Genomic DNA, 56595 nt, shown 5'->3' with positions numbered 1-56595 from the left:
TCGTCAGCGTGGGCACCGTGGAGGAACGGGTGGACGCGGTCATCGCGCGCAAACGCGACCTGGCCGATCAGGTCGTGGGCAGCGGCGAGGGCTGGATCACCGAACTCGACGGGGACGCGCTGCGCGAACTGCTGCGCCTGGGCGACGACGCGGTGGGTGAGTGACGTGCCCTCGGACGACTTCGGCCAGTACGGCAGGCGCCGGCCCGGTGGTGGCGCCAAGCTGCGCTCCCAGCGCGGCCGGATCGCGCAGAACTGGTGGTCGCAGCGGTTCGTCGACGCCCTCGAGCAGACCGGGGACCGCGGACGGCTGCAGCGGGGCAGGACGTACGCCCGGGCCGGTCAGGTCGTGGAGATGCGGCTCCGGCCGGGCGCGGTCGGCGCCCGGGTCCAGGGTTCGCGGCCGCGGCCCTACCTCGTCGAGGTCACCGTGCGGCACTGGACGAGCTCGGAGGTCGAGGCCGTCGTGGCGACCGTGGTGGAGAACCCGCTGCTGCTCGCCCCCCTGTTCGAGGGCGACGTCCCGCCGGGGCTGGTCGACCTGCTGTCCGGCATCGGCGTGGACCTGCTGCCGGTGGACCGCGAGGTCGACTACGACTGCAGCTGCCCCGACGACGGCGAACCGTGCAAGCACTCCGCGGCCGTGGTCTACGCCCTGGCCGAGAAGCTCGACGCCGAACCCGCCACCGCCCTGACGTTGCGCGGTGTCGAACTCGCCGAGCTGCTGCGGCGCATCACCGAGGCCGCCTCCGGCCCCTCGAACCCCGTCGAGGACCTGAGCCTGCACGTCGCGACCTTCCACCGCGCCGCCGGCGACCTGCCCGACCTGGGGATCCGGCAGCGGGTTCCCGGGCGCACGGTCCTCGACGACCTCGACGACCTCGTGCTGGGCCCCGGCGCGGCCGGCATCGCCGACACCCTGCGCCCCTACTACGTCGCGCTGGCTCAGTCCCGCCGGTAGCGCTGCACGAAACCCCGCCACACCCCCGCGGCGGCATCGGCCTTCGAGGTCCGCAACTGCGTGACGATCTCGTCGTAGCGCTCGGGGTCGAAGTAGCCGTCGTACCGGTAGGCCGCGACCCGCTCGAGGATCCCCTCGACGTCGAGCTCGGGGTGGAACTGGGTGGCGTAGACGTTGCGGCCCACCCGGAACGCCTGCACCGGGCACCCCGGCGAGGCCGCCAGCAGCTCCGCTCCCGGCGGGACCCCGGTCAGCGCCTCCTTGTGCCCGACGAAGGCGTCGAACGTGGGGGGCAGCGCCCCGAACACCGGGTCGGCGCGACCGGCCCCGGTCAGCGTCACCGGGACGGTGCTGATGGGTTCGCCGTAGGTCCGGTCGACGGTGCCGCCCTGGTGCACGCCGAGCGTGCCGATCCCGTAGCAGGCACCCAGGAACGGCACGTCGGCGGCCACGACGCGGTCGAGCAGGCCGGCCAGCTCCCGCTCGACCCGCAGCTGGGTCGGCGACTTCTCCTCGTCGCTGGTGCAGAACGGGCTGCCACCCAGCACGACGCCGGAGAACTCGGCCAGGTCCAGGTCGGGCAACGGCTCGCGCTCGAGCCGGATCCGCGTCAGCTCCCCCGGCGCGAGGCCGCCGAAGCGGGCGAACGCCGCGAACTCCGACTCGGCCACCGCGTCGTCCTCGCGGGTGGCCAGCAACAGGAACGGCCGCACCCGGGAACCTTAACGACGGGCCCTGCTCAGCGCAGGGTGAACCGCCCGACGAGCTCCTGCAGGTCACCCGCCGCGGCCCGGACGGCACCGGCGGCGGCCGCCGCCTCAGCGGCACCACCGGTGGTCTGCTGCGTCGCCTGCGCGATGCCGGAGATGTTCGCGGCGATCTCCTGCGAGCCGGTGGACACCTCGGTCACGTTGCGCACCATCTCGCTCGTGGTGGCCGACTGCTCCTCCACCGCCGCCGCGATCGTGGCCTGCAGCCCGTCGATGCGGGCGACGACCTCGGAGATCTCCGTCAGCGCACCGGCGGCGGCGGCCGCGTCGGCCTGGGTCGCGTGGACGCGGGTCACGATCTCCTCGGTGGCCCGCGCGGTCTGCTGGGCCAGTTCCTTGACCTCACCGGCCACCACCGCGAACCCCTTGCCGGCATCACCGGCCCGGGCGGCCTCGATGGTGGCGTTCAGGGCCAGCAGGTTGGTCTGCCCGGCGATGGAGGTGATCAGCTTGACGACCTCGCCGATCTCCTGGCTGGAGGCGGTGAGCCGGAGGAGGGTCTCGCGCGCCGACGTGGCCGTCGCGACGGCGCCGGCCGCGGTGGAACTGGCCTCGGTGGTCGAGCCGGCGATCTCCCGGATGGCCGCGGACATCTGCTCCCCGGCCGCCGAGACCGTGCCGATGTTCGCGCTGATCTGCTCGGTCGCGGCCGAGACGACCTCGGCCTGCGCCGAGGCGCCGGCCGCCCCGGACGACAGGGAGTCGGCGACGCCGGCCAGCTGGGTCGAGGAGGCGGCCAGCCGGTGCGCACCGTCGGAGACCATCGTCAGGGTCTGCGTCAGCCCGTCCGCGGTGGCGTCGACCGCGGCGGCGAGCTGGCCGAGCTCGTCGGCGTTGCGGTACTCCACCCGCTGGTCCAGCCGGCCCACGGCGACGCCCTGCAGCACCCGGACCGACGCCTGCAGCGGACGTGTGACGGAGCGGGCGATGACGAGGGCCAGCAGGACCGACAGCGCGACCGCGACGACCCCGGCGCCGACGAGCACCAGCACCGCCTCGCGGTAGGCGTCGCGCCCCTGCTCGGCCATCGCGGTGGCCGCCACCTGCTCGACCTCGTTGATCTCGTCGAGCTTCGCCGTCAGCGTCTGGTGGGTGGTCATGAGGTCACCGGAGTTCGCGAGGAACCCGGCCTGGTCGTTCGCGTTCGCGAACGCGATCGCCGGCCGCCGGACCTCGGTGTACTTCGCCATCAACCGCTCCACCTCGGCGCGGTCGGCCGCCGGGGCCGACGGCGAGGACGCCTGGTACCGCTGCCAGGCCGCCTCGAGCGCGGCGTCGTCGACGGCCAGGGAGTCGGTGTTCAGCTGCTTCAGCTGCGGATCGCTCACCAGGGCGAGGCCGGTGATGTCGAGCACGATGCGGGTGTAGGCGTTCTCGACGGCGTTGATGCTGTCCACCGAGGCGAGCCCCGCGGTCGACATCCGTTCCAGGTTCTGCTGGGAGTGCCCCAGCCGGACGACACCGAGGACGACCACGGCGGCCAGCAGCAGGCAGACGACACCGAAGCCACCGGCGAGCTTCGCAGCGACCTTCAGACCACGCAGACGGGAGAGCATGATCGGTTCTTCGGTAGTTGCAGGGATGCACTGAAGGGCCTGATCGACGGATGCCGACCAGGCCCTCCGGTGACTGAGCGTCAGGGCTGGACGTCAGGGCTGGACGTCGAAGTCGACGTCGACGGGAGTGCTGACCGATGCGAGCTGCGCACCCAACGGCGTGCCGTAGGAGCCGTACCAGCGAGTCGTGCGCACCGACGTGGCCTGGAACCGGGTGAAGTTCGGCGCCTCCTCCGCAGCGCAGGTGATGCCGAAGTGGCCCTGGTAGGACCAGATGAGGGAGCTGAAGCTCACCCGGGACCCCGACTGCGTCGCCCCGGCCGGCACCTCGGCGAGTCCGTCCGCGAACTTCGATCCCAAGGCGAAGGTGTCGTTGCCCACGCCGCCCTGCCGCAGGAAACGCTCGGTTCCGTCGACGAGGCGACCGTCGGCGCTGAAGCACCCGACGTAGATGTTGCCGCTGACGGAAGTGGCGGTGACGGTGGTGCGGTCCACCGGAGACAGTCGGGTCACCACGCCGCCCGACTGGATCCGGTGCGTGATCCCTGCTGCCACCTTCACGGTGGTGTCCAGGGTGTTGTTGCCCTCGTTGGACTCCGCGATCCGCTTGGCGTCGTCGACGAACGCCCGCAGCTTGCGCTGCCCCGCCGTCGCCGTCCACGTCGCCGACCCCGTCGGACCGCCCACGGCGGTGACCGTGACGCTCTGCCCGGGCGCGATCGAGGCGGTGTGCCGGTCGGCCCAGGTGACCAGCTTGCCGTCGACCTGGAAACCGACCCCGCTGATGGTCCCGGCCGGCGTGGCCGCGGTGCCGCGGTTGGCGATGGTGGCGCTGAACAGCACCTGCTGGCCGCCGACGACGTCGGGCGCCCAGTTGACGGACGTGACCACCAGGTCGGGCTGGCGCGGCGCGGCGCTGACCGTTCCCCCCACGGCGACCGATCCCACGACGACCGCACCCGCGACCAGCGCGCGGGCAGCCTTGACGAACCCCATGTCGTTCCCCCGGTCTTTCCGATCCTGTGCGCAACCCCCCGTCGCGCAGAGTGCACGCTAGTCGGTCGCTGGGCCGAACGGGTGAGGATCCGGGAAGTCGGGGGAACGACGGGGCGGGTCAGACCGGCACGATCTCCGGGGCCTGCAGGCGCACGGCGTCGGCGGAGGCGTCGTCGGGCTGTTCCTGCGAGGCGCGCTCGGCCGCGACCCGCTGCAGGTAGGTCTTCACCTCGGTGGAACGACGCTCGTCGTCCCAGCCCAGCGGACCGGCCATCAGGTCGGCGACCAGCTCGGCCGACTCCGTCCCGCGGTCGTAGGTCTCGATGGAGATCCGGGTGCGGCGCGCCAGGACGTCGTCGAGGTGGCGGGCGCCCTCGTGCGTGACGGCGTAGACGACCTCGGCCTTCAGGTAGTCGTCGGCCTTGGGCAGCACCTCACCCAGCGACGGGTCGGCCGCGATGAGCGCCAGGACCTCGTCGATCGCCGAGCCGTAGCGGTTCAGCAGGTGCTCGACGTGGTCGACGTGGATGCCGGCGCGGGCGGCCAGACCGTGCCGCTGGTTCCACAGCGCGTGGTAGCCCTCGGCACCCACGAGCGGCACGTTCTCCGTCGTCGACGCGGCGATCCTGCCGTCCAGGCCCTCCACCGCGACGTCCACGGCGTCCTTGGCCATGACCCGGTAGGTCGTGTACTTGCCACCGGCGACGACGACCAGACCCGGGACGGGGTGCCCGACGACGTGCTCGCGCGAGAGCTTGGAGGTCGACTCGCTCTCCCCGCTCAGCAGCGGCCGCAGGCCCGCGTACACGCCCTGGACGTCCTCGCGGGTCAGCGGGGACTTCAGCACGGAGTTGGCGTGCTCCAGGACGTAGTCGATGTCGGCGCTGGTGGCGGCCGGGTGCGCCTTGTCCAGGGTCCACTCGGTGTCGGTGGTCCCGACGATCCAGTGCCGGCCCCACGGGATGATGAACAGCACCGACTTCTCGGTGCGCAGGATCATGCCCGTGGTGGACTGGATGCGGTCGCGCGGCACCACGAGGTGGATGCCCTTGGAGGCGCGGACCTTGAACTGCCCGCGCGCGTTGACCAGTTCCTGGGTCTCGTCGGTCCACACGCCGGTGGCGTTGATGACCTGCTTGGCCTTCACCCGGACGTCGGTGCCGGTCTCGAGGTCGACCAGGACGGCGCCGACGACGCGCTCACCCTCGCGGATGAACTCCTTGACGCGGGTGCGGTTGGCGATGAGCGCACCGTACGTGGCGGCGGTGCGGGCGATCGTCATGGTGTGCCGGGCGTCGTCCACCTGGCCGTCGTAGTACTGGATGGCGCCGACCATGGCGTCCTTGCGGATGCCCGGGGCCACCTTCTGCACGCCCTTGCGGGTCAGGTGGCGGTGCAGCGGGAAACCCTTGTTGTTGCCCGACGACAGCGCCATGGCGTCGTACAGCGCGACACCGGAGCCCACGTACGGGCGCTCGGCGAACCGCTTGGACAGCGGGTACAGGAACGGGACGGGCCGGACCAGGTGCGGCGCCAGCTTGTTGCGCAGCAGACCGCGCTCGGACAGCGCCTCGTGGACGAGGGCGAAGTCGAGCATCTCCAGGTAGCGCAGGCCACCGTGGACGAGCTTGCTGGAGCGGCTCGAGGTGCCCGAGGCCCAGTCCCGCGCCTCGACCAGCGCCGTGCGCAACCCCCGGGTCACCGCGTCCAGCGCGGCCCCCGTCCCGACGACGCCGCCGCCGATGACGAGGACGTCGAGTTCACCTTCTGCCATCTCGCGCAGCGCGTCCGCCCTGGCCTGCGGCGACAGTGCCTTGATCTCCACGTCCTGCTCCTCAGCTTCTTCCCTACGGGTCCTGCTCCATGGTGTGCGCCGGGCGCGCATCTCGCGCGCCCGGCGCGGTCGAGGGGGTGGAACCTCAGTCCACGTCCACCCAGTTCAACGTCCGCTCGACGGCTTTCTTCCAGCCGGCGTAGCCGTTGGTGCGCTGCTCGTCGTTCCAGGTCGGCTCCCAGCGGGCGCCCTCGTTCCAGTTCTCGCGCAGTTCGTCGAGGTTCTTCCAGAACCCGACGGCCAGACCGGCCGCGTAGGCCGCACCGAGCGCGGTGGTCTCGGCGACGACCGGCTTGGAGACCGGGACACCGAGGATGTCGGCCTGCAGCTGCATGCACAGCGTGTTGGCGGTGATGCCGCCGTCGACCTTGAGCACCTCGACCTCGACGCCGGAGTCGGCCGTCATGGCCTCGGTGACGTCGCGGCTCTGGTAGCAGATCGACTCCAGCGTGGCCCGGGCGATGTGCGCGTTGGTGTTGTAGCGGGACAACCCGACGATCGCGCCGCGGGCGTCCGAGCGCCAGTACGGCGCGAACAACCCCGAGAACGCCGGCACGAAGTAGCAACCGCCGGAGTCGTTCACCTGGCGCGCCAGCGACTCCGACTCCCCCGCCCCGGAGATGATGCCGAGCTGGTCGCGCAGCCACTGCACGGCCGAACCGGTGACGGCGATCGAGCCCTCGAGGGCGTAGACCGGCTTGTCGTCGTTGAACTGGTAGCAGACCGTCGTCAGCAGACCGGCCTTGGAGCGCACCAGTTCGGTGCCGGTGTTCAGCAGCATGAAGTTGCCGGTGCCGTAGGTGTTCTTGGCCATGCCCGGGTCGAAGCAGACCTGCCCGACCATGGCGGCCTGCTGGTCGCCCAGGATGCCGGTCAGCCGGACCTTGCCGCCCAGCGGGCCCTGCTCCAGCGTCTCGCCGTAGCCCTCGGTGTACGAGGACGGCTTGATCTGCGGGAGCATCGCGCGCGGGATCCCGAAGATCTCCAGCAGCTCGTCGTCCCAGTCCAGGGTCTCCAGGTTCATCAGCATGGTCCGGCTGGCGTTGGTCACGTCGGTGACGTGGACGCCGGCGCGCGGGCCGCCGGTGAGGTTCCAGATGAGCCAGGAGTCGGTGTTGCCGAAGACGGCCTCACCGCGCTCGGCGGCCTCGCGGACCCCCTCGACGTTCTCCAGGATCCACTGGATCTTGCCGCCGGAGAAGTAGGTCGCCGGGGGCAGGCCGGTCTTGGCCCGGATCTTCTGGCCACGTTCGTCGCGGTCGAGGGCGGCCGCGAGCCGGTCGGTGCGGGTGTCCTGCCAGACGATGGCGTTGTAGTACGGCCGTCCGGTGCGGCGGTTCCAGACGACGGCCGTCTCGCGCTGGTTGGTGATGCCGAGTGCGGCGAGGTCCTTGGCGCTCAGGTTCGCCTGGCGCAGGCCGCTCTGGATGACCGAGCTGGTGCGTTCCCAGATCTCGATCGGGTCGTGCTCCACCCAGCCCGGCTGCGGCATGATCTGGGTGTGCTCGAGCTGGTACTTGGCGACCTCGTTGCCGCTGTGGTCGAAGACCATGAACCGGCTGGACGTGGTGCCCTGGTCGACGGCGCCGACGTACTGGGGACCGTTGTCGTTCGGCATGCTGTTCCGCCTTCTCTTCTGTGAGCTGTGCGTTGGGTCGTGGCTCGGCGTCGGTCAGTCGTCGGTCAGTCGTCGGCCGGGACGCGGCCCTCGGGCTGCGGTTCCAGGCCGGTGACCGGGTCGGGTTCGGGCAGGTGGCGCTCGACCAGGATCTTGTAGAGACCACCACCGATGACGCCGCCGATGATCGGGGCGACGATGGGCACCCAGAAGTAGAAGTCACCCGCTGGTGTGCGCATCGCGTCCTCGTACCCGGTGACGTACGACAGCAGGCGGGGGCCGAAGTCGCGGGCCGGGTTGATGGCGTAGCCGGCGTTGCTGCCCCAGGCCATGCCGATGCCGACCACGACCAGGCCGATGATGAACGGCGCGAGGTTGGCCGCCGGCGGGGTGGCCCGGGCCTCGGTGATCGCGAAGATGAGGAACACCAGGATGGCGGTGCCGACGATCTGGTCCCAGAAGGCGGTGGAGATGCTGATCCCCTCACCTGGCAGCGTCGAGAAGATGCCCTGGGTGGCGGAGGTCGTGCCGGCGTCGACGGTGTCGATCGCGTCGGCGTAGATCCAGCGGACGATGCCCGCCGCGACGAACGCCCCGAGGAACTGCGCCACGACGTAGGGCACGACCTTCTTCCACGGGAAACCCTTGAAGACGGCCAGCGCGATGCTGACGGCCGGGTTCAGGTGCGCACCGGTGGTGCGGCCGGCGACGTAGACGCCGAAGGTGACGCCGAGTCCCCAGGACCAGTGGATGGCGTCGTCTCCGCCGTTCTGCCCGGCCACGACCTGGGCGACGACACCCACGCCGAACAGGATGAGGATGGCGGTGCCGGCGAACTCGGCGAGCATCTCGCCGGCCAGGGTCGGGGTGCGGCGCGCAGGCGCCGCGGGCGGCGCAGCCGCCCCGGAACTGCTGTGGGACATCGGGAACTCCACGTTGAGTCGAGTTTCACGGCGGATCCGCCGTGCCTGCTTCAGGCGTGATCGAAGGTAGGAGGGGCGCCAGGAGGCGTCAACGTCACGAGTTCGACCATGTCGAACGATTCGTCGGGGCCGGTGACCTTCCGCGCCCCGTGAGCGTTCACCGACGACGGTGGCCACGCTGCGGCTGTCGCACCGTGCGTCGATGGTGACGTTGCGTACTTGCTTCACCCGAAAGGCTCAAGGCACGGCGGGAACCTGCCGACACCACGACCATGACGCTGAGCACGCAGGGTCCGCCGTCGCTCAGCCCTGCCCACCTCCCCCGCACCGAGGCCACCACCGCGGCCGCCGAGGAACTGGACCGGGTGCTGCGCGCCGACGCGCTGCGCACCGTCTTCCAGCCCGTCGTCGACCTGCGCACCGGGGCGACCGTCGCCGTCGAGGCGTTCGTCCGCGGCCCGCACGACTCCCCGTTGACGTCCCCCGCGCACCTGTTCCGCGCCGCCGCGCACAGCGGCCGCACCGTCGAGCTCGACCTCGCCGCCCGGCGCACGGCACTGCGCACGGCCGCCGACGCCGGTCTGCACGCGGGGTGCACGCTCTTCCTCAACACGACCGGGGAGAGCACCGCCGCCGCGGACGCCGTCGCGGGGACCTGCGGGGACGCCGACCGTCGCGTGGTCGTCGACGTCCGCGCCCAGGCCCTGGTCGCCCGTCCGGCCCAGGTGCTGCGCCTGGCCCGGCGGATCCGCGCGCGCGGCTGGGGGGTCGCGCTGGACGACGTGGGCGCCGACCCGTCCGCGCTGGCGTTGCTGCCCGTGCTGCACCCCGACGTCGTCAAGCTCGACCTGCGCGACCTGGAACGGCGTCCCGCGCCCGACGTCGCCGCCGTGGTCGCCGCCGTGGGCCGGTACGCCGAGCGCACCGGGGCCGCGGTCCTGGCCGAAGGCGTGCAGGACGAGGCCGACGTCCGGACGGCCGAGGCGCTGGGCGCGGGGCTGGCCCAGGGCTGGTCCTTCGGCCGCCCGGCCGCAGCCACCGACGTCCTGGCCGACGTCCTGGCCGACGTCCTCGCCGACGTGCCGACCACCGGGCTGTTGCCGGGACTGCCCCGCCGGTCGCTGCCGGAGGACCTCTTCGGCCACCTGTCGTCCGCGCGCCCGGCGCGGCGGGCCACCACCCCGGTCGTCGAGCAGACGGCCCGCCACCTGCTGCTGCGAGCCGCCGGGGCGACGGATCCCGTCGTCGTGGTCTCGCTCGGTGGACCGGGCGCACGCCGGCTGGCCGAGGGCTGCGGCGTCCACGGCGTCGTGCACCTCGAGGGTGGCCGGGCCGGGCACCGTTCCGACCAGGAGTTCGGCGTCGCCGTCGCCGGCCCGCACGGCGGCGGGCTCGTCCTGGCCCGCCCCTGGCGGGGTGGTCGCGACGAGCACGAGCTGGTCGTCTCGCACGATCCGGACCTGGCCGCCGACGTCGTCGCGCGACTGCTCGCCGACCACCGCCCCCGGCCCACCGGGCCCGACCGTGCCGTCCCGACCGTCGCGCCCGTCCCGCCCCTCCCGCCCGCGCCGTCGCGTCCGCGGCCGGCCGGCCGGCTGTCCGAGGTCGTCGCCGACGCCCTGGAGGCGGACCGGCAGACCGGCACCGGCACCGGGCTGCTGCTCGTCGGCGTCGACGGCACCTGCCCCCGTGGCGGCCGGGAGGCCGTCGTGCGCCGGATGCGGCGCGCCGTGCGCTCGGTGGACCGCTGGATCCCGCTGCGCCCCGACCTGTTCGCCGTCCTGCTCACCGGGCTGCCCCGCGCCGGCAGCGAAGGGGTCGTCGAACGGGTGGCCGACGCCCTGCTGATGGCCGTCGAACTCGGCCTGGACCGTCCGGACGAGCGGCAGCCGGCGATGACGGTCAGCATCGGCGCCAGCCTGGCCCCGGGCCGGGCGGCGACCGGCGCCGAGGCGCACCGGCAGGCCGAGGCGGCCCTGGAGGCGGCCCGCCGCGCCGGAGGGCACTGCGCACGGATCTGGCCGGTCTGATAGACCCAGCACCAGGAGTGCGTCCGCGCCGCAGCGGCCGCCGACGAGGAACTGGTGAGGATGTCGGGGTACTTCGCGCTGCTGCGCGATCCGCTGGTGGCACGTCCGTTCGTCTCCTCGGTGGTGGCGCGCATCCCGATCGCGACCGCCCCGCTGGGGTTGGTGCTGCTGGTGCGCGACCAGCGGGAGAACTACACGCTGGCCGGGATCGTCACCGGGCTGTTCGCCGTCGGTCTGGCCGTCGGTTCCCCGCTGTGGGGGCGGGCGATGGACCGGATCGGCCAGCCGCGCGTCCTGGTGCCGGCCGCCTCGATCAGCGGCCTCCTGCTGCTCCTGCTCACCGGCGCGACGGTCTGGACCGCCGTGCCCGCCGTCGTGCTGCCCGTCATCGCCCTGCTGGCCGGGGCCGCGTTCCCGCCGCTGAGCCCGGCCATGCGCTCGACGTGGCGGGTCGTCGTCACCGACGAGCGCAAGCGCCGGCGCGGGTACGCGCTGGACGCGGCCGCCGTCGAGACGATCTTCGTGGGTGGTCCGCTGCTGCTCAGTGTGCTGCTGCTGCTCGGCGTCGCCCCGCTGCCGCTGCTGGTCACCGTGGTGTTCCTGGTCGGCGGCACGCTGGTCTACAGCCGCTCACCCGGCGCCCGGCGGGTCGTACCGCGGCCCGCGGCGGGGCACGCCGCCGGCGCGGGCGCGGTCCTGCTGCACAGCCCCGGCTTCGTCCTGCTGATGCTGGTCATGGCGGTCATGAGCATCGGGTTCGGCATCCTCGACGTCTCGATCGCCGGGCTGGCCGAGGACCTGCTGGGCTCGGCCGACCGGCTCGGTGCGCTCTTCGCCCCGATCGCCGGCGGGTCGGCGATCGGGGGGCTGGTGTACGGCAGCCGGGACTGGCGCAGCGCCGACCGCCGCCGCCTGCTGGTGACGCTGACGGTGTTCGGGCTGCTGCTGCTGGCCGTGGCCGCGAGCGCCGGGGCGGACGTCCCGATGGTCGTGCTGGTGGTTGTGCTGTTCCTCACGGGCCTGTTCATCTCCCCGAACCTCATCGCCGCGCAGGGACTGGTGGACCTGCTGTCCCCCTCGCACCGGCTCGGGGAGGCGCAGGCGTGGCTGTCCACCGCGATCACGGCCGGCGCGGCCCTCGGCAACGCCGTGGCCGGGGTGCTGCTGGACGCGGCCGGGCCGCGGCTGGCGCTGACCGTCGCGGCGTGCGCCGTGCTGGCCGCGTCCGTGCTGTGCCTGACCGCGCAGCGCAGCTGGGCGGGCTCGGCCCCGCTGCCCGCGTCGGTGTGAGTGCCCCGGTTCCGTAGGCTCTGCCCCGTGACCACCCCCTCCACCGAGCCGGCCACCGACGCCGCAGCCGAGCGCACCCCCGGTTCGCCCCGACGCACCGCCCTCGTGACCGGCGCGACCGCCGGGCTGGGCGCCGGGTACGCCCGGTCCCTGGCCCGCCGCGGGTTCGACCTGGTGATCGTGGCCCGGGACCGGACCCGCCTGGAGGCCACCGCGGCCGAGCTGCGCGCCCAGCACGGCGTGGACGTGGAGGTCCTCGTCGCGGACCTGTCGGACCGCGCGGCCCTGGAGCAGGTCGCCGAGCGGGTCCGCAGCACCGGGGCCCCCGTCGACGTGCTGGTCAACAACGCCGGCTTCGGGTTGCGGCAGCGCCTGTTCGACGGTGATCCGGCCGACCACGAGCGCATGTTCGACGTCCTGTGCCGGGCGGTCCTGGTGTTGTCCCGGGCGGCGACCGGGGCGATGGTCCCCCGCGGCCGTGGCTGGATCCTCAACGTCGGCTCCGTGGCCGGCCTGGTCCCCGGTGGCGGGCACTACTCCGCGGCCAAGGCCTACGTCATCGTCCTGACCGAGACCCTGGCCGGGGAGCTGCGCGGCACGGGGGTCGGTGCGACCGTGGTCGAGCCCGGCTACGTCCGCACCGAGTTCCACTCCCGGTCCGGGATGCGTTCGGGCGGCAGCTCGTCGCTGAGCGACAAGGTCTGGCTGGACATCGACGACGTCGTCGACGCCTCGCTGGACGACCTGTTCGCCGGCCGCGCCGTGAGCGTGCCCACCAGACGGTGGAAGGCCGTCTCGACGTTGCTGGACGTGGCCCCGCGCCGCCTGGTCAGGACGGTCTGGAACGCCATGCCGTCGGGGGCCAGGCGGCGGCACCCCACCTCAGGGGCGTGAGTTCTCCCTTTCTAGAACACGGAGCGTGACCAACCGGTAACGTAAGGGTGTGAACACTGCCCTCTCGGGACGGACCACCGAGGTGGCCGCGCGGCACACCGAGCAGATCCGGCTGGCCGTCCTGCGCGAGTACGTCGACGTCACGGCACCGCCCCCGCACGAGCTGCAGGCCGTCGTCCGGCTCGCGACCACGGTGACCGGGCTGTCCAACGCCGTCGTCAACATCATCGACGAGCGCCTCCAGCGGCAACTGGCCAGTGAGGGCTTCGACCGGGCCGACTGCGCCCGCGAGGACGCCATGTGCGACTACACCGTCGCCACGGGCACCCTCGTGCACGCACCGGACGCCCGGCGCGACGTGCGGTTCGCCGCCAACCCCTGGGTGGACGGCCGGCTCGGACTGGTCCGCAGCTACGCCTCCGCGCCCCTGCTGACGCCCGACGGGCTGACGCTGGGCACGCTGTGCGCCTTCGACGAGGAACCCCGTGAGCTGGGCGAGGACCAGCAGGCCGACCTGGCCGACCTGGCGGCGCTGGTCGTCGCGATCTTCGACCGCGAGCGCCGGGCGCGGCTCGAGGTCTCGCACGAGGAGCAGCTGACGCGGGCGCGGGCTGCGGCCGAGACCGCCCGGGCCCTGCAGGAGGCCCTGCTGCCGCACCGGCTGCCGCAGAGCGAGTGCGTGCGGCTGACCTCGCGCTACCTGCCCGGCACCGACGGCGCCGAGATCGGCGGGGACTTCTTCGACGCCATCGCCACCGACCGGGCCTTCGTCGTGGTCATGGGCGACGTCCAGGGCCACAACAGCGCCGCGGCCGCGCTGATGGGACGGGTCCGCACGGCCGTGCGCGCCTACGTCAGCGAGGGACACTCCCCCAGCGCGGTGCTCGAGCGGACCAACCGCCTGATGCAGTCCTTCGACGGCGACCTGTTCGCCACCTGCTGTCTGCTCGCCCTGGACGAGGGCACCGGCGAGCTCCTGGTGGCCAGCGCCGGGCACCCCGCCCCGCTGCTGTTCTGCCCCGGCCCGGTGCGGGAGCTCTCGGTGGATCCCGGGCCGCCGCTGGGGGTCGACCCCGAGGCGACCTTCCCGGTCTCCTCCCACCGGCTCACCGGGCGCAGCCGGCTGCTGCTGTACACCGACGGCGTCGTGGAGTGGCCGCGCGGCGCGACCGCCGGCGAGGACCTGCTCGAACTGGCCCTGGCGGACTCCACCCTCGCCTCCTCCGACGCCGTGGCCGACCGGGTGCTGGCGCCCTCGCAGCGGACCAAGGACGACGACGCGGCACTGCTCGTCGTCGACTACGACGGCCCCACCCCCGGCATCCGCGAGACGCGACTGGCGCTGCCGGCCGACACCCGTGCCGTCGGGGCGGCCCGGGACTACCTGCGGACCACGCTGAGCGAGTGGGACCTGTCGTCGGCCGCGGACGAGGCCGAACTCGTGGTCTCCGAGCTGGTGACCAACGCCCTGCTGCACACGGGCTCGCCCGCAGCGCTGACGTTGCGGCACGAGGTCGCGGACGGCCTGCTGTCCGTGGGGGTGGAGGACTGCTCCACGCGGCACCCGCAGCCCCGTGACTCCACCGAGGAGGCCACGGGAGGCCGCGGCATGCACATCGTCGAGGTGGTCGCCCAGCGGTGGTGGGTGGCTCCCCGCGGGAACGGCAAGACGGTGTGGGCCGACCTGCTCGTGGCCTGATCCCGGGCCGTGGGTGCCCCGGTCAGTCCACGGGCACCCGGGGCCGGTGGACCGTCACGAACCCGACGACGACCACACCGCCGTCCGCGCCGACGAGGCGACGGCCGGTGCCGGTGCGCCACACCCAGTCGCCCTCGGGCGACCGGCCGCGCAGCGTCACCCGGAAGTGCTCGCCCGTCTCGGCCGTCCGGCGCAGCGTCCGCTCGACGTCGGCGCGGTCGTCGGGGTGGACGTCGAGCAGGGCGCGTTCGACCCCGACGCGCTGGGACAGGCCGAGGACCTGCCCGGCCTGCTCGTCCAGGCTCATCAGGCCCGTGGCCGGGTCGAACTGCCAGGCCCCGCTGTCCTCGTCGGAGAACTGCGGCGCCGTCAGCCAGTTGGCCAGCGAGGTCAGCGAGATGTCGTCCCCGCGCACCAGGTAGCCGTCCTCGCGTCCCTGGGCGTCGTCGACGGCGAGGGCGTCCACCAGCCAGGCGAGGTCCGGGTCCGCGCCCGGCGGCGGCTCGTCACCCCACAGGTTCTTCAGCACGGCGAGCACGCGGGCGGCCCGCGCCGACCGGGCGTCGCCGTGCTCAGAGGACCCCTGGTCGAAGGATGCCTGCACTGTCCCCCCTGTCGTCTTCCGTCAGGGGAGGTTATCCCGTGATCGGGTCATCACGGACGTGGATGGACCCGGAACCAGCCGGTGCTCAGTCCACGATGGCGCCGGGGTTGAGGTTGCGACCGGGGTCGACGCCGGCGAAGAGCGCCCCCACGATCTCGGCCCCGGCCGGGGACAGGTCCTGGCTGATCCACCGCTTGTGCTCACGACCGACGGCGTGGTGGTGCGACAGCGTGCCGCCGTTGTCGATGAACGCCTGCTGGATGGCGCCCTTGACGGTGTCGTAGGCCTCCAGGCCGTCGCGGTCGGCCGGCGGCTGGAAGGCGAAGGTGAAGTACTGGCACGCGCCGGAGTGGTAGCTGTGCGAGAGGTGGCAGAAGACGAACCCCTTGGTGCCGACCTCGGCGAACGCCTTGTTGGCGGCCGCGACGACGTTGTCGTGCAACGTCTTCAGCGTCGTCCACGACGAGGAGGTCTCGGACACGTCGCCGTAGGCGCCGCGGTCGAGGATGAAGTCGCGGATGTAGGGGGTGTCGAACTTCTTCTGGTCGTACAGCGTCCCCGGGCCGGACCCGACGCCGAAGCCGCCGTGCTTCTTGACGATCTCGCCGACGAGCTGCTTGTTGCGCCGCACGTGCAGCGCCGACCCCTCGAACCCGATGAACGACAGGCACATCTTCGACAGGTCGAAGCCCTTGCGCTTGCTGGCGTACAGCTGGACGCCCTTGTTGAGCAGCTGCCCCAGGGTGCTGCCCTTCTTGGAGGTCGCCAGCGTGAACTGCGTCTCCATCTCGTCCGAGACGCGGGTGATGCTCGGCGAGGCGTCGGAGGCCGCGATGTCGTGCATGGCCTTCAGGCCGCTGCCGTAGTCGGGGAAGAAGTAGGCCTGGATGACCCGCTCCTCGGCGATCCGGTGCACCTGGACGGTGGCCTCGGTGATGATGCCGAGCCGGCCCTCGCTGCCCAGGACCATCTCGCGCACGCTGGGGCCGGCCGACTGCACGGGCACCTCGGCCGTGGCGACGAGCCCCTTGGGCGTGACCACGCGCACGGCGCGGGTGATGTCGGCGATGTCGCCGAACCGGTCGGACTGCATGCCCGAGGACCGGGTGGCGATCCAGCCGCCGAGGGTGGAGTGCTTGAAGCTGTCGGGGAAGTGCCCGATCGTCCAGCCGCGGGCGTTCAACTGCGCCTCGAGGTCGGGCCCCAGGGCCCCGGCCTGGATCCGGGCCGTCTGCGAGGTCTCGTCCAGGGACAGCACCGCGCGCATGCGCCCCAGGTCCAGGGACAGCACGGGGCGGGTCTCGTCGCGGGGGGCCTCGAGGGCGCCGACGATGTTGGACCCACCGCCGAACGGGATCAGGACGGCGTCGGCCTCCAGCGAGATCTTCAGCGCCGCCTCGACCTCGGCCTCGGTGGCCGGGTACAGGACCAGGTCGGGCAGGCGGCCGAAGTCGCCGCGACGGACGCGGACGAGGTCGCGCATCGACTTGCCGTAGGTGTGCACGACCCGGTCGAGGTCGTCGTCGTGGACGTGCTCCTCGCCGAGGGCCTCGACCAGGGCCTTGCGCAGGGTGTCGGGGGCCTGGGAGGCCGGGACGTCGAGGTCGGACAGCTGCGGCACGACCACGGGGGGTGCGTTGAAGTCGATGCCGGCCATGCGCTTGGCGAACGGCGCCAGGTTCGGCTTGTCCTCGTGGTGGAACGCGACGCCTTCCTGGCCCCAGCCCCACCACTTCATGTGCTCGACCACGAAAGCTCCCACATCTCGGTCCTGCAGTTCGGGCGCGAGCCTACGCGCCGCCTGCGACACGCGAGGCCAGGTGGCGCACCGCGAGCTCGTAGCCGTCGACCCCCAGGCCCGCGATCACGCCCGTGGCGACGGGGGTGATGTAGGAGTGGCGGCGGAAGTCCTCGCGCGCGTGCACGTTGGAGACGTGCAGCTCGACCAGCCCGGCGGTCAGCTCGGCGCAGGCGTCGCGCAGGGCCACCGAGGTGTGGGTCCAGGCCGCGGGGTTGAGCACGACGGGCAGCTGCGCGTCGGCGGCGTCGTGGATCCAGCCGAGCATCTCGTGCTCGGCGTCGGTCTGCCGCAGCTCGACCTCGACGCCCAGCTCGGCGGCCAGCCGCTGCAGCCGCGCCTCGACGTCGCCCAGCGTGGTGGTGCCGTACACCTCGGGCTGCCGCCTGCCGAGCCGGCCGAGGTTGGGGCCGTTGAGCACCAGGATCTTCATCCTGTGGACAGTACCCAGACCGTGTCGCCGACCGGTGCCACAGTGCGGGCATGGCGATCCCCGAGACCCCGTCCGAGCTTCCGTCCGAGCTCTCGTCCGAGCCCTCGTCCGAGCCCTTCCGCTGCTTCGGCACCGGCGACCCGCTCTACGAGGACTACCACGACACCGAGTGGGGCCGGCCGGTGCGCGGGGACCGCGAGCTGTACGAGCGCATCAGCCTCGAGGCGTTCCAGTCCGGGCTGAGCTGGATCACGGTCCTGCGCCGGCGCGAGAGGTTCCGCGCCGCCTTCGACGGCTTCGACCCGCAGGCCGTGGCCACCTACGGCGAGGCTGACGTCGCCCGCCTGCTGGCCGACGAGGGCATCATCCGCAACCGCCTCAAGGTCGAGGCCACCATCGCCAACGCCCGCGCGGTCCTGGCGCTGCAGGCCGCCGGCGGCAGCCTGAGCGACCTGGTGTGGTCCTTCGCGCCCGCCCCCCGGCCGGCGCCGCGGGAGCCCGGCGACGTCCCGGCCCGCACGCCGGGGTCGACGGCGCTGGCCAAGGCCCTGAAGGCGGCGGGTCTCCGCTTCGTCGGCCCGACGACGGCCTACGCCTCGATGCAGGCCTGCGGCGTCGTGAACGACCACCTGCAGCGGTGCCCGGTCCGCGCACGGATCCCGTCAGCGGTCGAGGTGGCCCGCTGAGCACCGCCCCCGCGCCGACGCGACGGTGCGGACGGCTCGGCGACCCGATCCCGCACGGGCGCAACGGGCCACGACGGCGGTGCCCGGGTGCGACGGCTCGTGGTCGCCGATCCGGAGGCTGCCGCGAACGGTGCGTGACGGCGCGCACACCCCTGCGTACACCCTGCGCACACCCCCTGCGCACACCCCCTGCGCACACCCCGCAGCACGCACCCGTGTGAACGCTCCCGGCCACGGATGCGAGAATCTCCGACCGAAGCGGGAACCCGGATCCCGGCGAGCCAGAGACAAGAGGTGTCCACATGGTCGATCGACAGCGAGTCGTCATCGTCGGAGGTGGCTTCACCGGCCTGTACGCCGGCAAGAAGCTCGAGAAGCTCCTCCCGGCCTCCACGGCGGAGCTGGTGATCGTCAGCCCGACTGACCACCTCACCTACAGCCCCCTGCTGCCGGACGTCACGGCGTCCGTCATCGAGCCGCGCCACGTCGCCGTGTCGCTGCGCCAGGCCCTGCCCCGGCACAAGCTCATCGTCGGCCACACCACGTCGGTCGACCCCGAGGCCAAGACCATCACGATCTCCCGCAGCGAGCGCGGCGTCGTCGCCGAGGGCACCCAGGTCCTCTCCTACGACAAGCTGCTGCTGTCCCCGGGCGCGGTCACCCGCCGCTTCCCGATCCCCGGTGTGTCCGAGAGCGCCCGCGGCGTGAAGACCATCACCGAGGCCGCGTTCGTGCGCGACCACCTGCTCTCCCAGCTCGACGCGGCCGACGCGCTGCCGGACGACCCGCGCTTCGACGCCGAGCGCGCCGAGCGCATGACCGTCGTCGCCGTCGGCGCCGGCTACACCGGCACCGAGATCGTCGCGCAGACCCACCGCTGGCTGTCCCGCGTCGCCGACCGCTGGTCGAACATCGACGTCCGCGACGTCAAGTGGCTGCTCATCGACGTGGCCCCGGCCGTCCTGCCCGAACTCGGCCCGCGCCTGGGCCAGTACGCCCTGTCCGCGCTCAAGGGTCGCGGCATCGACGTGCGCCTCGGGGTCTCCGTGGCCAGCGTCGAGGGCAACGTCGTCAACCTGACCGACGGCACCCCGGTGCCCTCGCGCACCCTCATCTGGGGCGCGGGCATCATGGCGAACCCGCTCATGGGGACGCTGGGCCTGCCGCTGGACCGCGGCCGCCTCGTCGTCGACGCCAAGATGAAGGTCGCCGGCGCCGAGGACGTCTGGGCCGCCGGCGACGCCGCTGCCGTGCCGGACCTGGCCAAGCCCAAGCCGGCCGACGGCCCGCAGCCGATCACCCCGCCCACCGCGCAGCACGCGCAGCGCCAGGGCACCGCGGTCGGCAAGAACATCGCCGCCAGCTTCGGCATCGGCCAGGCCGCCGACTACGTCCACAAGGACCTCGGTCTGGTGGCCGACCTCGGTGGCGGCACCGCCGTCGCCAAGCCGCTGGGCATCGAGATGACCGGTCTGCCGGCCAAGATCGTCGCCCGCGGTTACCACCTGTACGCCCTGCCGGCGATGAGCAACCGCATCCGCGTCCTCACCGACTGGGCGCTGCACGCGATCCTGCCGCCGCAGGCCGTCGCGCTGAACCAGACCCGTCCGGAGGACGCGCTGATCACCCCGGCGCAGAACACGGACATCTACCCGAAGGCCGAGGAGAAGCCGAAGGTCGGCTGAACCCCGCGGTGATCTCGGAGGAGGCGGTGGCGCACGTCGCCGCCTCCCTGGGCATCAGCACGAACCGGGCCCGCCGGCTGGCGCACACCGCGCTGCCGGCGGGTTTCGTGCGTTCGGTGACGCAGGCGCCGCGCGTCCTGCTGGTCGAGGGCGCCACCGACGCCGCCGTGTTCGGCGCGCTCGTGGAGGTGCCGGTCCTGGCGGTGGGCGGCAAGCACGTCCTGCCCCTCGCCGTGGCCGTCGCCCGCGCCCACGGCGCCGAGGTCGAGGTCGTGCTCGACGGCGATGACGGCCTGCACCGGGCCCACCACGGCAGCCGCCGTGTCCTGGCCGAGCTGGCCGGGGTTCCCGTCCACGTCCTGCCCGGCGACCTCGAGTCGGTCCTGGCGCAGTGGCCGTCGTTCACGGAAGCACTGCACCGCAACGGGTCCACCCTCGAGGTCAAGAACCCCGCGGCCTACGCCACCGCCGCGCGAGGGGCCAGCACCGCCGACCTTCCCCAGCTCGCACTGTGCATGATCACGGTGATCAGGCGCGGAGGCGGTCGGCCAGCCCCGTCGCCCGGGCCAGCGGGCGCCTGACGGCGGCCGCCACGGCCTCGGCCGAGCCCACCACGCGCACCCGCACCTTGGCCCGGGTCAGCGCCGTGTAGAACATCTCCCGCGTCGCCAGCGGCGAGCGTTCCGGGGCGGCCAGCACCGTCACGGTGTCGAACTGCGACCCCTGGCTGCGGTGCACCGTCATGGCGTGCACGGGCTCGAAGGCCGCCAGCCGGGCCAGCGGGACGAACAGCGGTCCCTCCCCCCGCGCGATCGCCGCCACCAGCACCCCGTCGCGTTCCAGCACGACCCCCGTGTCCCCGTTGAACACGCCGATGCCGGGGTCGTTGGCCGTGACGATGACCGGCAGCCCCACGTACCGGCCGTCGGCGCGCGGCACGACACCGAGCTCCTCACCGGCCCACCGCTGGGCCAGGGCACTCCAGTGCGCCACCCCCCGCGTCCCGCGCCGGTGCGCGCACAGCATCCGGTGGGTGTCGAGCGCGGCGAGGGCCGCCTCGGCGTCCCCGGCGCGGGCGGCCTCGACCACCGCCCGCGAGCGCACCAGCACGTCGGCGCGGACGACCTCGAGCGCGGTCCCGGACACCAGTTCCTCGTCGGGCACCTCCAGGAACTCCACGTCCGGTCCACCGGCCCGCAGCAGGTCCACCACCTCGTCGGCCTGCGCCGCCCGCACGGCCTGCGCGATGGCCGCGATCCCCCCGCCGGCGGCGAACCGGTGGGTGCGCGTGAGCTCGGAGACACCGTGCGGCGCCGCGTCCGCGGGGGCGACGAGGTCGGCCAGCACGGCCCCGACCTCGACGGAGGCCAGCTGCTGCGGGTCGCCGACCAGAATCAGCCGGGCTCCCGGCCGCAGGGCGGCCAGCAGCCGTGCCATCACCCCCAGGCCGACCATGGAGGCCTCGTCGACGATGACGACGTCGTGCGGCAGCCGGTGCTCGGCGTCGAACCGGGCGCGCACCGACCCCGGCCGGATCCCGAGCAGCCGGTGCAGCGTCGAGGCGCTCGCCGTGGCCAGGAAACGCCGTTCGGCGTCGGTGAACACGTCGGTGCCCGCCGCCGACACCACGGCCTCGGTCAACCGGGCCGCCGCCTTGCCCGTCGGGGCGGCCAGCGCCACCCGCGGTGTCCCCTCGGACAAGGCGTGCACGGCGGCCAGCAGCCGGGCGACGGTCGTGGTCTTGCCCGTTCCCGGGCCGCCGGCCAGCACGGACACCCCGTGCGAGAGGCACACCGCGGCCGCGGTGCGCTGGTCGTCGGCCGGGGCGCCGGGCCACAACCGGTCCAGCACCGCCCCGACCGCGACCGGGTCGAAGGTGGCGACGGACCCGCTGCGCTCGCGCAGGTCGCGCGCGACGGCGAGCTCCTGCCGCCAGTACCGGTCCAGCCACACCCCGTCGCCGACGAGGTGCACCGGGGCCGAGACCCCCTCGTCGAACGACCCCGGCTCGTGTTCGACGGTCAACGGGCTGCGCCGCAACGCCTCCAGCCACTCGGTGGGGTCGGGCCACTGCACGGGCACGGCCTCCACCGCGCCGGAGTCCTCGACGTCCTCGGGCACCACCGTCTGCTCGACCCGGGACAGCTGCAGCACCACCGACCCGTGCCGCACGGCGCGCACGGCGAGCGCGACGGCGAGCAGGACCCGCTCGTCCCGTTCGCCCGTGACGGCCCCCAGCCGGCGGGCCACGTGCACGTCGGCCGCGTGCAGCAGCCCGAGCTCGTTGAACTCGCGCAGCACGCCGGTGGCCGTGCGGGCCAGCGAGGCCGACCGGTCGGCCCCCACCTCGACGGTCACCCGTGCCTCCCGGCGAGCAGATCGGACAGCGCCACGACGAGTCCGGCAGGCGGTCTCCACGACCACACCCCCGGCGGGACGCCGTCCGCACCCGCGGGGACGTCCGGCCCGCACATGCCGCGCAGGAACAGGTACAGCACCCCACCCAGGTGCACGGCCGGGTCGTACCCGGGCTGGCGCCAGCGCAGGAACCGGTGCAGCGCGACGCAGTACAGCAGCGCCTGCAACGGGTAGTGCGCGGCCAGCACGGCGTCGTCGAGCGCCTCGCGGCGGTAGTGCCACGCGGTCAGCGCCTCCCCCGGACCGGCCAGCCGGTTCGTCTTGTAGTCCACGACGAGGAAGCGCGAACCGTGGCGCAGCACCGCGTCGATGGACCCGGTGAGGTAACCGCGCAGTTCCTCCGCGGCCAGCACCGGGTCCTCCAGCAGGTCGGCGTAGCGGTGCACCGGGTCGCCCTGCGGCAGGTGCCTGCGCAGCAGGTGCGCCACGTCCTCCAGCCGCGAGCCGCCGGCCCGCCCCGACGTCCCGGCCTCGTCGCCACCGGCCAGCGGCAGCTCGAAGTCGAGCTCGGCCAGCCGGTCGGCCACGGCGAAGTCCTGCAGCGCCCGCCCCCCGGCCAGCGGCCCCAGCCCCGTGCGCAGGACGGGGTCCAGCCCCGCCGCCAGCGGCTCGGCCAGCTGCGGCGCGAACTGCTCGCGCGCCAGCGCCGCCAGGTGCGCGGGCCGGTCGGGCGCGGCGGGGTCGAAGTCCTCCAGCACCGCGTGCACGAGCGTTCCGAACCCCGTTCCGGCGGGCAGGTCCGCCAGCGGGGAACCCACCGCGCGCCAGCCGAAGGGGTCGCCGTCCTCGGGCCGCTCGGCCGACTCCACGTCCAGCTCGTCGGTGGTGGCCTCCACCTCGGGTTCGGACAGCACCGCCCGCCCCGGGCCGTGCGCCTCGTGCACCCCGCGGGTCAGGCCCGAGTAGGACGTGCGCCGCCAGCCCAGGTCGACCGTCGCGGTGAACCTCGCGTGGTCCAGCGCCGCGACCGTCGACGTCCCGCCGGTCCACCGGACGAGCGGGGCGAGCACCGGCACCTCCTCGACGCACACCGCCGAGGCGCCGGTCGAGGTGGCCCCGAACAGCGCGTCCAGCCGCGCCCGCAGCGCCTCGTCGGTCGGCAGCGGCAGCTTCTCCGGCAGCGCTCGCGGGTCGTCGGCCATCAACAACCGGTGCAGCGCACCGCGTTGGGTGTTCGTGCTCGGCGCCCACCACACCAGCAACCGGGACACCGCACGCGTCAGCGCCACGTACAGCAGCCGCAACTCCTCCCCGAGGTCCTCGGTGTCGGCGGCCCGGCAGAACGCGTCGTACGCCGGCGCCGACGGGCCGCCCACGTGCAGGGCCCGCGACGTCCGGCCCTGCTCGTCGGGGGCGTGCGCGACCGGCAGCCGGTCCTTGGCCCCACCGCCGGTGCAGTCCCAGCCGAACGGCACGCAGACGACCTCGAACTCCAACCCCTTGCTGGTGTGCACCGTGGCGATCTGCACGGCCGCACGGTCGGTGTCCAGCCGCCGGGACCGCTCCTGGTCGACGTCGCCGGCGGCCTCCTCGATCCGTGCGCGCAACCAGGACAGCAGGCTGGACACCCCGCCGCCGGGGTCGCGGGCGGACTCGGCGTGCAGCACCTCGGCGATGTGCCGCAGGTCGGTCAGCCGGCGCTCGCCGCCCTCGACCGCGAGCAGGCGCCGGGCCAGCTGGTGGGCCTCGCTGAGGGTGGCGAACATGCCCGAGACGCCGCGCTCGGCCAGCACGGTGCCCCACTCGCGCAGCTGCACCGACAGCTCGTCGGTGGCGCGGTCGCCCTCGGCGTCCAGGGCGGCCGCCGTCTTGCCCACGAAGCTCGACATCGCCGTCCGCCGCACCCGCGGCGCACGGTGCGGCTGCTCGACGGCCTCCAGCAGCCAGATCCACTCCCGGGCCGCCGGCGTGGCGAACACGCTGGGCCCTCGCGACAGGACGCACGGCACGTTGCGCCGGCGCAGCTCCTCCTGGACCAGCTGGGCCTGCGCCCCCGTGCGGACCAGGACGGCGACGTCCGCGGCGGCCAGGTCGCGTTCGGGACCCCCGCGGTGGGGACGGACCCGCAGCCCCTGGCCGAGGACCGCGACCACCTGCGCGGCGACGTCGCGGGCGACGGCGGCCCGCACGTCGGCGACGGCGGGAACGCCGGTGCGGGCGGTGACGGGCAGCCCGTCGCGACGCAGCACCCGCAACCGCACGGGGGTGGGGTCCTCCTCGCCGGCCGGGCCGACGAGCGCGGGACGCGGGTGGCTCGCGGCGACGGGGTGCACGACGATCTGCGGATCCCCCAGCGCCGCGCCGCGCAGCAGCTGCGCCGTCCCGGCCAGCACGGCCGGGTCGCTGCGGAAGTTCGTCCCCAGCGTCGCGGTGGAGTCGGCCACGCCGACGGCCTCGAGGTAGGAGTTCACGTCGGCACCGCGGAAGGCGTAGATCGCCTGCTTCGGGTCGCCGATGAGGACCAGCGGGCACCGGCCGTGGAAGGCGGTGCGCAGGATGTCCCACTGCACCGCGTCGGTGTCCTGGAACTCGTCGACGAGCACGACGGAGTACCTGCGCCGCAACCGCCGGCAGGCCGTCGGGCCGGCGACCTCGTCGGCCAGCGCGTCCCTCAGCCGGATGAGCAGGTCGTCGAAACCCGTGAGGCGCCGCGCCCGCTTGCGCGCGGCGACCTCGCGCCGGACGCCCTCGGCGAAGCGGACGCGCAGGTTCTCGGGGGTGTTCGGGGCGGTCCCCTGCGGTTCGAGGCGCGCGTCGGCGCGGCCGACGGCCTCGCGGGCGATCCGCAGCGCCACCGCCCGGGGGAAGGGCGGCGCGCCGGCGCCGGGGCGGACCGCGAACCGGACGTAGAGGTCGTCGCAGACCTCCTCGACCAGGTCGTCGACGTCCTCGACGAGGGTGGCCGTCGGGTCCACGTCGGCGGCCGTGCCCAGGCTGGTGAGCACCTGCCGGCAGAACTCGTGGATGGTCGCGACCGTGGCCGCGTCGAAACCGGCCAGGGCCGCGGCCAGCCGGGCCCGGCGGGCCTCGGCGTCGGTGGCCGCGAGGTGTCGCACGACCGGGTCCGGGGACGTCAGCGCCGCCTGCGGGTCGGCGAGCGCGTCGCGGGTGCTGACCAGTCGTTCACGCACCCGGTTGCGCAGTTCCGCGGTGGCGGCGCGCCCGAACGTCACGACGAGCAGTTCGTCGACCCGGGCCACGCCCTCGGCGACGTACCGGGTCACCAGCCCGGCGATGGTGTACGTCTTGCCCGTCCCCGCGCTGGCCTCCAGCACCGTCGTGCCGGACGGCAGCGGCCCGGTCAGCTCGAAACCCGGCACGCTCACCGTTCGTCCATCCGGTAGACCTCCAGCAACGGTTCCCAGACCCGTTGCACCGCAGCGTCGAACGTCTGCGGCGCGGCGGGCGGCCAGCCGTCGGGCGGGGGCCAGTCCAGCAGCGTGTCGATCCCGGCCGACGCGCCCCAGACGGTGACGTTCTCCTCGTCGGCGTCCTCCTTGGGGAAGGAGTAGTCCGAGACCCACGACTGCACCGCCGCGCGGCGGCAGGCCGGGGCGGGCCGTCCGCTCCACACCGCCTGGGCGTAGGCCATCGCGGTGTCGACGGGCAGCGGCAGCGGGGAGCGCAGCCCGAAGGCGCGCAGCTCGAGCAGGTCGACCAGGTGCCCGCGGGCTCGTGCCGCGTCCACCGGTCCCAGCGTCAGCAGGCCGACGGTCCCCTGCGCACCGCGGCCGACGACGACCGTCCGGTACTGCGTGCCCGGGTGCGCGGCCGACAGGGCCAGCAGCTCGATCCAGGCCCGCAGCGTCTGCTTGCCCTTGAGGCGCGAGTAGATCGTCGTGACGGCCACCTCGCCGGTGGCGCGGCCGCCGGGCCGCACGGGCCGCACCCCGCGGACGTTGCCCGTCAGCCGCAGCGGCCCGACACCGGGCACGTCCAGGTCCAGCTCCACGTCGACGCTCCTGGCCGGGGCGGTGTCGAACTCCTCGGCGACCGCGGCGATCCGGTCGACCACCGGCCCGACCTCGCGCAGCACCGCGCCTCCCAGCGGCCCGGGCGGCAGTCCCCCGCGGGCGGTCTCCAGCCGGATGATGTCCGCCGGGTCGGTCCCGCGCAGCCGCGCCGACAGCGCCCGGTCCCCCACCGCCCACTTCTGCAGCGCGTCGAGCTCGACGGGGAGGGCGTCGGCCGGTTCCTCCTCGCGGGTGGCGGTGGCGACGTCGAGGCGCTGGCGCAGGAACCCCTTGGCGGGGTGCTGGAAGAACTGCACGAGCTGGTCCAGGTCCAGGTCCGCCGCGGGCGCGGGCGGCAGGCCGGCGGACAGGAACGGCGCCGGCGCGACGGGTTCGACGGCCCCCGTGGCCGCGCCGGCGAAGGCGGAGGTGTCGTAGCTGAAGGGCCCGCGCGTCCCCAGCGCCCCCGGGGTGAAGTTGCGCGGATCGGTGGGCTGCAGCGGGTGCTGGACCAGGATCCGCTCCCGCACACCGGGGTGGGCCGCCTCCAGGCTGTCCAGCAACTCCCCCACGGGGACCGCGGGCGGCAGTTCGGCCCCCGTCCGCACGTCCCGCCCCGAGTACGTCACGACGAAGGTGTCGCGCGCGGAGCAGAGGGCGTCCAGCAGCACCTGCCGGTCCTCGCTGCGCGGGTCGCGGTCGCCCACGTGCGGGTCGCGGGACAGCACGTCGTCGGCGTCGGGGTTGGTGACCCGGGGGAAGGCGCCGTCGTCCATGCCGAGCAGGCACACGACCCGGTGCGGCACCGAGCGCATCGGGGTCGTGGTGCACACGGTCAGCGCACCGGTGCGGAAGTTCGCGCGCTGCGGGCGGCCGGCGAACCGTTCGGCGAGCAGCGCCGCGACGTCGGCCAGCCCCACCCCGGCCACACCGGCGCGGGCGGCGTCGGTGGCCACGGCGCCCAGTTCGCGGCGCAGCTGGGTGGCCTGCCAGGTGGTGTCCGGGGTGACGTCGGCGAGGTCGAGGACGCTGTCCAGCAGCGCCTCGCACCAGGCCGAGACGCTGCGCCGCCCCGACAGCCGGGCGACGGCGGCGTCGAGGCGGTCCACGAGCTCGGCGAACCGGCCCGCCAGGTCCACCCGCGAGGACTCCACGTCCGCGAGGGGAACCACCTGACCGGACAGCTCGGACTCCAGCGGCCCGACGAGGTCCTCCTCCTGGGCGCCGCCGACGGCGACGCCCACGAGCAGCCGGTCCAGCCCGGCGCGCCAGGACCCCTGCTCGACGGTGTCCAGCGCCCACGCGGCACGGTGGGCACCGGACAGTCCCCAGTGCACCCCGGCGTCGACGGTCCACTCGCGGATCTGCTCGAGGTCCTCGTCGTCGAGGTCGAACCGGCGGCGGACCGCGGCCGCGCCGGCCAGGTCGAGCACCTCGGTGGCGGTCAGCCGGCTCTGCGCCAGCACCAGCAGCCGCGCGGCCAGCCCGAGCAGCGGGTTCGTCTGCAGCGCCGAGCGGTCGGCGACCGAGACCCGCAGCCGACCGCCGGGGTGGGAGTCGGTGGAGAAGACCGCCTGGACCAGCGGCGCGTAGGTCTCCACGTCCGGGCACATCACCAGGACGTCGCGCGGCTGCAGGGTCGGGTCGGCGTCGAGCAGGTTCAGGACGACCTCACGCAGCACCTCCACCTGCCGCGCGCGGCCGTGGCAGGCGTGCACCTGCACCGAGGTGTCCCCCGGATCGGCTCCCGGCGCGGGAGGTTCGTCGGCCGCGAGCGCCGACTGCAGCCGCCCCAGCAGCGTCGGGCGCGGCGCGGGGGCGGGGTGGTGGACGTCGGTGGAGCCCGGGGCGGCCCGGGTCAGCCGGGCCTGCAGTTCGCGCACGTCGCGGGACAGCGACAGCAGCAGCGGGTGCCGCACGTCCGCCTCGGCGGCGCGTTCGTGCTCGGCGCGACGAGGCGACCACGTGCTCGTCGCCGCGGCGGCGCGGTCCCACAGCGTGGGGCTGGGGTGCTGGACGAACAGGTGCACCTCGCGGTGCTCGGCCAGGGCCGCCAGGACCTGCAGCCGGGCGGTGGCCAGCCGGGTCACGACGAAGACGCCGAACCGCTGCCCCAGCGGTGTCAGCGAGGGGTCGGACCGCAGGGCGGCGCAGACGTCGGGCAGGAGTTCGGCCGGGGCGGGCAGGCCGATGTGCTCGCGCACGGCGCGGAACACCTCCGGCTGCCAGCGCAGGTCGTCGGGGACGTCGGAACCGCCTGCGGCCCAATCGAGGAGCAGCTCGGGGCGGGCCGCGCCGTACCGGGCGAACAACCCGGCCAGCCGGGACGCGGCGGCCGTCCGCCGCACGCGTGGGACGTCCTGGCCCTCCTCGGTGCGCAGGTGGTGGCGCAGGACGGCGAACTCGGGGCGGCGGTCGGGGGCGGGACCGGCGACGGGGGCGATCTGCTCGAACACCTCCAGCACGTTCCAGGTCAGCGCGTCGGCGGCCCAGCGCTCGACGGAGTCCGCGGCCTCGGACCGGGTCCTGGCCACCACGTCGGCCACGACGCCGTCGAGCAGGCGGGCCGGAGAGGAGAAGTCGACGCGGGCGCAGATGCCGTCCTGGCCCCCGGAGCCGGCTCCGAGGTGGTGCGAGAGCCGCTGCGCGATCCACCGCTCGGTGCCCCGCGCCCCCACCGCCAGCACGTCGGGGGCGAACGGGTCCGCGCCGGGCGCGGGCTCGCGCAGGACGTCGGCGAGGCCGGCGACGAGGGCCGTCGCGCTCTCGGAGCGGTGGACGTGGAGCACGTCCCCTTCCTACCCGACGCCTCGGACAGGCCCCCTGCCGTGGTCGGTTCCGGGTGAGGTGGTGGCGAGGTCCGGAGCCCGCCGAGGCTCAGTGCGTCGCCGCCAGGCCGGGTCGGGGGCCGCGGCCGCGCTCCGGCCGTGCGGGGACCGGCGCCGTCGCGGGCGGCCGCTCGACGGCGGGGGTGGGGGCCGTGCTGACGGTGATGTACTCGCGCAGCGCCTCCGCGTAGGCCTCGGCCGTTCCGCGACCGACCTGCAGGGTGTCGTTCACCGCGAGGGCGTCCAGCACCAGGGCCACCGGCGGTGACGGCACCGTCACCTGCAGCCGGCCGCCGGCCGCGGCCGCCCGCCGGCTCAGGTGCAGCACCGCGGACAGGGCGGCGCAGTCGAAGAAGGTCACCCGGTGGAGGTCGAGGACGAGGTAGCGGGCCGTGGCCAGGGCGTCCTCGCCGGCGTGACGCACGACGTGGGCGTTCCCGGCGTCGACGTCGCCGCTGATCGCGATGGCGGTGATCGGGCCGCCGCGCAGAACCTGGAGTGACAGTGACATGACCGTCTCCTGCGTCAGTGCCGTGAGCAGCCCTGGGTGGGACCGATCGGGATCTACGCGCTGAGTCTGCATCGTCACCGCTCGTGGGGGAAGCCCTGACCGGTGACCGTCGGCGACGTGGTGTGCTGACGGTGTGCTGACCGGTGTGCCGCTGTCCCTGCTCGACCGCTCGCGCACCCGCACCGGAGGCCCACCGGACCGGCGCGACGCCGACGCGCTGCGGGCCACGCTGCGCCGTGCCCGCCGCGCCGACGAGCTCGGGCTGCACCGCTTCTGGGTCGCCGAGCACCACGCGGTCCCGGGCGTCGTCGGCTCGGCGCCGACGGTCACCATGGCGGCCGTCGCCGGGGTGACGTCCCGGATCCGGGTCGGGACCGCGGGGGTGATGCTGCCCAACCACTCGCCGTTCGTGGTGGCCGAGCAGATCGCGACGCTGGCCGCGCTGCACCCGGGGCGCATCGACGTCGGGATCGGCCGCTCGCTGGGCTTCACCGCACCGGTCCGGCGGGCGCTGGGCACCACCGGCACCGACGGTTTCGCCGACCGGCTGGCCGAGCTCCTGGACTGGCTCCACGGCCGGGGCCCGGTGACGGTCCGGCCGCAGGTCCCCGCGCCGCCGGTGTGGTCGCTGGCGACGGGCAGCGGCCTGGAGGTCGCCGCGCGGCTCGGGCTGCCGGTCGTGGTCGGCGGTCCCCTGCTGCGCGATCCGACTGCGCTGCAGCGCTACCGCGAGCAGTTCCCGCAGGGCCGGATCACGCTGCTGCTCGACGTGCTGGTCGCCGACTCCGACACCCGGGCCCGTCGTGAACTGCTGCCGCAGGCGGTCGCGCTGGCCCGCTCGCGCAGCCGCGGCGACTTCGGCCCGCTGCCCAGCCCGCAGGAGGCGCAGGCGACGGTCCTGACCGCGCGCGAGCGCGCCGACGTCGACCGGGCGCTGGCCGACACGGTGTTCGGGGACGAGGCGACGGTGGCCCAGCGCCTGCGGGACCTCCTCGACCGCACGGGCGCGCAGGAACTGCTGGCGGCGACGACCCTGCACGACGAAGGCGCCGAGGCCGAGGCCGACGCCCGGCTCTCCGGGCTGCTCAGAACTGCCGGTTGAGCGAGCGGCGACGGACCCGCTGCTCGATCCGGTCGAACTCCCGGCGCAGCGGCTGGGAGCAGAACTCCCCCAGGGCGACCCCCGCGGCCAGGGCCAGGGCCGTGCCGAAGGCGGCGACCAGCTGCGCCAGCCCGGCCGACGTCCCGCCACCGACGATCGAGAAGATCGCGCGGTAGATCGCCAGGCCGGGCAGCAGCGGGACGATGCCGCAGATCGACACCACGAGCCCCGGCACGTTCCACCGCCAGGCCGTGCCCTCGGCCAGGAACCCCACCAGCAGCGCCGCCACCCCCGCGGAGGCCACGGGCCCCAGGCCCGCCGCCGTGCACACCCCGGAGGTGCCCACCGCCAGCAGCCCGGCCAGGCCGGACATGAGGACCGCCCGGGGACCGGCGTACCCCGAGACCGCCCAGGTCGCCGCGGCGATCCCGCCGGCCAGGGCCTGCACCACCAGCGGGTACCCCTGGCCCTGGGAGAAGCTGAGGCTGAGGGTGATCCCGGCCCGCTGCCCGAGGTCCAGGACCCCGGCGATGCCCAGGACCAGGCCCGTCGTCAGCAGCACGGTCTCGAACGCCCGCGCTCCGGCGGTGACGTAGAAACCCGAGATGGCGTCCTCGGCCGACCCGACCAGCGACAACCCCGCCAGCAGGACGACGATCCCCGAGCCGACCACCAGCGAGGGCGGCAGCCGCCCGACCCACTCGGGCAGGTGGGGCTGCCACACCAGCAGCAGGAGCGCGAAACCGGTCGCGACGCCGGCGCCGACGACCTGCTGGAAGAACGCCGGCAGCCCGCGGCGGTTGAGCCCGGCCAGCACCAGCTGCAGCACGCACGTCACGAGCCCGGCGCTGACGGCGACCGCCCAGCTGCCGCCCAGCAGCACCGCGACGGAGACCGCGAGACCCACCGTGGCGGCGCCGGAGATCCAGGGCCGGTAGGGGCGGCGCTGGGACAGCAGGCGCCGCAGGCGCGTGTTCACCTCCTCCGGGGGCAGCCCGTCCCCGGCGGCGTGAGCCAGTTCGAACAGGGCGGACAACCGCGAGTAGTCGCTGGCCCGGACCTTCACCACGCGCACCGAGGTCAGCGGCTGCCGGTCGGCTCCGGCGGTGGAGACGATGACGGCCGTGTAGTTGATGTCGACCTGGGTGTGCTGCAGGCCGGCGCCCGCGGCCGCCCGCAGGGTCAGCGCGGTGACGTCGGAAGCCGAGGCCCCCGCCGACAGCAGGGCCTCGGCCATCCGAGACATGGCGTCGAGGGCGTCGAGGGCCTCGGTCTGCGTCAGGCCACCCTCGACGAGCGGCTCGGGTGCGGGTGCTTCCCCGGCGATGACCTCTGCGATCCGGGTACGCCATCGACCGGGGTTCCGCAGCGCGAGCACGCGCCGACGCTACCTGCTCACGGTCGGTCAGCAGGACAGGGTCAGGTCCTCCAGGACGGCGGGGGTGGCGAGCCCGCAGCCCACCTGCGCCGTGCCGAGGTCGACGACCCGCCAGCCCCCCTCGACGTGCTGCAGGACCGCGGTCGCCGGGTCGAGGGCCGCCGGGTCGGTGGGTTCGAGGTCGGCGGCGGCCCAGCTGGTGTCGCTGTCGGCCACCCGCACGTCGGTGACCCGGTAGTCGGCCGGGGGGACGGCTGCGGTCTGCTCGCTCGTCGTGACGGCCTGCGTGATCGCCTCGGTGTCCTGCGGGCCGGTGGCGGCGCCGGCGGTCCCGGCGGCGACCCCCACCACGGCGAGCGGGACGGCGACGAGGGTCAGGGTGCGGATGGTGCGGCGGTGCATGTCACGACCTCTCTGGACAGCGGGTGCGTCAGTGGAGTGACGCACCCCGCCGCCAGGTGGTTGCACGGGATCACCAGGGGGACTCGTGAAGATCACTTGTCGTCGGGGTGCACGACCCCGGCCGCCCCACCCCCGCGGCGCTCGGGTTCGGCCACCGCCTGGATCCGCCCGTCGGGCAGGAACTCCAGCGCGGCCGCGGCACCGATCTCCCCCTCGGCCGGGGTGAGGACGTGCCCCATCGCGGCCAGCGCCTGCCCGCGCTCGGAGTCGACGTAGGCCTGCTCGGCCGAGGCGCCGGCGGCCCCGTTCTGCTCCGAGACCCGCGGCGCCGCGACGGCCTCCGGCAGCGGGACCCCGCGCTCGAGCCGGTCGACGAGGATCCCCAGCACCGTGCCGATGATCGTCGCCCCACCGGGGGAACCGGCGGCCAGGAGCGGCCGGCCGTCCTTCAGGACGATCGTCGGGGACATCGACGAGCGCGGGCGCTTGCCCGGGCCGGGCAGGTTCGGGTCGGGCTGCCCCTCGACGGCGGGTTCGGCGTTGAAGTCGGTCAGTTCGTTGTTCAGCAGGAAACCCCGGCCGGGGACGACGATCCCCGACCCCCCGGTCTGCTCGATCGTCAGGGTGTAGGACACGACGTTGCCGGCCGCGTCGGCCGTCACCAGGTGCGTCGTGGAGGGCCCTTCGACGGGCTCGGGGGTCTCGACGGGCGTGGTGCTGCACCCGGTCCCGGGCGCCACCGGCCGCGGCAGCACCTCGTCCTGGCTGACCAGGCAGGCCCGTTCGGCGGCGTACCACGGCGACAGCAGCCGGTGCCACGGGACGTCCTGGACGTCGGGGTCGCCGACGTACCGGTTGCGGTCGGCGAAGGCGAGCGCCGCGGCCTCCAGCTTGCGGTGCTCGGACTGCACCGGATCGGTCGTCTCGCCGAACTTCTCGTCGAGGGCGTCGAGGACGTTCAGCGCCTCCCCGACCGTGGTCCCGCCGCTGCTGGGCGGGGCCATGGAGTAGACGTCGACCTCGCCGGCGGCCGTGCTGTCGTGCACGACGTGGGTGGGCCGGCGTTCCAGGGCGCGGTAGTCCAGGAGGTCCTGCAGCGTCATGCCGCCGCGCAGCACGTCGCGGGTCACCCCGTCGGCGACGGGCGGGGCGGCGACGGTGTCGACGACGGCGCGGCCGAGTTCACCACCGTAGAACGCACCGGCGCCCTGCTCGGCCAGCACCTGGTAGGTGTGCGCGAGTTCGGGGTTGGTGAACACCGAACCCACCGCGGGTACCTGCCCGTCGGGCAGGAAGAGGTCTGCGGTGGAGGAGAAGTCGGCGAACCGTTCGGCGTTCTCGGCCGTCTGGTCGTGGAACTCCTGGTCGACGACGAAACCGCGTTCGGCCAGCGAGCGCGCACCGGACAACGCCTGCGCGAGCGTCATGGTGCCCGCCTCGGCCAGCGCCGCCTGCCAGGTCGCGGGAGTTCCGGGAACCCCGACGGACAGCGTGGAGTTCACGAGCTCGTCGAACGGGCGGGGTTCCCCGTCGGGGCCGAGGAAGGCGTCCCGGGTCATCGCCGCGGGGGCGGTCTCCCGGCCGTCGATCGTGCTCACCGTTCCGGTGCGGGCGTCGTAGCGGACGAAGAACCCACCGCCGCCGACACCGGCGGAGTACGGTTCGGTGACGCCCAGGGCGGCGGCCGTGGCCACGGCCGCGTCGACGGCGTTGCCGCCGCGGCGCAGGACGTCCAGGCCGACGGCGGTGGCGTCGGGGTCCACGCTGGACACGGCCCCACCGAAACCCGTCGCGACGGGTTCGCGGTCCGGTGGCGCCTCCGCGTGCGCGGGACTGACCAGCGCCGTCGACACGACGGCGGAGAAGACGACGGCGGCAGCGCTGCGACCTCGCATGCCGCGAACCCTCTCAGCAACGGCACAGTTCCGCTAGCCCCTGAGGAGGATCAGTCGGGGTGCACCACCAGGTCGGCGCGGTGCCGGCTCGCCGCGATGACGCGGGCGTTGTCCTCGTCGGTGCCCAGCGCCCACGCCCGCGCGGCGGCCGGGTCCTTGCCGAACGCCTCGTGCCGGGCGATGAGCCGGGCCTGCCGCACGTCGTCGGCCGGCTCGAGGTACCAGCACTCGTCGAGCAGTCCCTCCAGCGCCGCCCAGGGTCCCTCGCGCAGCAGCAGGTAGTTCCCCTCGGTGATCACGAGCGGGACCTCGCGCGGCACCGGCAGCGCCGAGCCGACCGGTTCCTCGATCTCACGGCGGAACTGCGGGGCGTGGACGACGGACTCCTCCCCCGACCGCAGCCGGCGCAGCAGCGACACGTACCCGCCGACGTCGAAGGTGTCCGGCGCTCCCTTGCGCTCGCGCCGGCCCAGCGCCTCCAGGACGACGTCGGCGTAGTGGTAGCCGTCCATGCCGACCACGACGGCCAGCTCGGGACCGAGGTCGGCGGCGAGCCGGGCGGCCAGCGTGGACTTGCCCGACCCCGGCGCCCCGACGAGCCCGAGGATCCGCCGCGGCCCGGTCGTCAGCGCCCGGGCCCGCTCCAGCAGCTGCTCGTAGGACACCTCAGAACACCGACCCGGGCTCGGCGGCCGGTCCGGCCCCGGTGGTCTCGGCCTGCTGCTCGTCGACGACGGCCCCCATCCAGCGCTCGCAGGTCCAGCCGTCCTCCGGGCTGCCGACGAGTTCGACGACACCGGTGTTCTGCAGGCCGGTGGCGATGACGAACTGCGCGGACAGGTTGCGCACCCGCGCCCCGGCCCAGGTGCGGATCGCGGCGCCGTGGCTGACCAGGGCGAGGGTGTCCACGCCGGCGGCGCGGGCGGCGGCGATCGCCTCCTGCACGGCCGCGTCGTAGCGGGCGAAGAAGGTGTGGCCGTCCTCGGCCCCCGGTTCGGCGACGTCGAGGTCCCCGTCCAGCCAGCGGGCGACGACGTCGAGGTAGCGGCGGACGGAGTCCTCGTCGCTGCGCATCTCCGCCGCACCGGCCTCGATCTCGCGCAGCCCGTCCAGGACGGGGACCTCCAGGCGCAGGTGCCGGGCCAGCGGCGCGGCCGTCTGCTGGGTGCGCACCAGGGTCGAGGCCACCAGGGCCCCGATCCCGTGCCCTCCCAGCGTCCGCACCAGCTCCTGGGCCTGTTCCCGGCCCAGCGGGCTCAGGTCGGCGCCGGGGACGGCGGTGTCGAGCAGGTGCTCGACGTTGGACCGGGTCTGACCGTGGCGGACGAGGAGGAGACGCACGCCGCCACGATCTCAGAGGCCCAGGGGGTCCCGCTCAGGAGACCCCGGTCAGAGGACCACGTCCAGGCGGCCCTGGGTGCTGCCGTTGACCAGCACCATGAGACGCAGCTGGACCTCGACGGGGACCGGCTCCTTGGCGGTGAAGGTCAGCCGGCCGACCATCCGGCGCACGTCCTCGGCCGTCAGGTCGCGCCCCTCGGACACCATGCCGCTGGCCCGTTCGCGGTTGATCTCCCGCGCCAGCGTGGCGATGGGGGCGGCGCCGACCTCGTGCGCGCCCTCCTCGTCCTCGCCGTAGAGGTGGCCGAGCAGTGCCCGGTCGGACTGGGTGAGTTCGTCCAGCGGATCCTCGTCGATCCAGTCCGCGGTGATGCGGCGGACGGGGGTCACCGCCGACGTGCCGTCGATGCCGTCGAGGCGGGACGCGCTGCGCACCGCCGGGGCCGAGGTCACCGTTCCGAGTCGCATCGTCGTCTCCCATCCATAGCTCAAAGTGTTTGCTGTGTGACTCCCAGTGTTAGTCAGGTCTGTCCATGATCTGAGGTCAAGTCACCCGGACGGCTCAACGGCCGTCCGGGTGACGCAACGTCCTCGCAGGTCAGAGGCCCACGAGGTCAAGAGGTCAGGGGGTCAGGAGACCGGGTCGAGCACGAAGACCGGGATCTGCCGGTCCGTCTTCGCCTGGTAGTCGGCGTAGTCGGGGTAGGCCGCGACGGCCCGCTCCCACCAGAGCGCCTTCTCCTCGCCGCTCACCTCGCGCGCGGTGTAGTCCTTCTTCACCGCCCCGTCCTGCAGCTCGACCAGGGGCTCGGCCTTGACGTTGTGGTACCAGACGGGGTGCTTGGGGGCTCCGCCCAGCGACGCGACGACGGCGTAGCGGCCCTCGTGCTCGACCTTCATGAGCGCCTGCTTGCGCAGCTTGCCCGACTTGGCGCCCTTGGTGGTCAGGACGATCACCGGCATCCCCCGCAGGTCACCGGCCTCCCGCCCGTCGCTCGCCTCGTACTTCTCGACCTGTTCGCGGACCCACGCCTCGGGGCTGGGCTCGTACTCTCCGGACAACGGCATGCCCCTGACGCTATGCGGTCCCCGGGAGCTCCGCCGCGCGGGTGATCCCGAGCCGGGTCACGGCCTCCTCGAAGACCCTGGCGAGGTCGAAGGAGAACTGCGGCGGCACCAGGGGCGAGGTGGTCCGCCCGGCCTGCAGGCACTCGTGGACGTGCTCGAGCATGAAGCGGTGGCCGTGGGCGACGGCGTGGTCGTGCACCTGCACGCGCTCGCCGCCGTCGGCGGCGGTCCGGTGCACCGTGAACCCCGGCGCCGACGGCAGCGAGGCCGCGACCTCGATCCAGCCCTCGCTGGCCTCGATCCAGGCCCGCGACGGGGTCCGGGACACCATCGTCGTCGACAGCGCCGCGACGGCACCGGAGGGGAAGCCCAGGGCCAGGGCGACCTGCCGGTCCACCCCCGAGGGGGTCAGCGAGCCCGCCACGGCGATGCTGTCCGGGCTGCCGAGCAGCGTCAGCGCCAGCCCCACCGGATAGGGCCCGAGGTCGAACAGCGAGCCGCCGCCGATGGCCGGGTCGTGGAAGCGGGCCAGCGATTCGGGAGCCGGGAAGCCGAAGTCGGCGTGCACGCCCTGCACCTGCCCGACGTCCCCGCGGGCGATGAGCTCGAGCAGCGCCACCGTGCCGGGCAGGAACCGCGTCCAGTAGGCCTCCATGCAGAAGACCGAACGCTGCGCGGCGAGGTCCAGCAGGTCCCTGGTCGCGGCCAGGGACACCGTCATCGGCTTCTCGACCAGCACGGCCTTGCCGGCCAGGAGCGCCGCGCGGGCCGGGGCGTGGTGCTGGGGGTGGGTGGTGGCGACGTAGACGGCGTCGACCGCGGGGTCGGCCAGCATCGCCTCGACGTCGTCGTAGGGCCGCACCTGGCCACCGTCCTGCTCGGCGGCGAAGCGCGCGGCCCGGTCCAGGTCGCGCGAGGCGACGGCCACCAGCCGTCCGCCGGGCGCCAGCTCCAGCGCCTGGGCGACGGTGTGCGCGATGCCCCCGGTCCCGACGAAACCCCAACCGACACCCACGCCAACCCCCACGCCAACCCCCACGAGACGACTAGCCGACCGACGGAACCTCACTCTTGCGCGGCAGCGACTGCGACGCACCAGGACGGCTGACCGTCACCGCCGCGACCCGCGCGGCCCACCGGGCGGCCTCGACCAGTCCGGCGCCGTCGAGCAGCGCGTCGGCCAGGGCGGCGACGAAGCTGTCGCCCGCGGCGGTGGCGTCGACCAGGTCGGCCCGCACGGCCGGGACCTCGGCCTGACCGCCGGGGGTCACGACGACCGAACCGCGCTCGCCGCGGGTGACGATCGTCGTTCCCTGGGGCCGCACCTTGCGGGCCTGCCCGGCGATCGCGTCGACGTCGGTCGCGACGGGTTCGCCGGCCAGCACGGCCAGCTCCCCGGCGTTGGGCACCAGCAGGTCGGCGCGGGTCAGCAGTTCGGGCGGCAGCGGCCGCGCCGGGGCGGGGTTCAGCACGAGCACGCCGGTGCACAGGCGGGCCGCGGCGAGCAGCGCCTCGTCGGGGACCTCGCACTGCAGCAGGACGACGCGGGCGGAGCTGACCGCCGCGGCCGCCGCCTCGACGCGGGCCGCGTCCATCCGGTCGTTGGCGCCGGGGCTGAGCACGATCGTCGACTCCCCGCCGTGCACGAGCACGACGGCGACGCCGGTGGGCACGCCCAGCGCGGCGACGTGCTCGACGTCGATCCCCTCGGCGGCCAGCACCGAGCGCAGCCCGCGGCCCTCGTCGTCGTCGCCGACCGCGCCCACCATCGCCACGCTGCGGCCGAGCCGGGCCGCGGCGACGGCCTGGTTGGCGCCCTTGCCGCCGAGCCCGCGCTCGGCGTCGGACCCGCGCACGGTCTGGCCCGCCGGCGGCAGGTCGTCCAGCCGGATCGCCAGGTCGGCGTTGACGCTGCCGACCACGGTGACGTCGTGCGACTTCTCCGCCTGCGGCTTGCCGTGGCTGTCGTACGTGATGCTCAAGAACTCTCCTTCATCGGCAGGACCCAGATCGCCGCGACCGCGGGATCCCCGAGGTCCACCTCGCGGCCCTCACCCAACCGCACCACGGTCGTTCCGGCGAACTCCCTGCGCTGCAGCACTTCCAACCTCAGGTCCAGCCCGATGCCGAGTTCGGCGAAGTAGCGCAGGACGTCGGGGTCGGCATCGGAGATGCGCGCCACCACGCCCACGCCGCCCTCGGGGACGTCGGAGAGGCTGTGCGCCCCCGGCTGCGGGACGGTGCCGTCGGCGCGCGGGATGGGGTCGCCGTGGGGGTCGCGTTCGGGATGGCCCAGGCGGGCGTCGAGGCGGTCGAGCATGCGCTCGGAGACCACGTGCTCGAGCACCTCGGCCTCCTCGTGCACCTCGTCCCAGGAGTAGCCGAGGTCGGCGACCAGGAAGGTCTCCAGCAGCCGGTGCCGGCGGACGACGGCCAGGGCGCGCACCCGGCCCTCCTCGGTCAGCTCGACCCCGCCGTAGCGCTCGTGGCGCAGCAGCCCGGCGTCGGTGAGCTTGCGGACGGCCTCGGAGGCGGTGGAGGCCGAGACCCCCATCCGCGAGGCGAGCAGCGAGAGGGTGATCTTCGCGTCGGACCACTCCCCCGCCGCGTAGACGGTCTTCAGGCAGTCCTCCGCTGCGGGCGTGACCGCTGAGGTCGTCGAGGCGCGGGGCACACCGCTCAGCTTGCCATCCGCCGCAGTCCTGGTAGGACTCACGAGATCTGCTGACTTCGAAGTTCGCTCGACCGAAATCGGGGTTACGCTCGACCGAAGAGACCGGTTCGGCTGCTGGCTCCGGCTGCTGGAGGTGTGCCGTGCGCAGGACGTGGGTGTCGATCGCCGACCTGGTGCTGAGCGTGCTGCTGCTCGTCGCGGCGGCGCTGGCGGTGGTCGAGTCCCGCTGGGCCGAGGCGGTCCTGGCGCTGGTGCTGTCCGGGGTGTGGGCGGCGACGGCGTGGTGGCGCGCCGGCCGCCGGGTGCGGGTGCCCGCGGTGGCTCCCGCGCCGGTGGAGCGGACCCGCCCCACCGGCTGAGGAACCTCAGTCGAAGATCTCCGCGGAGACCTCCGTGGGCGCGCCGTACTCCTTGTCGGCGATGCCGTTCACGGCCTCGAGCACGGCGCCCTCGGCTCCGTTGCCCTCGGCCGCCCGGACGAGGGCGTCCTTGCTCGTCGGGTACTCCACGCCGTGCAGTGCCTTCTGGACGTCGATCGGACTGACGTCGGCCACGGGTCCTCCTCGTGTCGGCGGAACGGTTCCGGAACCCCGGTACCCACCCCGCGGGGCTTCACACGTGCCCTCCCGCGCGGGGTGCCACGATCCCGGGATGGACCTGAGGCAGACCTGGCGGCTGACCCGCCCGCCGCGCACCCTGCTGCACCTGGACTCCGCGGCGGCCGGCCGCAGCAGCTGGGCCGTGCTCGACGCGGTCGGCGCCCACCTGCGCCGGGAGGCCGAACGCGGCGGCTACGTCGCCGCCCTCGAGGCGACCGACACGCTCGAGACGGCCCGGGCGCAGATCCGCGCCCTCCTCGGCTGGTCGAGCGGCGAGGGTGTCGTCGCCTTCGTGCACAGCGCCGAGGACGCCCTGCGCCAGGTGCTGCTGCGCTGGCCCGGCGACCTGCCCGTCACCGTCGCCCACCCGCGTGGGGAGTACGGACCGAACCTGGCGGTGCTGCGGCAGCTCGGCACCGGCACCAGCGTCGTCGACGGTCCGCACCGCTGGGACCCCGAGGCCTTCGCGGCCTCCTTCGCCGCGCGGCGCCCCGACCTGGTGCACCTGACCTGGCTCGGCTCGCACGTCGGCACCGTGCAACCCCTGGCCGACGTCGTGGCCGTGTGCCGCGCGGCGGAACTGCCCGTCGTGGTGGACGCGGCGCAGGCCTTCGGCCACGTCGACACGACCGGCGCGCGCGAGGCCGACGTCGTCTACGGCACCTCCCGCAAGTGGCTCGCCGGACCCCGCGGGGTGGGGTTCGTCGCCGTCCGCGGCCCGCTGGCCGGGCGGCTGACCGCTCTGGAGCAGTCCGAGGCGACCATCGCCGGCCGCGTCGGTCTCGCGGCCGCGCTGGCCGAGCACGTGACCTTCGGGCCGGCCGCCGTCCACGCCGGGCTGGCCGCCGTCGGCGCGATGACCCGGCACCACCTGGCCGAGGCGCTGCACGGGTCCTGGGACGTCGTGGAGGACCTCGACGAACCCAGCGCGACGGTGACGCTGCGGCCCCGCCACGCCCTCGACCTCCCGGGACTGCGTGCCGAACTCATCGCCGCCGACGGCATCGTGACGACGTGCGCGGGCACCGAACGGTCGCCGCTGGAGATGACGGCCCCGGCCCTGCGGGTCAGTGGGCACCTCGACACCACGGCCGAGGACGTCGAGGCCCTGGCCCGGGCGCTGGCGCAGCGGTCTTGAACAGGCGAACCACGCGCACCGCTGCCATCGTGGGGACGGAGATCAACGACACCAGCGAGCAAGGAGGTTGATTCCATGGTGGGCAAGGTTCTGCTGCTGGCCGCGGCCGGGGCGGGGTACGTCCTCGGCGCACGGGCCGGACGTGAGCGCTACGACCAGATCAGCGACGCGGTGGGCCGGGTGTGGGGCAACCCCAAGGTCCAGCAGCGCGTGGGTGACCTCGAGGACAAGGCCGGCGGGCTGGCCAAGCAGGCCGGTTCCGTGGCGCAGGAGAAGGTCGGCGCGGCGGCGAGCTCCGTGAGCGGCACGGTCAAGGACAAGCTGAGCAGCGGCTCCGACGACGCCGGTGACGCCCCGCTGGGCGACCAGCACCACACCCGGATGCCGACCGACTGACACCCCGGGATCCCGGGTGCGGGGACAGGACGTGGCACCGACAGTGGGGACATGAGTTCTCCCACCGTCGGTGACCACGTCGTCTCGCGTCTGGGGCAGTGGGGCGCGAAGCGCTTCTACGGCTACCCCGGCGACGGCATCGGTGGCGTCATCTCCGCCGTGGGTCGGGCCGCGAGCGCCGGGGACGCCGAGTTCGTCCAGGTCCGGCACGAGGAGACGGCGGGTTTCGCCGCCACGGCCGACGTGAAGTTCGGCGGTTCCCCGCTCGGCGTCGCGGTGGTCACCTCCGGGCCCGGCGCGGTGCACGTCCTGAACGGCCTCTACGACGCCAAGCTCGACCACGTCCCCGTGGTCGCCCTGCTGGGGCAGACCGCGACGAACGCGCTGGGAACGGGCTACTACCAGGAACTGGACCTGGTGCGGCTCTACGGCGACGTCGCCGGGGAGTTCGTGTTCCAGGTGACCTCGCCCACGCAGGTGCAGCACGCGGTCGACCGCGCCGCCCGCACCGCGCTGGAACGCCGCACCGTGACGGCCGTGGTGCTGCCCAGCGACGTGCAGGACCTCGACGCCGTCCTCGAGGTGCCCGACGGTCACGGTTTCACGCACACCTCCGCCGTTCCCGGGTCGCTGCCGGGAACGCCCCGGCGCGAGGCGCTGGAGCAGGCTGCGGAACTGCTGCGCTCGGGCCGCAAGGTCGCGATCCTCGCCGGCGCCGGCGCCCTGGGGGCGACGGACGAACTCACCGCCGTGGCCGACGCGCTGGGCGCCGGGGTGGCGAAGGCGTTGCTGGGCAAGGCCGTCCTGGACGACCGGCTGGACTGGGTGACCGGCGCGATCGGCCTGCTGGGGACCCGGCCCAGCTACGACCTCATGCGCGGGTGCGACACGTTGCTCCTGGTCGGCACGACGATGCCGTACACGGAGTACTACCCCGCCCCCGACCAGGCCCGCGCCGTGCAGATCGACGTCGACGGCACCCGCTGCGGTCTGCGCTACCCCACCGAGGTGAACCTGGTGGGGGACGCGAAGGAGACCCTCGCGGCGCTGCTGCCGCTGCTGGCCGGGGCCGACCCGGACCCGTCGTGGCGGGCGGACATCGCGAGGTGGAACTCCGCCTGGCGGGAGTGGGGCCTGGAACGAGCGCGGGCGCAGGCCGAACCCCTCAACCCCGAACTGCTGGTCCGGGAGTTGTCCGACCGGCTCGAGGACGACCACCAGATCGCGGTCGACTGCGGGACGGCGACCAGCTGGTTCGCCCGCGACCTGGACCTGCGCCCGACGATGACGGCCTCGCTGTCGGGAACCCTGCTGTCGATGGGTGGCGGTCTGCCCTACGCCCTGGCGGCCAAGCAGGCCCATCCCGACCGGCCCGTGCTCGCCCTGGTCGGCGACGGGGCCATGCAGATGAACGGCATCAACGAACTCATCACCGTCGCCCAGCGCTGGCGCACCTGGACCGACCCCCGGTTCGTGGTGGTGGTGATGAACAACCGCGAGTTGTCGTTCGTGGCCTGGGAGGCGCGGGCCATGCAGGCCGAGGTGCCGTTCGACGCGGCGATGGACGTCCCCGACGTCCCCTACGGCGGCTGGGCCGAACTCCTCGGCCTCGGCGGCCGCCGGGTGCAGGATCCCGAACTCCTGGCCGGAGCGGTGCAGGAGGCGATGGCGGCGCAGCGCCCGTTCGTCCTGGACGCCGTCGTCGACCCGGACGTGCCGATGATCCCGCCGCACGTGACGCTGGAACAGGTGGTGAACACCGCCAAGTCCCAGCTGCGCGGCGACCCGGCGGCCAGGGGGATCATCGCCGAGGGGGTCCGGGAGACCGTCGGGGCGGCGGCGCGGGCCATCGGCAAGCACCGGCCGGGGCGGTCCTGGTAGGGACCGGTCCGACGGGACGGGACGTGTGCCGACCAGCGCCCGTACCTCCTTCGCAGTACGCCGGCAGCCCTCCTCCCGCGGACGCCCGCGACCGGCCTCCCCCGGCACCGTGGTCCGGTGATCACCGACAAGCGCAACGCCGGTCTGGACGTCGCCCGCGGGCTGGCGGTCCTGGGCACCTTCGCCACGAACGTCTGGGTCTTCACCCATCCCGACGGCCTGCCCGGGACGCTGTTCGCCCCTGTGACCGACGGGCTGGGATCGGCTCTGGCGCAGGCGCTTCCGCTGGGCAAGTCGCTGGCGCTGCTGAGCCTGCTGTTCGGGATCGGCCTGGAACTGCAGCGCCGGTCCGCGCTGCGACGGGGCCTGCCGTGGAACCGCACCCACCGCGTCCGCGCGCTGGTCCTCTTCGCCGAGGCGGGCGTGCACTTCCTGCTGGTCGCCGAGTTCGACGTCCTCATGGGCTACGCCGTGGCGGCGCTGCTGGCCGGGCCCGTCCTGGTCCGGCCCGACCGCACCCGCCGCCGTCTGGTCGCGGTGCTGCTGACCACCCACGTCCTCGCGCTCGGTGCGCTGGTCGTGGTCCTGTCCCGGGCGGCGACGGTTCCGGGCGGCCCGCTCGTCACCCCCTACGCGACGGGCTCCTTCTGGGAGCTGGTGGTGTTCCGGGTGGAGAACCTGGCGGTGTTCCGCACCGAACCGGTGGGTCTGCTGCTGCTGTCGACGGCCTCGTTCCTGCTCGGTGCCGGTCTCGTGCGGCGCGGGATCCTCGAGGCCGCCCGGGGCCGTGTCCTGCGCCGGCGACTGGTGGTGGCCGGTGCCGCCGGGGTCGTGCTCGAGGCGGTGTTCCTGGTCGCCGGTGGCCCGTTCGGCATCCTGCTCACGCGCTACGCCTCGGCGGTGCTCATCGCCCTCGGCGTCCTGGCGGTGGTCCTGGAGGTGCAGGGCCGGCGGCCGCAGGGACCGGGGTGGGCCGGTCGCCGGTCCGCCGAGGTCGGCCGGGCGGCGCTGAGCTGCTACGTCCTGCAGAACCTGCTCGCCTCGGCCCTGTGCTACGGCTGGGGGCTGGGGCTGGCCACCCGCTTCGGACCCGAGCACCGCTCCGTCGTGACGGCCTCGGTGTTCACCGTGGTCGCCGCTGCCGTCGTGGTGTTCGCCCACGTCCTGGCCCGGACCGGGCGGCGAGGACCGCTCGAGGCGTTCAGCGCCCGGGCTCAGCGGGCGGTCACCCCCCGTTCCCCCGAGCGGCGATCGCGTGCCGCAACGCCCGGCGCGGCAGCACGTACCAGCACACGGCGATGAGCAGCGCCACGGTGCCGCCGGCGATCCAGCCGCCGACGCGCCCCGCCACGACGTCGACGACGAGCAGCACCCCCCCGGTCACGACCACCCCGACGGTCGCCAGCCCCGCCTTCGCGAACGCCGACCCGGCCGCGACCAGCCGGGCCTTGGACCGCTGCCGGAACAGCGCGCGGTGGTACCCCACCGGGGCGATGAACAGCACCACGGCACTCACCGCGAGCAGCAGGACGACGACGTAGACCGTCTCCTGGTAGGTGTCCAGTTCCTCGAAGCGGGACTGGAACGGCAGGGTCAGCAGGAAACCGGTCAGCAGCTGCACCCCGGTCTGGACGACCCGCAGTTCCTGCAGCAGTTCGGCCCAGTTGCGGTCCAGCCGTTCGGTCGGCGTCTCGTTGCGCAGGCCGGCGTACGGGTCGTCGGGGTCGAGGTCGGGGCGGGTCACGGGACGGTCGAGACGGCGACGAGCTTGTCCACGGTGCGCAGGTTCCGGGTGGTCACGACGGGTTTCCACCGCTGGGCGGCCGCCAGCTTCGCGAAGGGGGTGCCGGTGCTGGACCCCTTCGGGCACCGCCAGTAGACGACGTCCCCGGCCAGTTCCACCGACTCGACCTCGTTCGCGGTGTGCGAGCGGTACAGCTCGGCGAGCTGCCCGGCGTCGGAGGCGAAGACGCAGTAGGGCTGGAAGGCGCCGTCGTCACGGGGAAAGGGGTACCCGCCGCCGATGGCCGCCAACCGGTCGGGGGTCAGGACGACGACCCACGCGTCGTAGCCGAACTCCTCCCGCAGGGCCCGCTCGGCCTTCTGCGCGACGTCCTCGCGGCCGAGCGCGTCGTCGGCGACGACGGTCACGTTGCCGCTGGCCAGCACGGAGCGGACACCGGTGAAGCCCGCCTGCTGCAGGCACGCCGACAGCGGAGCGCTCTTGATCGAGATCCCGTTGACGTTGACCCCGCGCAGCAGGACGACCCACCTCACGTGGTCCCCCGCAGGCCGGGCGCACCGGCCACCTCGGCGGGGGCGAGGACGTCGAGCCCGTCCATCAGAGCGGCTCGACGTCGTCCTCGTCGAGCGGCACCTCGCGGTCGTCGGCGTCGCTGTGCTCCACCAGGCTCCCGCCGGTCCCCTCGCCGACCCCCTCGCCGACCCCCTCACCGACGTCGGAGGGTTCGTACTCCTCGGCCTCGGGCCCGAATTCCGGCGTGCTCTCGCTCACGCTCCCACCTTGGCCGCTCTCTCCAGCTCGAGCAAGCGTCCTTTGGCCTCCGGGCCCCCGGCGTACTGGCCGAAGCCGCCGTCGCTGCGGACCACCCGGTGGCAGGGCACCACCAGCGGCACCGGGTTGCGGGCGCACGCGGTGCCCACGGCCCGCACCGCCCGCGGACTGCCCGCGGCCTGGGCCACCCCCGCGTAGCTGCGGGTGGTGCCGAACGCGATGCCGGACAGCACGTCCAGGACGACCCGGCGGAACCCTGCGGCCAGGGTCAGGTCCAGCGGCAGGTCGAACGCCGTGCGCTCGCCGGCGAAGTACTCCTCGAGTTCGCGGGCTGCCGCGTCCAGCCGCGCCGGGGCCCGCAGGACGCGGGGACTCACCTTGCGCGCCAGCTCCTCCAGGGCGGCGTCGTGGTCCTGCCGCTCGAAGGCGACCCGGACCAGTCCCACCTCGGTGGCCGCCAGCAGCAACGGCCCCAGGGGTGAGTCCACGACGCGGTAGGCCACGTCGAGCAGCCCCTCGGCGGCCGCCCGGTGGGCCAGGTCCTCGTGCAGGTACTCGATGTCGAGGGCGCGGGCGGGCCCGAAGAGGTCCACGGTCGGTCCTGTCACGACTCCTCCTTCCAGCTGCGCCGCAGTGCGGCGATTCCGTCGGCCGCGGCCCGGCGGGCCGCCGCGGGGGTGCCGCCCACCAGGGCGGCGATCTCGTCGTACGGGAGCCCGGCGAGGTGGTGGTAGGCCACGCACTGGCGCTGCTTGTCGGGCAGGGCCGCCACCGCCGCCCACACGTCGGCCCGGCCGTCCCCGGGGTGCTCGCCCGAACTCGCCGGGAACGGCTCGGCCACCGGCAGCGCGGCGCGGGCCTGCGAGCGCAGCACGTCGACGGCCTTGCGGTGGGCGATGGTCACCAGCCAGCCCCGCACGTCGCTGCCCGGCCGCAGCCGCGGGTAGGCGGCCATCGCCGCCAGGAACGTCTCGGACCAGGCGTCGTCGGCGGCGACCGGGCCGACGAGGGCACGGCAGACCCGCAGGACCGTCGGCCCGTACCGCTCCACGACCCGCTCGAAGGGTTCCACCGCTGTGCTCACACCCTGCCAACGCTCGCCGGGCCCCGGATGTGAGGTGTCGACCGGGAAGGATCCCTGGACAGAGTGGCACGGACCGCGACAGGCTCGGGCCATGGCTCAGCAGACCGGGATCCGGTTCGGCACCGTCGCCTTCGACACCCCCGACCCGCGGGGGCTGGCGACCTTCTACGCGGGCCTGCTCGGCTGGGACGTCGACCCGTCCTCGGACGAGGAGTGGGTGACGATCCGCGGCGGCGACGGCGGCCCGGCGATCGCGTTCCAGCTCGCCCCCGACCACGTCCCGCCGACCTGGCCGGCCGGGGAGGTGCCCCAGCAGGTGCACCTGGACCTGTACGTCGCCGACTACGACAGCACCGAGCCGAAGGCGCTGGCGCTGGGCGCCACCCCGGTCCAGGACGACACCGAGCACCCCGGCTTCCGGGTCTACACCGACCCCTCCGGCCACCCGTTCTGCCTGTGCCTCGAGAACGCCTGACCTCAGCGCAGGGGCAGCACGAGCGTCTCGCGCCGCCCGAACTCCGCCAGCCAGCTCAGCTCCTCGACGTGCCGCAGGAGCTCGGGGCCCGGGTCGGGCAGGTCGGCGAACCCGCGCCGGCGGTAGAACGGCCCGTTCCAGGCGACGTCGGCGAACGTCGTCAGCGTGAGCGCGCCGAAGCCCTCGCGGGTGCACCGCTGCACGACCGCCGCCAGCAGCGCGCTGCCCACCCCGCGCCGCGCGGCGTCGGGGTGGACCGACAGCTGCGCCAGGTACGCGAGCCCGTCGACGCGTTCCACCGACGCGAACCCCACCGGCGGTGTCCCCGCGACGAGGACGAACTCGGCGGCACGCAACTCCGGCACGGACGCCGTGTCGGGCGGCAGGTCGACGCCGACGGTGCGGAACACCGCGTCGGCCGCGAGTTCGACCGCGGGCAGGAGTTCCAGGTCGGCCTCGGTCGCCGGTCGCACCGGGTGCGTTCCCACGCCACCCACCCTAGGCGGCGCCGGTGACGGTGCGCCGCATCGTTGCCCGCGCCGAGACCGTGGTCGACCCCGACGCCTGGCCCGACCGGGTCCCGGCCGTCCGGCAGCTGCTGACCGACGGGTTCGCCTTCCCGCGCGGCGTCACGTTCCTCGTCGGGGAGAACGGCGCGGGCAAGTCCACCCTCGTCGAGGCGATCGCGGGCGTCCTGGGGGCACACGTGGAGGGCGGGACGACCCACCACCACGCCGGGCCGGAACGCGGCACGCGCAGCGACCGCTCGACGTTGCCCGAACGGCTGCGGGTGGTCCGCGGCGCCGGGGGGCTGAAGGACGCCTTCTTCCTGCGCGCCGAGACGATGCACCGGTTCTACGACTACCTCGAGGAGTCCGACCGCGACAGCCGCATCCGGGTCGACCACGGCTACCACCGGCGCAGCCACGGCGAAGGCTTCCTGGACCTGCTCGAGAGCCGCTACGTGCGCGACGCCGGCGTCGTCCTGCTCGACGAACCCGAGTCGGCGCTGTCGTTCGACAACTGCCTCGTCCTGGCCGGCGCCCTCGCCGCCATGGCGCGCGGGGGCAAGCAGGTGCTGTGCGCCACCCACTCCCCGATCGTCACCGCCGTTCCCGGGGCCCGGATCCTGCAGGTGGACGAGAACGGCCTGACGCCCGTCGGCTGGGAGGACCTGCGCATCGTGAGGAACTGGCGCTTCTTCCTGGACGCCCCCGAGAGGTTCCTGCGTCGTGTCCTGTGACCTGCCGCGGATCGTCGTGGCCAAGGCCCGTCGTGCCCCCGGCGGTGAGGCCTGGCTGCAGGACCTGCCTGCCCGGGTCGCCGCCCTCGCCGGCCGCTGGGCCCTGCGGATCGGCGAACCGCTGACGGGCGGGACCGCCGCCTGGGTCGCACGGGTCGAGCGGGCCGACGGGACGCCCGCGGTGCTGAAGCTGCCCGTGCCCGATCCGGGCAACCACCTGACGACGCGGACCCTGCTGGCCGCCGGCGGGGACGGCTACGTGCGCGTCCTGGGGCACGACGGCGACGACCTGCTGCTCGAACACCTCGGTCCGGCCCTGCACCGCTCGGGGTTCCCCGCGCGGCGGCAGCTGCGGATCCTGGCCGGACTGCTCCCCCACGCCTGGCGGGCCGGTGGGGACCCCGTCGACCCCGTGGACAAGGCCGCCGGCCTGGCGACGTTCATCACCGGACTGCTGGACGGCCCGGCCGACGCCGTCACGGCGAAGGCCCTGCAGTTCGCCGATCGTCGCTCCCGGGCGTTCCGGCCGGAGGCGGCGCTGGTCCTGCACGGCGACGCGGCTCCCTCCAACGCCCTGCTCGTCCCGGGACGCGCCGCCGAGGCGCTCTTCGTCGATCCCGACGGTTTCACGGGCGACCCGGCCTACGACTGCGGCGTGGCCCTGCGCGACTGGTCACGGGAACTGCTGGCGACCTCCCGGCCCGCCGATCTGCTGCGCAACTGGTGCCTCGACGTCGCGGCCGGTGCCGGGCAGGACCCGCAGGCGGTGTGGGAGTGGGCGTTCCTCGAACGCGTCTCGACCGGGCTGTACGTGCGCAGCCTCGGGGCCGGGGACCTGGCGGGGCCCTTCCTGGACAGCGCGCACCGGCTGCTCCCCGACGTCTGACGCGTACGGTGGGGCGATGGCACTCGCACAGGTCGCCGGTCTGGCCGTCCGCAGCTGGGGCGCACCGGGTGGCGACCAGCCGGTCGTCCTGGCCCTGCACGGGCTGACGAGCACCTCGGCCGTCTGGACCGACCTCGCCGGCCGCCTCGACGTGCCGGTGGTCGCCCCCGACCTGCCGGGCCGGGGTTTCTCCCAGGACTGCCCCGCCGGGCCGGGCCTGCCGGGTCTGGCGGCCGAGGTGCTGCGCAGCGCCGCCGAACTGGACCTGCGCGACGTCGTCGTGGTGGGGCACTCGATGGGCGCGTTCCTCGCGCCACTGGTCGCCGACGGTCTCGGGAACCGCGTCACGGGCGTGGTCCTCCTGGACGGCGGGGTCGCGCCCGAGCACTCCCCGCTGCTGAACCCGGTCCTGGTCCGGCTCCTGTTCGGGATCCAGGTGGCGCGGACGGTGCGCACGTGGCCCGACGCCGAGGCGTACGCGGCGAAGGTCGAGGGTGGGGCCGCGGCCGACCGGCCGGACCTGCACGAGGGGTTCCTGGAGTGGGCCCGCGCCGTCCTGCGGCCGCACGGTGCGGGGTTCCGGCCGAACCTGGACCGGCGCCGGCTGGTCGCCGACGCCGTGGACAGCCTGACCCGGCCACCGCACCTGCCGCTGCTGGCCGGACTGGAGGTGCCGGTGCACCTCATCACGGCCGCCCACGGCGCCCACGACGGCAGGCCGGCGTTCCTGTCCGAGAACGCGATCGCCGCCGGCAGCCGGGTCGTCCCACGGATGACGTGGGAACGCGTCGCGGCCAGTCACGCCACGATGCTGTTCGACCCGGCCGCGGCGGCGGCCGTCAGGGGGTTCCTCAGGCGGTGAGGTCCACGGGCGAGCTGATCGCCTCCGGACGCTCGCAGGTCGTCGTCAGGGTCACCGAGGTGTGCCCGTCCGCGGCCTGCTGCACCGACTCCATGATCTCCAGGACGTGCAGCGCGACCTCGTCGTTGGCGCGGTGCTGACGCCCGGCCTCCACGGCCTGCGCGAGGTCGGCCAGGCCGTACCCGCGACCGGAGTTCACGAACCCGGCGGTGACGCCGACGTCCTTCCAGTTCGACTCCGGGTCCGCGTCCGGGCCCGGGGCCGGCGCGGTCGCGGCGGAGAACAGCTCCACCGCACCCTCGAACATGTTGGGGTCCGGCACGGACAGCGAACCGCCGGTGCCGTGCACCTCGATGCGCGGCAGCCGCGCGGCCCAGGTGTCGAAGCTCATGATGAGCGTCGACAGCGCCCCCGAGGCGTGCTCGAGGATCCCGGTGATGTGGGTGTCGATCGTGACGCCGAACGACTCCCCCGCGCGCGGCCCGGACCCGATGGTCCGCTGCTGCGAGGGACGGGAGGAGGCGCCCACGACCCGCACGACCGGGCCGAGCAGGTGCACCAGCGAGGTCAGGTAGTACGGCCCCATGTCCAGCAGCGGACCGCCACCGGGCTGGTAGTAGAAGTCCGGCTGCGGGTGCCAGCGCTCGTGACCCGGGGTGGTCATGAACGCCGTCGCCGAGTGCGGGGTGCCGATCTGCCCGGCGTCCAGCAGGGCGCGGGCGGTCTGGATCCCGGTACCCAGCACGGTGTCCGGCGCGCAGCCGACCCGCACGCCGGCGGCAGCCGCGGCCTTCACCACGTCGCGACCTTCGGCGACGGTCATGGCCAGCGGCTTCTCGCCGTACACGTGCTTGCCCGCCGCGATCGCGGCCAGCGCGACCTCGGCGTGGGTGCGCGGCAGCGTGAGGTTCAGGACGACGTCCACGTCGTCGGAGGCCAGCAGCTCCTCCAGCGACAGCACCTGCGCGCCGTGTTCGTCGGCCAGCGCCTGCGCCCGCTCGGGGACGAAGTCGCTGACCGCGGTGATCTGCAGCTGCGGCAGGCGCTTCAGCGCCGCCGAGTACTGCGCGGAGATGACTCCGGCGCCGACGACGCCGACCTTCATCGGGCTGCCCACAGCAGACCCCTCTCGATGATCGTCTTGACGTTCTCGTTCTTCAGCGTGGCCGGGTCGTGGCCCGGGGTGGCCACGAACACGCGGCCCTTGCCCCACTGCCGCGTCCAGATCGCCGGCGAGGTCACCGGGCGGTTCCACGGGTCCCACTCGCGCACGGCCTGGGTGGTCGTGGCCAGGACGTCGATGTAGTCGTCGGACAGGACCCAGTACTGCTCGGTGACCAGGTCGAAGTCCTCGATGCCCGCGGTGATCTCGTGCTCCACCGGCGAGATGTTCACGGTGTACGGCATGTAGTTGTCCTGCGGGCCGCCCTCGCGCTCGTCGGGGTGCTTGCCCGGGTGGCAGCCGAACTGCCCGCCCACGAGGGTCAGGTAGTCGGAGTTGTTGCGGTAGGAGTCGGCGATCCCGCCGTGCCAGCCGGCGAAGCCGGTGCCGGCCTCGACGGCCGCGCGCAGGCCCTCGAACTCCTCCTTCTCGATGGTGTTCATCGTGTTGCACTGGACGATGAGGTCGACCGTGGCCAGGTAGTCGGCGTCGGTGTAGACCTTCGGCGTGGCGGTGGAGGCGGCCCCGAAGTCGGTGCCGAGGTCCTCGACGCGGACGGTGAAGCCGTTCGCCTCCAGGTGCGGGATGAACAGCTCGGTGGCCTCGACGGGCGAGTGCCCGTCCCAGCCGCCGCGGACGACCAGCGCTTGGCGAGTCACGGGGAAACCCTCTCGATCACTTGGAGAAGCCGGCGGTGAGGCCGGAGAGCAGCTGGCGGCGGCCGACGACGTAGAGCACGAGGATCGGCAGCGTGGTCAGGACGACCGAGGCGAGCACGGCCGGGATGTTCACCGAGTACTGACCCTGGAACGTCCACAGCGCCAGCGGCAGGACGCGCATCTCGGCGCGGTCGGTGAGGATCAGCGGCAGCAGGAAGCCGTTCCAGATCTGCAGACCCTGGTAGATCGTCACGGTGACCAGCGCGGGGCGGGTCAGCGGGAACGCCAGGCGCCACATGGTGCCCCACTCGGTCGACCCGTCCATGCGCATGGCCTCGAACAGCTCGTTCGGGACGTCGCGGACGAAGTTGCTCAGGATGAGCACCGTCAGCGGGATCGCGAAGGCGATGGAGGGCAGGATCAGCGCGCCGAACGAGTTGTACATGTTCAGCTTGATCATGATCAGGTAGATCGGGATGATCGTCGCCTGCAGCGGGATCGCCAGCCCCATGAGGAACAGCGAGTTCACCGCCTTCAGCCAGCGGCCCGAGCCGCGGACGATGGCGAAGGCCGCCATGAACGAGACGAGCACGGCCGGGACGGTCGCACCCACGGTCACGATGACCGAGTTCATGAAGTACCGGAGGAAGTCGTTCTCCAGCACCATCTTGTAGTTGTCCAGCGTCGGCGAGGACGGCGGCAGCAACGGGTTGGTGCCGAAGTAGTTCGCCGAGGTCTTGAAGCTGGTGATCACGATCCAGTAGATCGGGACCAGGACGACCAGCAGCCAGAGCCAGCCGAAGGAGCCGCCGATCCAGTTCCTGCGGGCGGTGGTGCCGTTCTTGGGTGCACCGGCGGAACGGGAGCCGCTGCGCGAGGGCGCGGTTTGGGTCGCCATCGTCAGGCCCCTTCGAGTTGGGAGTTGCGCTCACGGCCGCCCAGGCGCTGCAGGAGCTGGGCCAGGACGAGGCCGACGACGACCAGGATCACGGCGATGGCCGAGGCCGGGCCCATGAGGTTGGCGCGGAAACCGGTCAGGTACATGTCCAGGGCCAGGACGCGGGTGGCGTCGTTCGGCCCGCCGGCGGTGAGGACGAAGATCAGGTCGAAGGTGGTCAGCGACCCGACGATCATCAGCGTGGAGGACGTGATCAGGGTGTTCTTCAGCTGCGGCAGCGTGATGGAGAAGAACTGCCGCACCCGGCCGGCGCCGTCGATCTGCGCCGCCTCGTACATCGAGGTCGGGATCTGCCGGATCGCACCTTGGTAGATGAGGGAGTGGAACGGGATCCACTGCCAGGCGATGATGAAGATGACCACGCCCATGGCCAGCGTGCCCTTGCCCAGCCAGTCCTGGGTCAGGAACCCCAGGTTCAGGCCCGGTCCGAGGCCGAAGTTCGGGTCCAGCAGGGCCTTGTAGGCGATGGAGACCGCCGCGGCCGACAGCAGCAGCGGCAGGAAGAACAGCACCGCCAGCAGCGCCCGGTACTTCTGGTGCCCGGAGATGAAGACGCCGAGCAGGATCGACAGCGGGGTCTGGGCGATCCAGGACAGCACGATCACCAGGAAGGTCACCCACAGCGCGTGCGGCAGACCCGGGTCCGTGAGCACGGACCTCCAGCTGTCGAAGCCGGCGAAGTTGATGGCCCCGATGCCGTCCCAGGACGTGAAGCTCAGGAAGAGCACCCCGAACAGGGGGACGACGGCGAAGGCGACGAAGAGCAGCAGTGCGGGCAGCACCAGCCAGCCGAGCCGTCCCGTCGACGTGTGCGCCGAGGACGGGACCTTCGCCGAGACAGGGCTGGGAGCCGTGCTCACGGACGCGCTCACGAGCCGATCGCCGCGTTCATGTTGTCCGCGAACTCCTGCGGGGTGATGGCCAGGCCGAACAGCTTCTCGATGTTGTCCAGCAGCGTCTCGGCCTCGGTCGGCGACAGCGCCTGGTCCCAGGACTGCGCGAACGAGGGGGCGTTGGTGGCGAGGTCGTAGGTGAACTTCAGCCACTCCTCGTCCTCGAGCCCGGCGAACTTGGCGTCGATGCCCTTGACGATCGGGACCTCGCCGGCCTCGGTGATGTACGCCTCGGCCTCCTTCTCCTGCAGCAGACCGTCCTTGAAGAAGGCCAGCGCGATGTCCTTCTGCTCCTGGGTGGCCTTGGAGGAGATCGACACGTACTGCGCGGGGTTGCCGAAGGTGTTCATCGGGTCGCCCTTGCCGCCGGGGACGGCGGGGAAGTTCATGTAGCCCAGGTTGCCGCTGGAGACGAAGTCGCCGCCGTCGGTCTTCATGCCGCCGTAGGTCCAGGTGCCGTGCAGCATCATGGCGGCCCGGTCGGTGTACAGCAGCGCCTGGTCGGCGTTGGAGTCGGCCGTGATCGAGGCGAACCCCTGGACGAAGCCGTTGGCCTTGACCAGGTCCTGCACCTTGGTGAGCGCGTCGATCGCCTCGGGGGCGTTCCAGTTCGGCTGGCCGTTGTAGATCGACTCGAACAGCTCGGGGCCGCCGATGCGGTCGAACAGCAGCTCCAGCCACATCATGTTCGTCCAGCGCGACTGCCCGCCCAGGGAGATCGGCGCGATGCCCGCGGCGTTGAACACCGGCACCAGGGCCATGAGCTCGTCCCAGGTGGTGGGCGGCTGCGCGCCGACCTGGGTGAAGAGCTTCTTGTTGTAGAACAGCACCAGCGGCTGCACCGTCTCGGTCGGCAGGCCGTAGACCTTGTCCTCGACCGTGCCGGCCGCGAAGGCGGCGTCGAAGAGGCGGTCCTTGACCTCGGGGTTCTCCTGCAGCCACGGGGTCAGGTCGTCGACCTGGCCGGCCTCGGCGTAGTTGCGCAGCGTGCCGCCGCCCCAGCCGAAGATGATGGTCGGCGCCTGACCGGCGCCGATGGCCGTCTTGATCTTGGCCTTGTAGGCGTCGTTCTGGAACGAGCTGACGACGATCTTCTGGTCGGAGTGCGCCGAGTTCCAGTCGTCGCGGGCGCCCTGACGGATGCCCTCCTTGGGCTGGCCGGTGAGGATCCAGTCCGTGGCCTCGTTCGAGCTGGCCTGGCCCGGGCCGGAGCTGCCGCAGGACGCCAGGACGGTGGCGACCAGGGGCGTCGCGGTGGCCAGGGCCAGGAAGGACCGACGCGAAGCGCGGTTGTGATCCACAGTGATCTCCGTTGTGCCGAGCCGCTTCCCTGCGGCTGCTCCACTCCCACGACCCCGGGGCGGGGTGGTGGTGAACGAGGCCGAAAGCTTTCGACCGCGTCGTCTGCGAGGACCATAGGAGCACGGTGGTCACGCGGTCAAGTGGATCAGGAGGACCGGGTTCGCGCGAAGGCGATCCCTCTGCGGCACAAGCAGAACGTGGTCTCGAAAGCATCACGAAAACTTTCGAGAAGGCTGGCGCGGACACCTGCTGTGGCCGTAGAGTCTGCACACCGACGAGTCGAGGAGGACCCGTGCTGGACCGTCCGCACGCACACACCCGCGCCAGGGGCGGAACGACCCTGGCCACCATCGCCGCGAGCGCGGGCGTCTCGGTCGCCACCGTCTCCAAGGTCGTCAACGGCCGCGACGACGTGTCCGCGCAGACCCGCGCCGTCGTGGAGGAGCTGCTCGCCCAGCACGACTACAGCCCACCGTCGGCGCGCCGGGCCAGCACCGTGACCTCGACGGTGGAGTTCCTCATCGACGGCGACTTCTCCTCCTACGCCACGGCCATCGTCGACGGTGTCGTCGAGGCCGCCCGGGACGCCGACGCCGCCGTCGTCGTGGGCCTGCTGCGCGATCAGCGCGGCGGCCACTACGCCGCCCCGCCGCGGTCCTGGGCCAGGTCGCTGGCCGCCGCCGGCCGGACCGGGGTCATCGTGGTCACCGGGGAGCTCACCGGCGCGCACGTCGACGCCCTGGCGGGCGTCGGGATCCCGCTGGTGGTCATCGACCCGCTGAACCTGCCCCGCCGCGAGGTCACCAGCGTCGGGTCGACGAACTTCACCGGCGGGATGAGCGCCACGAACCACCTCATCGCCCAGGGCCACCGCCGCATCGCCTACGCCGGCGGGCCCCCCGGGTCGCAGTGCAACCAGGCCCGCCTGCACGGCTACCGCGCGGCCCTGGAGTCCGCGGGCCTGGAGGCGCGACCGGAGTTCATCCTCAACGAGGACTTCCAGTACGACGCCGGCCGCCGCCTCGGTGCCCGGCTGCTCGCCGCACCGGACCGGCCCACGGCCGTCGTGGGCGGGTGCGACTCCATCGCGCTGGGGATCATGGAGGCCGCCCGCTGCGAGGGGCTGCGGATCCCCGACGACCTGTCGGTGACCGGGGTCGACGACATCGAGCAGGCCTCGATGGCCGCTCCCCCGC

Annotated in this window: 55 protein-coding genes (2 of these 55 running past the window's edge); 20 read left to right on the top strand and 35 right to left on the bottom strand. The window is 73.7% G+C overall.

The window, feature by feature from the left end:
- Both ACRYR2_RS01455 and ACRYR2_RS01450 read left to right on the top strand, forming a co-directional pair.
- A protein-coding gene (locus ACRYR2_RS01455) for a DEAD/DEAH box helicase (protein ID WP_432561030.1) crosses the window boundary here: on the top strand, positions 1-164 show its 3' portion. The gene continues 2872 nt to the left of window position 1, outside the view; only the last 164 of its 3036 coding nucleotides appear in the window; the start codon falls outside the window, past its left edge; its stop codon occupies positions 162-164.
- Entirely contained in the window at positions 157-960 is an 804-nt protein-coding gene (locus ACRYR2_RS01450; protein ID WP_432561029.1) for an SWIM zinc finger family protein, read from the top strand. The genes ACRYR2_RS01455 and ACRYR2_RS01450 overlap by 8 nt, the downstream gene beginning before the upstream one ends.
- On the opposite strand, the gene ACRYR2_RS01445 is transcribed toward ACRYR2_RS01450, so the two are convergent.
- The 6 genes from ACRYR2_RS01445 to ACRYR2_RS01420 all read right to left on the bottom strand — a co-directional run bounded on the left by ACRYR2_RS01445 (position 945) and on the right by ACRYR2_RS01420 (position 8657).
- A complete protein-coding gene (locus tag ACRYR2_RS01445) occupies positions 945-1673 on the bottom strand; it encodes a glutamine amidotransferase (RefSeq protein ID WP_432561028.1) in 729 nt (242 codons plus the stop codon). The two genes, ACRYR2_RS01450 and ACRYR2_RS01445, sit on opposite strands and share 16 nt — an antisense overlap.
- 26 nt (positions 1674-1699) lie before the next feature.
- Positions 1700-3286 (bottom strand): methyl-accepting chemotaxis protein, encoded by a 1587-nt coding sequence (locus tag ACRYR2_RS01440; protein WP_432561027.1) that lies wholly within the window; start codon positions 3284-3286, stop codon positions 1700-1702.
- Between the two features lie 93 nt (positions 3287-3379).
- Positions 3380-4282 carry a CARDB domain-containing protein gene (locus tag ACRYR2_RS01435; protein ID WP_432561026.1) on the bottom strand — a complete coding sequence of 301 codons (903 nt, stop codon included), beginning with the start codon at positions 4280-4282 and terminating at the stop codon, positions 3380-3382.
- 118 nt (positions 4283-4400) lie between these two features.
- A complete protein-coding gene (locus ACRYR2_RS01430; protein ID WP_432561025.1) occupies positions 4401-6107 on the bottom strand; it encodes a glycerol-3-phosphate dehydrogenase/oxidase in 1707 nt (568 codons plus the stop codon).
- Between the two features lie 94 nt (positions 6108-6201).
- Positions 6202-7734, bottom strand: a complete 1533-nt coding sequence (gene glpK, locus ACRYR2_RS01425) for a glycerol kinase GlpK (RefSeq protein WP_432561024.1) — start codon at positions 7732-7734, stop codon at positions 6202-6204.
- Between the two features lie 65 nt (positions 7735-7799).
- Positions 7800-8657, bottom strand: coding sequence for an MIP/aquaporin family protein (locus ACRYR2_RS01420; RefSeq protein ID WP_432561023.1), 858 nt, complete (start codon positions 8655-8657; stop codon positions 7800-7802).
- A 272-nt stretch (positions 8658-8929) separates the two neighbouring features.
- Between ACRYR2_RS01420 and ACRYR2_RS01415 the strand changes: the two genes are divergently transcribed.
- The 4 genes from ACRYR2_RS01415 to ACRYR2_RS01400 are packed head-to-tail and all read left to right on the top strand — an operon-like array spanning position 8930 to position 14570.
- Positions 8930-10687 (top strand): EAL domain-containing protein, encoded by a 1758-nt coding sequence (locus ACRYR2_RS01415; RefSeq protein ID WP_432561022.1) that lies wholly within the window; start codon positions 8930-8932, stop codon positions 10685-10687.
- Positions 10688-10747: 60 nt separating this feature from the next.
- On the top strand, positions 10748-11977 hold the full coding sequence (locus ACRYR2_RS01410) for an MFS transporter (protein WP_432561138.1): 1230 nt from the start codon (positions 10748-10750) through the stop codon (positions 11975-11977).
- A 27-nt stretch (positions 11978-12004) separates the two neighbouring features.
- Positions 12005-12871, top strand: coding sequence for an SDR family NAD(P)-dependent oxidoreductase (locus ACRYR2_RS01405; protein WP_432561021.1), 867 nt, complete (start codon positions 12005-12007; stop codon positions 12869-12871).
- A gap of 49 nt (positions 12872-12920) precedes the next feature.
- Positions 12921-14570, top strand: a complete 1650-nt coding sequence (locus tag ACRYR2_RS01400; RefSeq protein WP_432561020.1) for an ATP-binding SpoIIE family protein phosphatase — start codon at positions 12921-12923, stop codon at positions 14568-14570.
- Positions 14571-14592: 22 nt separating this feature from the next.
- On the opposite strand, the gene ACRYR2_RS01395 is transcribed toward ACRYR2_RS01400, so the two are convergent.
- The 3 genes from ACRYR2_RS01395 to aroQ all read right to left on the bottom strand — a co-directional run bounded on the left by ACRYR2_RS01395 (position 14593) and on the right by aroQ (position 17405).
- Positions 14593-15174, bottom strand: a complete 582-nt coding sequence (locus tag ACRYR2_RS01395; RefSeq protein WP_432561019.1) for a PAS domain-containing protein — start codon at positions 15172-15174, stop codon at positions 14593-14595.
- Positions 15175-15259: 85 nt separating this feature from the next.
- Positions 15260-16912, bottom strand: a complete 1653-nt coding sequence (locus ACRYR2_RS01390; RefSeq protein WP_432561137.1) for an FAD-binding oxidoreductase — start codon at positions 16910-16912, stop codon at positions 15260-15262.
- Between the two features lie 52 nt (positions 16913-16964).
- Positions 16965-17405 (bottom strand): type II 3-dehydroquinate dehydratase, encoded by a 441-nt coding sequence (gene aroQ, locus ACRYR2_RS01385; protein WP_432561018.1) that lies wholly within the window; start codon positions 17403-17405, stop codon positions 16965-16967.
- Between the two features lie 50 nt (positions 17406-17455).
- Between aroQ and ACRYR2_RS01380 the strand changes: the two genes are divergently transcribed.
- The 3 genes from ACRYR2_RS01380 to ACRYR2_RS01370 all read left to right on the top strand — a co-directional run bounded on the left by ACRYR2_RS01380 (position 17456) and on the right by ACRYR2_RS01370 (position 20357).
- Positions 17456-18091, top strand: coding sequence for a DNA-3-methyladenine glycosylase I (locus ACRYR2_RS01380; RefSeq protein WP_432561017.1), 636 nt, complete (start codon positions 17456-17458; stop codon positions 18089-18091).
- A 302-nt stretch (positions 18092-18393) separates the two neighbouring features.
- Positions 18394-19776 (top strand): NAD(P)/FAD-dependent oxidoreductase, encoded by a 1383-nt coding sequence (locus ACRYR2_RS01375; RefSeq protein WP_432561016.1) that lies wholly within the window; start codon positions 18394-18396, stop codon positions 19774-19776.
- Between the two features lie 8 nt (positions 19777-19784).
- On the top strand, positions 19785-20357 hold the full coding sequence (locus ACRYR2_RS01370) for a hypothetical protein (protein ID WP_432561015.1): 573 nt from the start codon (positions 19785-19787) through the stop codon (positions 20355-20357).
- On the opposite strand, the gene recD is transcribed toward ACRYR2_RS01370, so the two are convergent.
- From recD to ACRYR2_RS01350, 4 genes are all read right to left on the bottom strand, one after another.
- Entirely contained in the window at positions 20305-22134 is a 1830-nt protein-coding gene (gene recD / locus ACRYR2_RS01365) for an exodeoxyribonuclease V subunit alpha (protein WP_432561014.1), read from the bottom strand. The genes ACRYR2_RS01370 and recD overlap by 53 nt on opposite strands.
- Complete coding sequence (locus ACRYR2_RS01360) at positions 22131-25520, bottom strand: UvrD-helicase domain-containing protein (protein ID WP_432561013.1); 3390 nt, start codon at positions 25518-25520, stop codon at positions 22131-22133. The genes recD and ACRYR2_RS01360 overlap by 4 nt, the downstream gene beginning before the upstream one ends.
- Positions 25517-28936, bottom strand: coding sequence for an exodeoxyribonuclease V subunit gamma (recC, locus tag ACRYR2_RS01355; protein ID WP_432561012.1), 3420 nt, complete (start codon positions 28934-28936; stop codon positions 25517-25519). Before recC ends, ACRYR2_RS01360 begins: the two co-directional genes overlap by 4 nt.
- Positions 28937-29024: 88 nt before the next feature.
- On the bottom strand, positions 29025-29486 hold the full coding sequence (locus ACRYR2_RS01350; protein WP_432561011.1) for an STAS domain-containing protein: 462 nt from the start codon (positions 29484-29486) through the stop codon (positions 29025-29027).
- 133 nt (positions 29487-29619) lie between these two features.
- Here ACRYR2_RS01350 and ACRYR2_RS01345 point away from each other — a divergent pair, with 133 nt between their 5' ends.
- A complete protein-coding gene (locus tag ACRYR2_RS01345; protein ID WP_432561010.1) occupies positions 29620-30588 on the top strand; it encodes an MsnO8 family LLM class oxidoreductase in 969 nt (322 codons plus the stop codon).
- On the opposite strand, the gene ACRYR2_RS01340 is transcribed toward ACRYR2_RS01345, so the two are convergent.
- The 10 genes from ACRYR2_RS01340 to ACRYR2_RS01295 all read right to left on the bottom strand — a co-directional run bounded on the left by ACRYR2_RS01340 (position 30572) and on the right by ACRYR2_RS01295 (position 39346).
- Positions 30572-31966, bottom strand: a complete 1395-nt coding sequence (locus ACRYR2_RS01340) for a threonine/serine exporter family protein (protein WP_432561009.1) — start codon at positions 31964-31966, stop codon at positions 30572-30574. The genes ACRYR2_RS01345 and ACRYR2_RS01340 overlap by 17 nt on opposite strands.
- A 27-nt stretch (positions 31967-31993) precedes the next feature.
- Positions 31994-32368, bottom strand: a complete 375-nt coding sequence (locus tag ACRYR2_RS01335) for a hypothetical protein (protein ID WP_432561008.1) — start codon at positions 32366-32368, stop codon at positions 31994-31996.
- Positions 32369-32460: 92 nt separating this feature from the next.
- Positions 32461-34263: a gamma-glutamyltransferase gene (ggt, locus tag ACRYR2_RS01330; protein WP_432561007.1), complete on the bottom strand. Its 1803-nt coding sequence runs from the start codon at positions 34261-34263 to the stop codon at positions 32461-32463.
- 50 nt (positions 34264-34313) lie between these two features.
- A complete protein-coding gene (locus ACRYR2_RS01325) occupies positions 34314-34928 on the bottom strand; it encodes a nucleoside/nucleotide kinase family protein (RefSeq protein ID WP_432561006.1) in 615 nt (204 codons plus the stop codon).
- 1 nt (position 34929) lies between these two features.
- Positions 34930-35604: a histidine phosphatase family protein gene (locus ACRYR2_RS01320; RefSeq protein WP_432561005.1), complete on the bottom strand. Its 675-nt coding sequence runs from the start codon at positions 35602-35604 to the stop codon at positions 34930-34932.
- 48 nt (positions 35605-35652) lie between these two features.
- Positions 35653-36072 (bottom strand): hypothetical protein, encoded by a 420-nt coding sequence (locus ACRYR2_RS01315; RefSeq protein ID WP_432561004.1) that lies wholly within the window; start codon positions 36070-36072, stop codon positions 35653-35655.
- A 162-nt stretch (positions 36073-36234) separates the two neighbouring features.
- Positions 36235-36672 (bottom strand): nitroreductase family deazaflavin-dependent oxidoreductase, encoded by a 438-nt coding sequence (locus tag ACRYR2_RS01310; protein ID WP_432561003.1) that lies wholly within the window; start codon positions 36670-36672, stop codon positions 36235-36237.
- A 10-nt stretch (positions 36673-36682) separates the two neighbouring features.
- Positions 36683-37687 (bottom strand): Gfo/Idh/MocA family protein, encoded by a 1005-nt coding sequence (locus tag ACRYR2_RS01305; protein WP_432561002.1) that lies wholly within the window; start codon positions 37685-37687, stop codon positions 36683-36685.
- A 31-nt stretch (positions 37688-37718) separates the two neighbouring features.
- The gene (locus tag ACRYR2_RS01300) at positions 37719-38654 is read right to left on the bottom strand and encodes a ribokinase (protein ID WP_432561001.1); all 936 of its coding nucleotides are present in this window, start codon (positions 38652-38654) and stop codon (positions 37719-37721) included.
- Complete coding sequence (locus ACRYR2_RS01295; RefSeq protein ID WP_432561000.1) at positions 38651-39346, bottom strand: metal-dependent transcriptional regulator; 696 nt, start codon at positions 39344-39346, stop codon at positions 38651-38653. Before ACRYR2_RS01295 ends, ACRYR2_RS01300 begins: the two co-directional genes overlap by 4 nt.
- Positions 39347-39486: 140 nt before the next feature.
- Between ACRYR2_RS01295 and ACRYR2_RS01290 the strand changes: the two genes are divergently transcribed.
- Positions 39487-39705 (top strand): hypothetical protein, encoded by a 219-nt coding sequence (locus ACRYR2_RS01290; RefSeq protein ID WP_432560999.1) that lies wholly within the window; start codon positions 39487-39489, stop codon positions 39703-39705.
- A 6-nt stretch (positions 39706-39711) separates the two neighbouring features.
- On the opposite strand, the gene ACRYR2_RS01285 is transcribed toward ACRYR2_RS01290, so the two are convergent.
- Positions 39712-39900, bottom strand: coding sequence for a DUF2795 domain-containing protein (locus ACRYR2_RS01285; RefSeq protein WP_432560998.1), 189 nt, complete (start codon positions 39898-39900; stop codon positions 39712-39714).
- Positions 39901-39997: 97 nt separating this feature from the next.
- On the opposite strand from ACRYR2_RS01285, the gene ACRYR2_RS01280 reads away from it, so the two are divergent.
- From ACRYR2_RS01280 to ACRYR2_RS01265, 4 genes are all read left to right on the top strand, one after another.
- Positions 39998-41083, top strand: coding sequence for an aminotransferase class V-fold PLP-dependent enzyme (locus ACRYR2_RS01280; RefSeq protein WP_432560997.1), 1086 nt, complete (start codon positions 39998-40000; stop codon positions 41081-41083).
- Positions 41084-41158: 75 nt separating this feature from the next.
- Positions 41159-41479: a hypothetical protein gene (locus ACRYR2_RS01275; protein ID WP_432560996.1), complete on the top strand. Its 321-nt coding sequence runs from the start codon at positions 41159-41161 to the stop codon at positions 41477-41479.
- A gap of 51 nt (positions 41480-41530) precedes the next feature.
- Positions 41531-43360 (top strand): thiamine pyrophosphate-requiring protein, encoded by a 1830-nt coding sequence (locus tag ACRYR2_RS01270; RefSeq protein ID WP_432560995.1) that lies wholly within the window; start codon positions 41531-41533, stop codon positions 43358-43360.
- Between the two features lie 117 nt (positions 43361-43477).
- A complete protein-coding gene (locus ACRYR2_RS01265; protein ID WP_432560994.1) occupies positions 43478-44662 on the top strand; it encodes a DUF418 domain-containing protein in 1185 nt (394 codons plus the stop codon).
- Here the strand turns inward: ACRYR2_RS01265 and ACRYR2_RS01260 are convergent.
- From ACRYR2_RS01260 to ACRYR2_RS01240, 5 genes are all read right to left on the bottom strand, one after another.
- On the bottom strand, positions 44586-45104 hold the full coding sequence (locus ACRYR2_RS01260; RefSeq protein WP_432560993.1) for a DUF6328 family protein: 519 nt from the start codon (positions 45102-45104) through the stop codon (positions 44586-44588). The genes ACRYR2_RS01265 and ACRYR2_RS01260 overlap by 77 nt on opposite strands.
- On the bottom strand, positions 45101-45637 hold the full coding sequence (locus tag ACRYR2_RS01255; RefSeq protein ID WP_432560992.1) for a DUF1697 domain-containing protein: 537 nt from the start codon (positions 45635-45637) through the stop codon (positions 45101-45103). The genes ACRYR2_RS01260 and ACRYR2_RS01255 overlap by 4 nt, the downstream gene beginning before the upstream one ends.
- A 64-nt stretch (positions 45638-45701) precedes the next feature.
- Entirely contained in the window at positions 45702-45875 is a 174-nt protein-coding gene (locus ACRYR2_RS01250) for a hypothetical protein (protein ID WP_432560991.1), read from the bottom strand.
- Positions 45872-46483, bottom strand: coding sequence for a methylated-DNA--[protein]-cysteine S-methyltransferase (locus ACRYR2_RS01245; protein WP_432560990.1), 612 nt, complete (start codon positions 46481-46483; stop codon positions 45872-45874). Before ACRYR2_RS01245 ends, ACRYR2_RS01250 begins: the two co-directional genes overlap by 4 nt.
- The gene (locus ACRYR2_RS01240) at positions 46480-46959 is read right to left on the bottom strand and encodes an RNA polymerase sigma factor (protein ID WP_432560989.1); all 480 of its coding nucleotides are present in this window, start codon (positions 46957-46959) and stop codon (positions 46480-46482) included. Before ACRYR2_RS01240 ends, ACRYR2_RS01245 begins: the two co-directional genes overlap by 4 nt.
- A 91-nt stretch (positions 46960-47050) precedes the next feature.
- On the opposite strand from ACRYR2_RS01240, the gene ACRYR2_RS01235 reads away from it, so the two are divergent.
- Positions 47051-47434 carry a VOC family protein gene (locus ACRYR2_RS01235; RefSeq protein ID WP_432560988.1) on the top strand — a complete coding sequence of 128 codons (384 nt, stop codon included), beginning with the start codon at positions 47051-47053 and terminating at the stop codon, positions 47432-47434.
- A 2-nt stretch (positions 47435-47436) separates the two neighbouring features.
- Here ACRYR2_RS01235 and ACRYR2_RS01230 read toward each other — a convergent pair whose 3' ends face one another.
- A complete protein-coding gene (locus tag ACRYR2_RS01230; protein ID WP_432560987.1) occupies positions 47437-47922 on the bottom strand; it encodes a GNAT family N-acetyltransferase in 486 nt (161 codons plus the stop codon).
- Positions 47923-47951: 29 nt separating this feature from the next.
- Between ACRYR2_RS01230 and ACRYR2_RS01225 the strand changes: the two genes are divergently transcribed.
- From ACRYR2_RS01225 to ACRYR2_RS01215, 3 genes are read left to right on the top strand one after another with little or no spacing between them, the layout of a single operon-like run.
- The gene (locus tag ACRYR2_RS01225) at positions 47952-48677 is read left to right on the top strand and encodes an AAA family ATPase (RefSeq protein WP_432560986.1); all 726 of its coding nucleotides are present in this window, start codon (positions 47952-47954) and stop codon (positions 48675-48677) included.
- Positions 48667-49563: an aminoglycoside phosphotransferase family protein gene (locus tag ACRYR2_RS01220; protein ID WP_432560985.1), complete on the top strand. Its 897-nt coding sequence runs from the start codon at positions 48667-48669 to the stop codon at positions 49561-49563. The genes ACRYR2_RS01225 and ACRYR2_RS01220 overlap by 11 nt, the downstream gene beginning before the upstream one ends.
- A gap of 16 nt (positions 49564-49579) precedes the next feature.
- Positions 49580-50425, top strand: a complete 846-nt coding sequence (locus tag ACRYR2_RS01215) for an alpha/beta fold hydrolase (protein ID WP_432560984.1) — start codon at positions 49580-49582, stop codon at positions 50423-50425.
- Here the strand turns inward: ACRYR2_RS01215 and ACRYR2_RS01210 are convergent.
- The 5 genes from ACRYR2_RS01210 to ACRYR2_RS01190 are packed head-to-tail and all read right to left on the bottom strand — an operon-like array spanning position 50415 to position 55398.
- On the bottom strand, positions 50415-51542 hold the full coding sequence (locus ACRYR2_RS01210) for a Gfo/Idh/MocA family protein (protein ID WP_432560983.1): 1128 nt from the start codon (positions 51540-51542) through the stop codon (positions 50415-50417). The two genes, ACRYR2_RS01215 and ACRYR2_RS01210, sit on opposite strands and share 11 nt — an antisense overlap.
- The gene (locus ACRYR2_RS01205; RefSeq protein ID WP_432560982.1) at positions 51527-52246 is read right to left on the bottom strand and encodes a ThuA domain-containing protein; all 720 of its coding nucleotides are present in this window, start codon (positions 52244-52246) and stop codon (positions 51527-51529) included. Before ACRYR2_RS01205 ends, ACRYR2_RS01210 begins: the two co-directional genes overlap by 16 nt.
- Before the next feature lie 16 nt (positions 52247-52262).
- A complete protein-coding gene (locus ACRYR2_RS01200) occupies positions 52263-53144 on the bottom strand; it encodes a carbohydrate ABC transporter permease (protein WP_432560981.1) in 882 nt (293 codons plus the stop codon).
- A 2-nt stretch (positions 53145-53146) separates the two neighbouring features.
- The gene (locus tag ACRYR2_RS01195; protein WP_432561136.1) at positions 53147-54064 is read right to left on the bottom strand and encodes a carbohydrate ABC transporter permease; all 918 of its coding nucleotides are present in this window, start codon (positions 54062-54064) and stop codon (positions 53147-53149) included.
- 8 nt (positions 54065-54072) lie between these two features.
- Positions 54073-55398 (bottom strand): extracellular solute-binding protein, encoded by a 1326-nt coding sequence (locus tag ACRYR2_RS01190; protein WP_432560980.1) that lies wholly within the window; start codon positions 55396-55398, stop codon positions 54073-54075.
- Positions 55399-55691: 293 nt separating this feature from the next.
- Here ACRYR2_RS01190 and ACRYR2_RS01185 point away from each other — a divergent pair, with 293 nt between their 5' ends.
- Positions 55692-56595, top strand: partial view of a LacI family DNA-binding transcriptional regulator gene (locus ACRYR2_RS01185; RefSeq protein ID WP_432560979.1) — the 5' portion only. Its footprint extends 149 nt past the window's final position; the window shows 904 of its 1053 coding nt (coding positions 1-904); the start codon lies at positions 55692-55694; its stop codon lies beyond the right edge, outside the window.

It is taken from the genome of Kineococcus deserti, from assembly GCF_050871945.1.
Lineage (GTDB): Bacteria > Actinomycetota > Actinomycetes > Actinomycetales > Kineococcaceae > Kineococcus.
This window is presented reverse-complemented; position numbering and strand designations above follow the sequence as displayed.

Coding starts and splice junctions, on each gene's coding strand:
- ACRYR2_RS01390 (WP_432561137.1), bottom strand. CDS start 16,912: ATGAAGTGGTGGGGCTGGGGCCAGGAAGGCGTCGCGTTCCACCACGAG.
- ACRYR2_RS01235 (WP_432560988.1), top strand. CDS start 47,051: ATGGCTCAGCAGACCGGGATCCGGTTCGGCACCGTCGCCTTCGACACC.
- ACRYR2_RS01310 (WP_432561003.1), bottom strand. CDS start 36,672: ATGCCGTTGTCCGGAGAGTACGAGCCCAGCCCCGAGGCGTGGGTCCGC.
- ACRYR2_RS01375 (WP_432561016.1), top strand. CDS start 18,394: ATGGTCGATCGACAGCGAGTCGTCATCGTCGGAGGTGGCTTCACCGGC.
- ACRYR2_RS01380 (WP_432561017.1), top strand. CDS start 17,456: ATGGCGATCCCCGAGACCCCGTCCGAGCTTCCGTCCGAGCTCTCGTCC.
- ACRYR2_RS01420 (WP_432561023.1), bottom strand. CDS start 8,657: ATGTCCCACAGCAGTTCCGGGGCGGCTGCGCCGCCCGCGGCGCCTGCG.
- ACRYR2_RS01270 (WP_432560995.1), top strand. CDS start 41,531: ATGAGTTCTCCCACCGTCGGTGACCACGTCGTCTCGCGTCTGGGGCAG.
- ACRYR2_RS01415 (WP_432561022.1), top strand. CDS start 8,930: ATGACGCTGAGCACGCAGGGTCCGCCGTCGCTCAGCCCTGCCCACCTC.
- ACRYR2_RS01440 (WP_432561027.1), bottom strand. CDS start 3,286: ATGCTCTCCCGTCTGCGTGGTCTGAAGGTCGCTGCGAAGCTCGCCGGT.
- ACRYR2_RS01335 (WP_432561008.1), bottom strand. CDS start 32,368: ATGCACCGCCGCACCATCCGCACCCTGACCCTCGTCGCCGTCCCGCTC.
- ACRYR2_RS01275 (WP_432560996.1), top strand. CDS start 41,159: ATGGTGGGCAAGGTTCTGCTGCTGGCCGCGGCCGGGGCGGGGTACGTC.
- ACRYR2_RS01410 (WP_432561138.1), top strand. CDS start 10,748: ATGTCGGGGTACTTCGCGCTGCTGCGCGATCCGCTGGTGGCACGTCCG.
- ggt (WP_432561007.1), bottom strand. CDS start 34,263: ATGCGAGGTCGCAGCGCTGCCGCCGTCGTCTTCTCCGCCGTCGTGTCG.
- ACRYR2_RS01350 (WP_432561011.1), bottom strand. CDS start 29,486: ATGTCACTGTCACTCCAGGTTCTGCGCGGCGGCCCGATCACCGCCATC.
- ACRYR2_RS01200 (WP_432560981.1), bottom strand. CDS start 53,144: ATGGCGACCCAAACCGCGCCCTCGCGCAGCGGCTCCCGTTCCGCCGGT.
- ACRYR2_RS01435 (WP_432561026.1), bottom strand. CDS start 4,282: ATGGGGTTCGTCAAGGCTGCCCGCGCGCTGGTCGCGGGTGCGGTCGTC.
- glpK (WP_432561024.1), bottom strand. CDS start 7,734: ATGCCGAACGACAACGGTCCCCAGTACGTCGGCGCCGTCGACCAGGGC.
- aroQ (WP_432561018.1), bottom strand. CDS start 17,405: ATGAAGATCCTGGTGCTCAACGGCCCCAACCTCGGCCGGCTCGGCAGG.
- ACRYR2_RS01280 (WP_432560997.1), top strand. CDS start 39,998: ATGGACCTGAGGCAGACCTGGCGGCTGACCCGCCCGCCGCGCACCCTG.
- ACRYR2_RS01315 (WP_432561004.1), bottom strand. CDS start 36,072: ATGCGACTCGGAACGGTGACCTCGGCCCCGGCGGTGCGCAGCGCGTCC.
- ACRYR2_RS01215 (WP_432560984.1), top strand. CDS start 49,580: ATGGCACTCGCACAGGTCGCCGGTCTGGCCGTCCGCAGCTGGGGCGCA.